General features: G+C 62.5%; 53 protein-coding genes, 1 tRNA gene and 1 other RNA gene (1 of these 55 running past the window's edge). 26 read left to right on the top strand and 29 right to left on the bottom strand.

Going from position 1 to position 57671, the window contains the following annotated elements; translation table 11 throughout:
- Positions 1-502: the 3' portion of a flavin reductase family protein gene (locus PPN31114_RS08315; RefSeq protein WP_150678917.1), read on the top strand. It extends 119 nt beyond the left edge of the window; 502 of the gene's 621 nt are visible here — the last part of the coding sequence; its start codon lies off the left edge, out of view; its stop codon occupies positions 500-502.
- Between the two features lie 441 nt (positions 503-943).
- Entirely contained in the window at positions 944-2509 is a 1566-nt protein-coding gene (locus PPN31114_RS08310; protein ID WP_150678916.1) for a complex I subunit 4 family protein, read from the top strand.
- Between the two features lie 71 nt (positions 2510-2580).
- On the opposite strand, the gene PPN31114_RS08305 is transcribed toward PPN31114_RS08310, so the two are convergent.
- A complete protein-coding gene (locus PPN31114_RS08305) occupies positions 2581-3300 on the bottom strand; it encodes a hypothetical protein (protein WP_150678915.1) in 720 nt (239 codons plus the stop codon).
- Positions 3301-3727: 427 nt separating this feature from the next.
- Between PPN31114_RS08305 and PPN31114_RS08300 the strand changes: the two genes are divergently transcribed.
- The 4 genes from PPN31114_RS08300 to PPN31114_RS08285 all read left to right on the top strand — a co-directional run bounded on the left by PPN31114_RS08300 (position 3728) and on the right by PPN31114_RS08285 (position 8312).
- Positions 3728-4255 carry a Csu type fimbrial protein gene (locus PPN31114_RS08300; RefSeq protein WP_150678914.1) on the top strand — a complete coding sequence of 176 codons (528 nt, stop codon included), beginning with the start codon at positions 3728-3730 and terminating at the stop codon, positions 4253-4255.
- A 76-nt stretch (positions 4256-4331) separates the two neighbouring features.
- The gene (locus PPN31114_RS08295; RefSeq protein ID WP_246182433.1) at positions 4332-5018 is read left to right on the top strand and encodes a fimbrial biogenesis chaperone; all 687 of its coding nucleotides are present in this window, start codon (positions 4332-4334) and stop codon (positions 5016-5018) included.
- The gene (locus PPN31114_RS08290; protein ID WP_150678912.1) at positions 5005-7353 is read left to right on the top strand and encodes a fimbria/pilus outer membrane usher protein; all 2349 of its coding nucleotides are present in this window, start codon (positions 5005-5007) and stop codon (positions 7351-7353) included. The genes PPN31114_RS08295 and PPN31114_RS08290 overlap by 14 nt, the downstream gene beginning before the upstream one ends.
- Positions 7350-8312 carry a Csu type fimbrial protein gene (locus tag PPN31114_RS08285; protein WP_150678911.1) on the top strand — a complete coding sequence of 321 codons (963 nt, stop codon included), beginning with the start codon at positions 7350-7352 and terminating at the stop codon, positions 8310-8312. The genes PPN31114_RS08290 and PPN31114_RS08285 overlap by 4 nt, the downstream gene beginning before the upstream one ends.
- 88 nt (positions 8313-8400) lie before the next feature.
- Here PPN31114_RS08285 and PPN31114_RS08280 read toward each other — a convergent pair.
- The 9 genes from PPN31114_RS08280 to ybgC form a co-directional block, all read right to left on the bottom strand.
- Positions 8401-8476: transfer RNA gene (locus PPN31114_RS08280), tRNA-Lys, on the bottom strand.
- 105 nt (positions 8477-8581) lie between these two features.
- Positions 8582-9697 (bottom strand): YeeE/YedE family protein, encoded by a 1116-nt coding sequence (locus tag PPN31114_RS08275; protein WP_150678910.1) that lies wholly within the window; start codon positions 9695-9697, stop codon positions 8582-8584.
- Positions 9698-10076: 379 nt separating this feature from the next.
- Positions 10077-10820: a tol-pal system protein YbgF gene (gene ybgF, locus PPN31114_RS08270; RefSeq protein ID WP_174987791.1), complete on the bottom strand. Its 744-nt coding sequence runs from the start codon at positions 10818-10820 to the stop codon at positions 10077-10079.
- 10 nt (positions 10821-10830) lie between these two features.
- Complete coding sequence (locus tag PPN31114_RS08265; protein WP_150678909.1) at positions 10831-11331, bottom strand: OmpA family protein; 501 nt, start codon at positions 11329-11331, stop codon at positions 10831-10833.
- A 30-nt stretch (positions 11332-11361) separates the two neighbouring features.
- Positions 11362-12654 carry a Tol-Pal system beta propeller repeat protein TolB gene (gene tolB, locus PPN31114_RS08260; RefSeq protein ID WP_150678908.1) on the bottom strand — a complete coding sequence of 431 codons (1293 nt, stop codon included), beginning with the start codon at positions 12652-12654 and terminating at the stop codon, positions 11362-11364.
- Between the two features lie 102 nt (positions 12655-12756).
- Positions 12757-13800, bottom strand: a complete 1044-nt coding sequence (gene tolA, locus PPN31114_RS08255; protein ID WP_150678907.1) for a cell envelope integrity protein TolA — start codon at positions 13798-13800, stop codon at positions 12757-12759.
- Positions 13797-14231: a protein TolR gene (gene tolR, locus PPN31114_RS08250; RefSeq protein ID WP_046291400.1), complete on the bottom strand. Its 435-nt coding sequence runs from the start codon at positions 14229-14231 to the stop codon at positions 13797-13799. Before tolR ends, tolA begins: the two co-directional genes overlap by 4 nt.
- Before the next feature lie 21 nt (positions 14232-14252).
- On the bottom strand, positions 14253-14927 hold the full coding sequence (tolQ, locus tag PPN31114_RS08245; protein WP_150678906.1) for a protein TolQ: 675 nt from the start codon (positions 14925-14927) through the stop codon (positions 14253-14255).
- Between the two features lie 39 nt (positions 14928-14966).
- Complete coding sequence (ybgC, locus tag PPN31114_RS08240; protein WP_150678905.1) at positions 14967-15458, bottom strand: tol-pal system-associated acyl-CoA thioesterase; 492 nt, start codon at positions 15456-15458, stop codon at positions 14967-14969.
- 300 nt (positions 15459-15758) lie between these two features.
- Here ybgC and PPN31114_RS08235 point away from each other — a divergent pair, with 300 nt between their 5' ends.
- Together PPN31114_RS08235 and PPN31114_RS08230 are read left to right on the top strand one after the other, a co-directional pair.
- Positions 15759-16685, top strand: a complete 927-nt coding sequence (locus PPN31114_RS08235; protein ID WP_246182432.1) for an NAD(P)-dependent oxidoreductase — start codon at positions 15759-15761, stop codon at positions 16683-16685.
- A 214-nt stretch (positions 16686-16899) separates the two neighbouring features.
- On the top strand, positions 16900-17658 hold the full coding sequence (locus PPN31114_RS08230; protein WP_150678903.1) for an IclR family transcriptional regulator: 759 nt from the start codon (positions 16900-16902) through the stop codon (positions 17656-17658).
- On the opposite strand, the gene PPN31114_RS08225 is transcribed toward PPN31114_RS08230, so the two are convergent.
- The 5 genes from PPN31114_RS08225 to PPN31114_RS08205 form a co-directional block, all read right to left on the bottom strand.
- Positions 17659-18273 carry an SRPBCC family protein gene (locus PPN31114_RS08225; RefSeq protein ID WP_150678902.1) on the bottom strand — a complete coding sequence of 205 codons (615 nt, stop codon included), beginning with the start codon at positions 18271-18273 and terminating at the stop codon, positions 17659-17661.
- Between the two features lie 10 nt (positions 18274-18283).
- Positions 18284-18814, bottom strand: a complete 531-nt coding sequence (locus tag PPN31114_RS08220) for a glycine cleavage system transcriptional repressor (protein ID WP_150678901.1) — start codon at positions 18812-18814, stop codon at positions 18284-18286.
- A 165-nt stretch (positions 18815-18979) separates the two neighbouring features.
- Entirely contained in the window at positions 18980-19630 is a 651-nt protein-coding gene (locus PPN31114_RS08215) for a phosphoribosyltransferase (RefSeq protein ID WP_150678900.1), read from the bottom strand.
- 68 nt (positions 19631-19698) lie between these two features.
- Positions 19699-20451: a sulfite exporter TauE/SafE family protein gene (locus PPN31114_RS08210; RefSeq protein WP_150678899.1), complete on the bottom strand. Its 753-nt coding sequence runs from the start codon at positions 20449-20451 to the stop codon at positions 19699-19701.
- Between the two features lie 183 nt (positions 20452-20634).
- Positions 20635-21354, bottom strand: coding sequence for a phosphatase PAP2 family protein (locus tag PPN31114_RS08205; RefSeq protein WP_174987788.1), 720 nt, complete (start codon positions 21352-21354; stop codon positions 20635-20637).
- 384 nt (positions 21355-21738) lie between these two features.
- On the opposite strand from PPN31114_RS08205, the gene PPN31114_RS08200 reads away from it, so the two are divergent.
- The 9 genes from PPN31114_RS08200 (at position 21739) to PPN31114_RS08170 (ending at position 29801) form a co-directional block, all read left to right on the top strand.
- Positions 21739-23376, top strand: a complete 1638-nt coding sequence (locus PPN31114_RS08200; protein WP_150678897.1) for a restriction endonuclease — start codon at positions 21739-21741, stop codon at positions 23374-23376.
- A 131-nt stretch (positions 23377-23507) separates the two neighbouring features.
- Positions 23508-24005, top strand: coding sequence for a YjjA family protein (locus PPN31114_RS08195; protein ID WP_370865843.1), 498 nt, complete (start codon positions 23508-23510; stop codon positions 24003-24005).
- Positions 24006-24120: 115 nt separating this feature from the next.
- Complete coding sequence (locus tag PPN31114_RS08190; RefSeq protein WP_150678896.1) at positions 24121-24765, top strand: FMN-binding negative transcriptional regulator; 645 nt, start codon at positions 24121-24123, stop codon at positions 24763-24765.
- 119 nt (positions 24766-24884) lie between these two features.
- Positions 24885-25043 carry a hypothetical protein gene (locus PPN31114_RS26165; protein WP_174987785.1) on the top strand — a complete coding sequence of 53 codons (159 nt, stop codon included), beginning with the start codon at positions 24885-24887 and terminating at the stop codon, positions 25041-25043.
- A 222-nt stretch (positions 25044-25265) separates the two neighbouring features.
- Complete coding sequence (locus PPN31114_RS08185; RefSeq protein WP_246182431.1) at positions 25266-26102, top strand: DNA/RNA non-specific endonuclease; 837 nt, start codon at positions 25266-25268, stop codon at positions 26100-26102.
- A gap of 30 nt (positions 26103-26132) precedes the next feature.
- Complete coding sequence (locus PPN31114_RS08180; protein ID WP_150678895.1) at positions 26133-26414, top strand: hypothetical protein; 282 nt, start codon at positions 26133-26135, stop codon at positions 26412-26414.
- Positions 26415-27573: 1159 nt separating this feature from the next.
- Positions 27574-27741, top strand: coding sequence for a hypothetical protein (locus PPN31114_RS26160; RefSeq protein ID WP_157125820.1), 168 nt, complete (start codon positions 27574-27576; stop codon positions 27739-27741).
- Positions 27741-28154, top strand: coding sequence for a hypothetical protein (locus PPN31114_RS08175; RefSeq protein WP_150678894.1), 414 nt, complete (start codon positions 27741-27743; stop codon positions 28152-28154). Before PPN31114_RS26160 ends, PPN31114_RS08175 begins: the two co-directional genes overlap by 1 nt.
- A gap of 195 nt (positions 28155-28349) precedes the next feature.
- Entirely contained in the window at positions 28350-29801 is a 1452-nt protein-coding gene (locus tag PPN31114_RS08170) for a M20 family metallopeptidase (protein WP_150678893.1), read from the top strand.
- 96 nt (positions 29802-29897) lie between these two features.
- On the opposite strand, the gene PPN31114_RS08165 is transcribed toward PPN31114_RS08170, so the two are convergent.
- The 6 genes from PPN31114_RS08165 to PPN31114_RS08140 form a co-directional block, all read right to left on the bottom strand.
- Positions 29898-31169 carry a hydantoinase/carbamoylase family amidase gene (locus tag PPN31114_RS08165; RefSeq protein WP_150678892.1) on the bottom strand — a complete coding sequence of 424 codons (1272 nt, stop codon included), beginning with the start codon at positions 31167-31169 and terminating at the stop codon, positions 29898-29900.
- A gap of 113 nt (positions 31170-31282) precedes the next feature.
- The gene (locus PPN31114_RS08160; protein ID WP_281350952.1) at positions 31283-32272 is read right to left on the bottom strand and encodes a dihydroorotate dehydrogenase; all 990 of its coding nucleotides are present in this window, start codon (positions 32270-32272) and stop codon (positions 31283-31285) included.
- Positions 32265-33146 (bottom strand): dihydroorotate dehydrogenase electron transfer subunit, encoded by an 882-nt coding sequence (locus tag PPN31114_RS08155; RefSeq protein WP_150678891.1) that lies wholly within the window; start codon positions 33144-33146, stop codon positions 32265-32267. Before PPN31114_RS08155 ends, PPN31114_RS08160 begins: the two co-directional genes overlap by 8 nt.
- A complete protein-coding gene (locus tag PPN31114_RS08150) occupies positions 33143-34402 on the bottom strand; it encodes an MFS transporter (RefSeq protein ID WP_150678890.1) in 1260 nt (419 codons plus the stop codon). The genes PPN31114_RS08155 and PPN31114_RS08150 overlap by 4 nt, the downstream gene beginning before the upstream one ends.
- Positions 34403-34532: 130 nt before the next feature.
- Positions 34533-34856 carry a hypothetical protein gene (locus PPN31114_RS08145; protein WP_150678889.1) on the bottom strand — a complete coding sequence of 108 codons (324 nt, stop codon included), beginning with the start codon at positions 34854-34856 and terminating at the stop codon, positions 34533-34535.
- A gap of 172 nt (positions 34857-35028) precedes the next feature.
- Positions 35029-36084, bottom strand: coding sequence for a porin (locus tag PPN31114_RS08140; RefSeq protein ID WP_150678888.1), 1056 nt, complete (start codon positions 36082-36084; stop codon positions 35029-35031).
- Between the two features lie 316 nt (positions 36085-36400).
- On the opposite strand from PPN31114_RS08140, the gene PPN31114_RS08135 reads away from it, so the two are divergent.
- The 6 genes from PPN31114_RS08135 to PPN31114_RS08110 all read left to right on the top strand — a co-directional run bounded on the left by PPN31114_RS08135 (position 36401) and on the right by PPN31114_RS08110 (position 44414).
- Positions 36401-37315: a helix-turn-helix domain-containing protein gene (locus PPN31114_RS08135; RefSeq protein ID WP_150678887.1), complete on the top strand. Its 915-nt coding sequence runs from the start codon at positions 36401-36403 to the stop codon at positions 37313-37315.
- A 172-nt stretch (positions 37316-37487) separates the two neighbouring features.
- A complete protein-coding gene (locus PPN31114_RS08130; protein ID WP_150678886.1) occupies positions 37488-39506 on the top strand; it encodes a hypothetical protein in 2019 nt (672 codons plus the stop codon).
- Between the two features lie 366 nt (positions 39507-39872).
- Positions 39873-40595, top strand: coding sequence for a gluconate 2-dehydrogenase subunit 3 family protein (locus PPN31114_RS08125; protein WP_150678885.1), 723 nt, complete (start codon positions 39873-39875; stop codon positions 40593-40595).
- A 3-nt stretch (positions 40596-40598) separates the two neighbouring features.
- Positions 40599-42374: a GMC family oxidoreductase gene (locus PPN31114_RS08120; protein WP_150678884.1), complete on the top strand. Its 1776-nt coding sequence runs from the start codon at positions 40599-40601 to the stop codon at positions 42372-42374.
- Positions 42375-42547: 173 nt separating this feature from the next.
- Entirely contained in the window at positions 42548-43786 is a 1239-nt protein-coding gene (locus tag PPN31114_RS08115; protein WP_246182476.1) for a c-type cytochrome, read from the top strand.
- Between the two features lie 160 nt (positions 43787-43946).
- Positions 43947-44414, top strand: coding sequence for a hypothetical protein (locus PPN31114_RS08110; protein WP_150678883.1), 468 nt, complete (start codon positions 43947-43949; stop codon positions 44412-44414).
- A gap of 9 nt (positions 44415-44423) precedes the next feature.
- Here the strand turns inward: PPN31114_RS08110 and PPN31114_RS08105 are convergent, their stop codons facing one another.
- The 3 genes from PPN31114_RS08105 to PPN31114_RS08095 all read right to left on the bottom strand — a co-directional run bounded on the left by PPN31114_RS08105 (position 44424) and on the right by PPN31114_RS08095 (position 47760).
- Complete coding sequence (locus PPN31114_RS08105; RefSeq protein ID WP_150678882.1) at positions 44424-45296, bottom strand: alpha/beta fold hydrolase; 873 nt, start codon at positions 45294-45296, stop codon at positions 44424-44426.
- A gap of 185 nt (positions 45297-45481) precedes the next feature.
- Positions 45482-46759: an MFS transporter gene (locus PPN31114_RS08100; protein WP_150678881.1), complete on the bottom strand. Its 1278-nt coding sequence runs from the start codon at positions 46757-46759 to the stop codon at positions 45482-45484.
- Between the two features lie 98 nt (positions 46760-46857).
- The gene (locus PPN31114_RS08095; RefSeq protein ID WP_150678880.1) at positions 46858-47760 is read right to left on the bottom strand and encodes a LysR substrate-binding domain-containing protein; all 903 of its coding nucleotides are present in this window, start codon (positions 47758-47760) and stop codon (positions 46858-46860) included.
- 274 nt (positions 47761-48034) lie between these two features.
- Between PPN31114_RS08095 and PPN31114_RS08090 the strand changes: the two genes are divergently transcribed.
- From PPN31114_RS08090 to PPN31114_RS08080, 3 genes are all read left to right on the top strand, one after another.
- Entirely contained in the window at positions 48035-48634 is a 600-nt protein-coding gene (locus PPN31114_RS08090; RefSeq protein ID WP_150678879.1) for a LysE family translocator, read from the top strand.
- A 115-nt stretch (positions 48635-48749) separates the two neighbouring features.
- Positions 48750-49829 (top strand): linear amide C-N hydrolase, encoded by a 1080-nt coding sequence (locus PPN31114_RS08085; protein WP_150678878.1) that lies wholly within the window; start codon positions 48750-48752, stop codon positions 49827-49829.
- 326 nt (positions 49830-50155) lie between these two features.
- Entirely contained in the window at positions 50156-50734 is a 579-nt protein-coding gene (locus PPN31114_RS08080; RefSeq protein WP_150678877.1) for a hypothetical protein, read from the top strand.
- 125 nt (positions 50735-50859) lie between these two features.
- Here the strand turns inward: PPN31114_RS08080 and PPN31114_RS08075 are convergent, their stop codons facing one another.
- From PPN31114_RS08075 to ubiG, 5 genes are all read right to left on the bottom strand, one after another.
- Complete coding sequence (locus tag PPN31114_RS08075; protein WP_150678876.1) at positions 50860-51513, bottom strand: HAD family hydrolase; 654 nt, start codon at positions 51511-51513, stop codon at positions 50860-50862.
- Between the two features lie 160 nt (positions 51514-51673).
- Positions 51674-52032: a transfer-messenger RNA gene (ssrA, locus tag PPN31114_RS08070) on the bottom strand.
- A 30-nt stretch (positions 52033-52062) separates the two neighbouring features.
- Positions 52063-56076 carry a DUF748 domain-containing protein gene (locus tag PPN31114_RS08065; protein ID WP_150678875.1) on the bottom strand — a complete coding sequence of 1338 codons (4014 nt, stop codon included), beginning with the start codon at positions 56074-56076 and terminating at the stop codon, positions 52063-52065.
- Positions 56077-56197: 121 nt separating this feature from the next.
- Positions 56198-56938, bottom strand: a complete 741-nt coding sequence (locus PPN31114_RS08060; protein ID WP_150678874.1) for an HAD-IA family hydrolase — start codon at positions 56936-56938, stop codon at positions 56198-56200.
- A 1-nt stretch (position 56939) separates the two neighbouring features.
- Positions 56940-57635 carry a bifunctional 2-polyprenyl-6-hydroxyphenol methylase/3-demethylubiquinol 3-O-methyltransferase UbiG gene (gene ubiG / locus PPN31114_RS08055; protein ID WP_150678873.1) on the bottom strand — a complete coding sequence of 232 codons (696 nt, stop codon included), beginning with the start codon at positions 57633-57635 and terminating at the stop codon, positions 56940-56942.
- Positions 57636-57671: the final 36 nt, after the last annotated feature.

Below are 57671 nucleotides of genomic sequence, written 5' to 3'. Positions count from 1 at the left end.
CAGCGTCAATCTCGCGCCCTATAGCTTTTTCGGCGCGTTTGCGACGTTCCCGCCAATCATCGGGTTCTGTAGCGAAGGCTTCAAAGATTCCATCGCCAATATCGAAGCGACGCGCGAATTCGTCTGGAATCTCACGAGCAAGTCGCTCGTCGAGAAGATGAACAAGACGTCGGCACCGGTGCCGCACGAGGTCGACGAGTTCGATCTGGCGGGCTTGACGAAAGCGCCGGGCGTGAACGTGTCGGTGCCGCACGTGGCCGAATCGCCTGCATCGCTCGAATGCAAGCTGCTGCAAGTGGTGCGCCTGCAAGACCTCGACGGCAAGCCGATGAACAACTGGCTGGCCCTCGGGCAGGTGGTCGGCGTGCATATTCGCCGCGAGTTTTTGCGCGAGGACGGCACTTTCGATACGTTCAAGGCGCATCCGGTCATGCGCGCCGGTTATCTCGGCGACTACGCGGAAATTGGCCCGATGTTCGATCTGCGCCGCCCTAAGCTGTAACGTCATCGCGCGGCTGGTCTGCCGCCGATCATCCGTGGGCGCTGCGGCGCCCGCGTCCCGCAGTGTCTGCATTTTCCGCAATGCGTTATTGACGAAATCGACGCGCTACGCGATTGACATCGTCATCCGTTCGCAAGTGTCCACCGGTGGACATTGCAGGGCGGGGCTTCGCGCATTTGTCCTTTCACCGACCGACCGGTCGGAAAATCCGCTCGCAATCATTTGTAAAATTTGCTGCGATGCAAAATGTTTTCTAGCCGCGTATGCTTGCGACCTTCATTGACGCCGCTGCGGCCGGCGTCCCCTCCTGCGGGCATTGAATTGCCTTGATTTGCGTGCTTCGCGTCGAGCGAAGCGTGCGGGGTAGGTTCGTGCCTGGCTGCGTCGATGGGGAGCTTCGGCTCTCTGTTTTTGTTGCAGCACATCAGGACTCTCCCCCCAATGTTTCCTATCCTGTCGCTTCTTATCTGGACCCCTATTCTGGCCGGCGCGCTCATCATGCTGCTCGGGCAGGATCGTCATCCCAACGCGGTTCGCTGGACTTCGCTCGCCGCAGCCGTCGTGTCGGCATTGCCGATCATTCCGCTGGTGCGCGGATTCCATACCCGTGTGGCCGACATGCAGTTCGTCGAGCGCTTTCGCTGGATTGCGTCGTTCGACGCGTCTTGGCATGTCGGCATCGATGGCCTCTCGCTTTGGCTTGTCGCACTGACCGGCGTGACGACCATCATCGTGGTGCTGGCCTCGTGGCGTGCGGTGAGTACGCGTATGAGCTCGTACTTCGGCAGCTTTCTCGTGCTCTCGGGCCTGATGCAAGGCGTGTTCACGGCGCAGGACGGCATGTTGTTCTTCGTGTTTTTCGAAGCGACGCTGTTGCCGCTGTACCTGCTGATCGGCGTGTACGGACGCGCCAATCGCACGCGCGCCGCCGTGAAGTTCTTCTTTTTCTCGCTGACCGGCTCGCTGATGATGCTGCTCTCGATGCTGTATCTCTACATGCAGACGCAGAGCTTCGACCTTGCCCGCTGGCATGAGCTGCATCTGCCGTTGGCCGTGCAAGTGTTGCTGTTTATCGGTTTTCTCGGCGCGTTCTCGGTCAAGGTGCCGATGTGGCCGGTGCATACGTGGCTGCCGGACGTGCACCTCGATGGCCCGACGGGTGCTGCCGTCATGCTCGGCATGTTGAAGATGGGCGGCTACGGGCTGCTGCGCTTCAATTTGCCGCTGCTGCCGGATGCCAGTCACTTCGTTGCGCCGGTGATGGTGGTGCTCTCGCTCATCGCGGTGATTTACGCGAGTCTGGTGGCGCTGGTGCAGACCGATTTGCGCAAGCTGCTGGCCTATTCGGCGGTGGCGCATATGGGCCTGGTGACGCTCGGCTTGTTTCTGTTCTCGGAAATGGGCACGGACGGCGCGGTGATGCAGATGATTTCGTACGGCATCGTCTCGGGCGCGATGCTGCTGTGTACGGGCATGCTGTACGACCGCACGGGCAGTTCGTCGATCGACGCCTATGGCGGTGTGGCCGCCACGATGCCGCGCTTTGCAGCGTTTGCGATGCTGTTCTCGATGGCGAATGTCGGGATGCCGGGCACCTCGGGCTTCGTGGGTGAGTTTTTGGTGTTGATGGGGGCCATCAAGGCCAACTTCTGGATCGGCGCGATTGCGTCGCTCACGTTGGTGCTGAGCGCGGCCTACACGCTGTGGATGTACAAGCGCGTGATTTTCGGGCGTGTCGGCAATTCGGCGGTGGCATCGCTCAAGGATGTGAGCCGTCGCGAGTTTGCGCTGCTGGGTGCGATGGCGGTGATGGTGCTCGCTATCGGTCTCGACCCGAAGCCGCTCACTGACGGCATCGACGCAACGGCCATTCAGGTGGTGCAGGGTATCGAGCAGCATCGCCTGGCACCCAACGACCCGGGCAGCAGCGAAGTGGCAGGGCGTCGTCACGGTGACGCCGCCGGGCATGCGGCCGTGACGGTGAAGGGCGTGCAGCCGGACGCTTAAGGCGTGGCGTGGTGATATCCGAATGAAAATGGGCGCTGACAAGCGCCCATTTTTTTGCCTTGCGGCGGTGCTTACAGCTTGTTGCAGAGCGCGCCCGAGAAGGTGGAGATCACCGAATTGCCGTCGAGTGCGACGTCCGATTTATCGATGACGGCCCCGTCGAAATTCAATTCGTAAATGGTGCCGAATCCTTTCTGGCAATCGGCCACGGCGATCACGTATTCGCTATACGAGAAGGTGTTCTTGCCGACGTTATCGAAGCGCGACAGCGCCGAGATCGACGGCTTGCCCTTGAAGTTGCGGCGCTGCACGGTGTCGGTCTTGAGCATGTAGCGATTGCCGGATTGCGCGGCTTTCGCGGCTTGTTCCCAGACATTGTCTTTGTCTTGGCGCGAGACCTTGCCGGTGTCTTCGTCCCAGCTCATGCAAGCCAGGCTGCCGAGGTTGTCGGCCACGGTGGGGCCAAACCGCACATAGGCGTCTTTGCCGCGAAACTGCGCTTCCATGCCGTTGTAGTAGACGTAGCCGAACCCCTTCTTGCACGACTCCAGCATCACGAACGCCTGACCGTATTCGTATGTGTTATTCGACTTGTTCTTCACCTGATACAAGAACGAGTAGCCAGTCCCCTTCTTGCCATCCACGTTCATCAGACTGCCGCTGCCTTTCTTCGCCTGCCAAAGATAGCCGGGCGATTCCGCCGCAGTGATCCAGTTGGCTTGATCGGCAGCCCCCGCCGAATGGATGACTGCCACGCCAATCAGAGCCCCCAGTACAACTTTTACCGACATGCATTTTCTCCGCAGCATTGATTCATCGGGGTGACTTCCCGCACCCGCTTCTCCGTGCGACACACGCGATAAGCGTCGAGCGTCGTTTGGAGCCAAAGCATTATTTCGGCAAGAAAGCTGGAAACTTTAGCCGCGCACATGCGCCGCAGAGCGTTGTGGCACGGGGCGGCAGTCACTTGGCGGCGCGCTTTCAAACGGGCGTCTTGAGCGCGAATTCCACGCAGAATCGAGCACAATAGCCACGCGAAGACCTCCATTCTCCGCAAATTCAATAGATGGAATGACGCCGTGACACAAGCTAAGTACTGCGATGTACACTATGTGTTACGTAGTGCGATGTACTTTGTGTGACAAATGGTGTGCGGCAACGGCAGCTGCATTGCCTTGTGCCCGCTAGTTCCTTCCGACGTTTTGCGAGAAACCGACGATGAATAAACCAGCTGCGCGCATTACCCTCCTCATGGCGAGCTTGTTATTGGTTCCGCCACTTCCCGCACAAGCCGCCGTCTACAGCAACGGCACGAGTACCGCTACGTTCACCGTCACGCTAGTCATCACAGCGGGCTGCTCGGTCACCGCGACACCGATGAGCTTCGGCTCGCTGTCCAGCCTGACGACGGTGCAGACCGCGACATCGACCGTGTCGGTGACCTGCACGAACACCACCCCCTATAACCTCGGCTTGAGTGCCGGTAGCGGCACGGGATCGACCGTGACCGCGCGCGTAATGTCGGGGACGGCAAGCGGTAACACGGCAACCATCAGCTACGGGCTCTATCAGGATTCGGGGCACGGTACCGTCTGGGGCACGACGCAAGGCACCAATACGCAGTCCGGCACGGGGAACGGCATTGCGCAGGCATTTACCGTTTATGGCCAGTTGCCTGTCTCGGCGGGGCCGATTCCGCAGCCAGATACGTATTCCTCGGTGATCACCGCGACCGTCTACTTCTAGCGGGGCGCGGCCGATGAGAAGATTCCGCCTGTGGGCGGAGCGGTTCGCCATACGCGTTGGTGGGGGCGTTGCGGCTTTGATCTGCTTGTCCGCCAGTGCGGCCACGTTGCAGATTTCTCCGGTCAATGTGGAGTTTTCGGCCAAGCAGAACGCCATCGGACTGACGTTGAGCAATCCGGGGGATACGGCCGTCTACGGTCAGGTCCGGATCTACGCTTGGACGCAGGAAGCGGGCGAAGACAAGCTCACCCCAACCGACGCGATCGCTGCCAGCCCGCCGATTCTGCGCATCGAGGCGAATGGCGCGCAGATCATTCGTCTGGTTCGCGTATCTAACGCACCGCCCGCTGCCGAACAAAACTACCGTTTGCTCGTCGATGAACTGCCCGAACCGGGGCAGCCGACGCAAAGCGGTATCTCCATCCGCATGCGGTATTCGATTCCCGTGTTCGTGGTGCCGGCAGTGGCGCTCCCGAAGCCGGAGTTGCGTTTCACGTTGAAACGCATGGGCGACGACTGGTATCTGGAAGCCCAGAATCTGGGCGGCAGTCGCGCGCAAATCGGTGCGACCAGTTTCGTCGACGCGGCAGGGAAGTCTCATCCGGTGACTAGCGGCTTACTTGGCTACGCGCTTGCGGGCCAACGCCGTGTCTTCAAGCTCCCCTGGCCGGTTGGCAAAGCACCGGCTTCGCCACTGACGATCGACGCCACGATCAATACGGTACCCACGCGCTCCGTCGTCAATATCGATGGCGGACCGTGAGCGCGCGCGTCCCGGTGCGAGCGCGCTCTGGTTGGCGAGCCTGTTTGCCGGCGCGCTGGCACCCGTCAACGATCTGTCGGCCGCCGAGGGCTTGGTGAGCGACTACTACCTCGACGTGTCGGTCAACGGGGCGGCTACCGGGGCCATTGCTCACTTCTTGATGCGCGACGGACGCTTTAGCGCGGCCGCCGACGATTTGCAGTCGCTGGGTATCGATGTCAGCCAACTCAAAATTACCGGCGACACGCAGGTGCCGCTCGACGCCATCGGCGGCGTTCAATACCGGTACGACGCTTCGCGGCAGAGTATCGACATCGCTGTGCCCGACACGCTACGGGTGCCGTTTCAGATCGGCCGCGTCGCCCCGCGTGCTGCGAACGCGATGACGTCGAATGGCTTCCTGCTGAATTACGACGCGCTGATCGAACGCGACCGGATGACACGTGCAACGAGTTGGACCGAGTTGCGGTTCTTTCATCAAGGCGGTGTCTTCAGCCAGACGGGGGTGTTCGATACCTGGTCGGACAGTCCGGCGTATCTGCGTTACGACACCTTCTGGCGTCACGACAATGCCGCCGAGATGACGACCTTGCAATTGGGCGACACGATCTCAGGCTCGCTCGCTTGGTCGCGCTCGATTCGTCTGGCCGGTGTGCAGTGGCGCAAGAACTTCGCGCTGCGGCCCGACCTGGTCACATTCCCCGTGCCGTCGCTCGGCGGGTCGGCTGCGGTGCCGTCGTCGGTCGACGTCTACCTCGATGGCATTCGACGCTTCGGCGGCAACGTGCCTGCGGGGCCCTTCGTGATTCGCGAGACGCCGGGCCTCATCGGGAATCTTCAGGCTGCGGTCGTCACGCGCGACGCGCTCGGGCGCGAGAGCGTCATCAATGTTCCGCTGTACATCGATACCCGGATGCTGGCGGCGGGCCTGTCGAGCTACTCGTTCGAAGCGGGGGTGCCGCGTACCGACTATGGCTTTCGCTCGTGGGGCTATGAGCATCGTGTTGCCGCGTCGGCAGCGTATCGCTACGGCGTTTCGGATCGACTGACGACGGAGTATCACGCGGAAGGTTCGTCGGGGCTCGTGAACGCCGGTGTCGGGGCGTTGGTGTCGTTATCGGGTTATGGGGTGGTGAGCGGGTCGTTGTCCGGGGCGACAGGGCAGCGCAATGGGGCGCAGATCGGTGTCGGGTATCAGTATCTGTCACGCAATTTCTCGTTCGACTCGTTGTTTCAGCGCACGGTGGGGGACTTCCGCGATTTGGCCACACTGGGTGGCTCTGCCGTGCCGAGCACGATGGATCGCGTCACGATCTCCACGCCGTTCTGGGGAAATCGCACGCTATCGCTGAGTTACATCGGGATGGCCGGGGCTGATTTTCCAACGTCGCGCGTGCTGTCCGCTAACGTCTCGTGGCCGGTGCGCTCGGTAGGCTCGCTCAATGTCGGCGCGTTTCAGGATATGGCCAATCATCGTAGCTACGGCGTATTCGCAATGCTTAGCTTCACGTTGGGGCCGAATACCGTGGGGGCCTTGTCGTGGGCGCGTCAGCAGAACACGACGCAGGCGCTCGCCAGCGCCACGCGTACCGCCGACTACGGCGGTGGCTGGGGGTGGAACGTGCTTGGCGGTGTCAACGACAGCGTGACCATCGGGCAGGCACAGGCGCAATATCTAGGCCGTTATGGGCAAGCGACGGCATTGGCGCAGACGTATGACCGGCAGACGCGTGTCGGCCTCGGGCTGACCGGCGCGCTCGTGGCCATGGATGGCGGTGTTCATCCGGCGAGACGGATCTTCGACAGCTTCGCACTGGTCAAGACGGACGCCGATGCCGACGTGCCCGTTCTGCGCGAGCAATTGCCGGTCGGGCGCACCGACGGCACCGGCCATCTTGTGATTCCGGATCTCAATGGTTATCAGGTCAATCGACTCAGCGTCGATGCAACCGACTTGCCCGCCGACCTTTCGATCTCGCCTTCGTCGCGTACGGTGGTGCCGGAGTCGGGCGCAGGGGTGTTGGTCACGTTCCCTGTTCATCGGTATCGTGCAGCGCTCATCACGCTGGTGAACGCCGACGGGACGCCGTTGCAGGCAGGCGCGCGGGTGACGCATCGCGAGACGGGGGCGCAGACGATCGTCGGTTACGACGGGCAGACATTCGTCGACGGGTTGCAGCGTGAGAACACGCTCGTGGTGACGCAGGGCGGCGGCACATGTGACCTGACGTTTGCCTACGATCCGGTGACGCAAGGTGCCATGGCGCGCATCGGGCCCCTCGTGTGCACGCCGCAGGCGGTCGCGCCACCACCGTTGCCGAGGCGAGTCCGATGAAGCGCTGGGTCCTGCTCTCGATACTGGTTTTGACGGCGCTATTCGTCGCACCGACAGCGCAAGCGCAGACGTGCTCGCTGGGGCCACCCAGTGTGGCGTTCACACCCTTCAGCCCAATCACGGGGGCAGCGCTGACAGCGACGGGCACGGTCAAGGTGACGTGCACCTGGCCGCTCGTCAATCTGGTGCCGAATGTGAAGATCTGTCTGGGTTTCTCGGCATCGACGCCGCGCTCGTTATCCAACAGCGGCAACACCATTGCGTATGACTTGTACACCGACGCCGGGGCTTCTATACCGTGGGGGACTACACCGGCCAGTGTTTTGTCGACGACGTTCAGCAATTCGATACTTGGCTACACGGGGAGCACCGACATTAACGTCTACGCAAAAATTGCCGCCAATCAGACGACAGTGCCGACCGTTCAAAGCAGTGACACTGTCTACACGACGACGTATGCCGCGAACAACGTCACGTTGTCTTATCAGTTCTATCTGCTGGCTGCGCCCGCATGTGGCACAGGGGGATTTACAAGCGGGACGACAAGCCCGTTTACCGTCAACGTCACGGTGACGAATAACTGCACGATCAATGCGACGGGCCTCACGTTCGCGCCGTCCTCCACGCTTGCGAACACGCTGACCGCACAAGGCTCACTTGGCGTGCAGTGTACTAACAATGACGCGTATCAGATTCTGTTGAGCGGTGGCGTGAGCGGGCAGGTGGGGGCAAGAACGCTGAAGGGGCAGACGCTGGGTGCCACCATTCCGTATCAGCTCTATACGAACTCGTCGTATGCCACCGCTTGGGGAGATGGCACGGGCGGGACGTCGGTTTATCAAGGGACGGGGTCCGGGATCGTGGTTAGCATTCCCATTTATGGCCGCATCCTCCCGCAGCCGTCCACGCCTGCACCGGATACTTACAAGGACACGATTACGGCGACGATTCAGTTTTGATTGATTTGTCGAAAGCCGTATGGCGGCAACGCTAATGTCGCGCGGAAAAGAAAAAGGGCTGCACGATGTGCAGCCCTTCGAATTCGTTTGGTAGGCCGTGCGGGACTCGAACCTGCGACCAACGGATTAAAAGTCCGCTGCTCTACCAACTGAGCTAACGACCCAACGAAGAAAAAGATTATAGCGATGACCCCGCCATAGTGTCAATACTTCTGTGATGCGAATGTGTCAGTTCGTGCACGATTATTCGCATACGGTGCGGAATATCCTCAAACGCTGCGTTCAATACGCCACATTTGGTACTTGAACGCGCAGATGCCGCCGACAAGAATCGCGATGATCGCCACGAACGATCCGAGTGCAAGCGTCGAGACGCCCGACAACCCCTGGCCCACCGTGCAGCCCAGTGCCGTCACACCGCCAAAACCCATCAAGACGCCGCCGACCATGTGATTCGCCGTGTCTTCGGTGCCGTGGAAACCTTCCCAACGGAAGGTGCGCGATACCAGCGCGTAAGCGAACGACCCGACGATTACGCCCAGCACACTCGCAATGCCCAGCGTAATCACGTTGCTCGTGTCGCTCCACATCATCAGCCAGTACAGCGTGTACGCCAACGGCGAGACGAACGACAGGGCTTCCATCTTGCCGGAGTTGGTGGCAACGAAGCTCTCTTCCAACGTGTTCGGATTCTCGGCAACGTAACCGATCTTGCCCGAGACGTACCACAGCGCCACGATAATCGCGCCCACCACCAAGCCGCCCAGCAAGTTATCGAACGTCCAGAACTCGCGGCGGGCAAGGGCGGCGATGACAAATGCACCGCCGATCACGAGGCCCAGCACCAGTTGGGCACGATGCAGATCGCCGCCGAACAGGCCGCCGAGCAAAGTCGGCAGATCTTGCGAGGAGGCAAACGTCGTCTGCACGCTGTCGAGCGCTGCCACACGCCACACGGCAAACAACCCCTTGAGCGTCATGTAAGCGGACAGGCCGATCATCACGAACACCAGCAACGACTTGAGATTGCCGCCACCGATGCGTACCAGCGTCTTGCTGCCGCAACCGGAGGCGAGCACCATGCCGAAGCCGAACAGCCAGCCGCCGACGACGTACGACAGCCAAGTGAATCGCGGTGTGGTGTAAATCGCCTTGATCGGATCGATGATGCCCAGCGACGCCAGCACGCCGGTGCCGATGGTCGCGACACCGATGGCCAGCCACCACATGCGCATGCGGTTCCAGTCGCCGATGTTCACGATGTCGGAGAGCGCGCCCATCGTGCAGAAGTGGGTACGTTGCAGGACGGCGCCGAACACGAAGGCCAGGCCGAAGGTGAGCCACACGACGGTGTGGGAGAGGGCGGTGAGATCGACGTCTGTCATGAGGCGAGACCGGCCGTGCCAGGCCGTTCAAAGCATTGTCGCGAGCCGCGGGGCGCAGCCGGCATTTGTTGTTATCTGACGCGCACCACACGCCGTGTGTGGGCTTGTCGCGGGTGCGGTCGTCATGTCGCGCAGGCCGTTTGCCTGTGCGCATCCCCTGAGACGCCGCGCCTCTTGCGCTTGGAAAGTCCGTATTCTACTTGAGCTAGCGTGCTGTGCTGCGAAACGCACGAATGCACGCATGCACGCACGCGCCCACGCGAGGGACGTCGCTGAATGCGCGCTCCGGAAACGACAACGCCGCCCAAAGGCGGCGTCATACGTTTTGACGAGAGACCTGACACGGGAAGCAGGTTCGCGCAACTTCCCGCGGGGCGTCTTACTTCAGCTTGGCCGCACGCTTCTTGGCCTCCGCTGCCGATTCGCTGTCCGGGTACTTGGCCACCAAATCTTGCAACGTCTTTTTAGCTGCTGCCGTCTGCCCGGATTCGGCCTGATTACTGGCAATTGCCAGCATCGATTCGGCCGCCTTCGGACTCGTCGGATACTTCGCCACGACCCCTTGCAGCGTCGCGGTCGAGCCCTTCAGATCCTTATTGGCGTACTGCGCATTGCCAAGCCAGAACTGTGCTTCGGGCTGATACGGGCTGTCGGGATACTTGGCAGAGAAGGTCCGGAATGCCGTTTGCGCACCCTTGTAGTCACCATTGCGGAATTTCGTCAGCGCGGCGTCAAAGACATCTTTCTCGCCCGGTTGGACGGTGCCTGTCACGCCGCCGACGGTCATCTGCTGTGGTTCGAATTTCTTCAAACGGCCATCGAGGTCGTTGTAGAAGTCCTTCTGACTTTGTTGCAGGTTCGCAAGCTGGTTTTTCAGATCTTCGTTCTGGCCGCGCTGGTCGGCCAGATCACGCTGCAACTGCTGGATCTGGTTGTTCAAATCCAGCACGTTGCGCGTGAGCCCCTCGATCCGCTGCTTGTCCGAATCCAGACGGCTGCGGATATCGAGGATCGCTTTGCGCGCCTCGTCGTCGTCGAACAGTCCGGCATGCGCGAGCGGGCTCAGCAGCGTAGTGCCAAGCGTCGCCGCACAGATCAGGTTTTTAAGCAAACGAGACGTCATGGCGATTCAATCAATAAGCCAGATCGGCGCGACGGTCTTGCGCCCAACCAGCTTCGTCAGTACCGGTAGCCTTTTCCTTGCCCAGCGAAACAGCTTCCATCTGGCTGGTGTTGGCGCCCAGTGCCGACATGGCCTTCACGACCGATTCAGCACGCTTCTGACCCAGGGCCAGGTTGTACTCGCTCGTGCCGCGCGGGTCGGTGTTGCCCTGAACCAGCACGTGACGTTGCGAGTACTTGTTCAGGAAGTTGGCGTGTGCCTGGAGCAGCGGGGTGTACTGTGCGTCGACGTTGTATTGGTCGAAGCCGAAGTACACGCTGCGCTTGGCGAGCGGGCCGTTCGGGTTGTTCAGCTCGTCAGCCGATGCGTCGACGGGGGCGACAGCACGAGCGTCCGTGGTGGTTTGACCCTTGTTGGCGTTAGCCTGGTCGTCAAGCTTCACGCCCGACGAGCAAGCGGCCAAAGCGGCCAGCGAAGAGATGGCGAGGATATTACGAAGCAGGGAACTCATATGAGCCTCCGTTGGATGTTGCTGTTGATGTTATTGCATAAAAGGGCCCCAGGAGGGTTCGCGAACTTCCCCTCCCCGAACCTGAAGAATCTGCCGGGTTTGCCCGTCCACCGAGACTGCCGCGAGAACCTTTCGGCCCCCCGACTGCGTTGCATAAAGAATGTACTTGCCGTTCGCGGCAAAGCTCGGTGACTCGTCGTGGCTGGTGTCGGTCAGAGCCGTAACATCGCCAGTACTCATATCCTGCACGCTCAGCTTGAATCCGCCACCCTGACGCGCGATAAACGCGAGGTATTTGCCGTCGGGACTGATTCGCGGGCTGACGTTGTAACTCCCCTTGAAGGTCACGCGCTGCGCAGCGCCTTCACCTTCGCCGCCGGCCGGCATCTTGTAGATTTGCGGACCACCCCCACGATCGCTCGTGAAGTAGATCCATTTGCCATCCGGCGAATACTGCGGTTCGGTGTCGATCGCGCCGCTGCGCGACAGACGTTTGAGGCCACCGCCATTGGCGTTGACCTGATAGATCTGCGTGTTGCCATCGCGCGAGAGGGCAACGGCGAGCTTGCTGCCGTCCGGCGACCACGACGGTGCCGAGTTGTTGCCCTTCTCATTGGCGAGCACGGCACGGCGGCCGGTCGGCAAATCGTGGATGTACACCACCGGCTTACGCTTCTCGAACGAGACGTAGGCCACCTTGGTGCCGTCCGGCGACCAGGCCGGCGAGATGATCGGCTCGCGGCTGTTCAGTGCGACGCGCGCGTCTTGACCGTCCGAGTCCGAAATCTGGAGCTGGTAGGTCGAGCCGGTATGCAGCACGTACGACAGGCGCGTGGCGAATACCCCGCGATCGCCCAGCAGCTTTTGATAAATATAGTCGGCGATCTTGTGCGCGGTCAGGCGCAGATTCGCAGCCGATGACGTGAGTGCCAAGCCGCCGAGCGGCTGGCCGTTCACGGCGTCGTACAGGCGGAAGCTGACCTGGAAGTTGCCACCGCCTGCCGGGGTGATGGTGCCGGAGACGAATGCGTTCGCACCCTTGGCGCGCCACGTACCGAGATCGACCGAATCGTCCACGCCAACGGTGGCGCCGCCCGTATCGATCTGATTGAAGCGACCGCTGTTGCTCAAGTCGGCCTTGACGACGGACACGATGTCCGTAGGCGCAGTGCCCTTGAAGTTCGACACGGCGATCGGGTAGCGGTTGGTACCGACACCATTGATCTCGACAGTGAGCGGGGTCTGCGCATGGGCGATCGTGCAAGCCGCGGTAAGCCAGGTGGCTACCAGCGCACGCCATGCATATTGACTGGAAATTCGCATGCGTTCGATTAGTCAGTTACGCGGTGCAAGGGCCATTTCTACCACATCCTGATGAAAATGGACTCGCATCACTCGGTTTTCGTTCCCGTTTGACAACATTCGTCAGCCCTTGGGGCGGAGCGCAATGTTGAACGTCGGGGGCGGGGCTTTGCCGTCGACGTCGCGCGGCAAGGGGTCTGATTTCTTGATGCCAGCCAAGGCGGCGGCGTCCCACTCCGGATTGCCGCTCGACTTCGTCACCTGCATCGACAGAATGCTGCCGTCCGGTGCCACGCGCACGGCGACGACGACTTGCGGATTACCTGTCGTATCGCCGCCATAAGCAATATTCGGTTTGACTCGGGCTTTCACGCGTTCGGCATAACCGGCTGAAGCCGTGCCGCCGCCGCCTGCACCCGTGCCGCCTGCCTGCGTGCCCAGCCCGTTGCCGTTGGCGCCCGGCGTACCGGTTGCCATGCCACGCAGCGATGCCAGACGTTGCTCGCGCGCCGCATCTGCGGCCTTTTGCGCGGCGGCTTGTTGTGCGGCCTTGGCCTTGGCGGCCTTATCTTCCGCCGCCTTCTTCTCGGCGTCGGCCTTCTTCTGTGCTTCGGCGAGTTGCTGCTGCTTCAATTGTTCGGCCTTCTTCGCGTCCTCTTCCTTCTGGCGCTTCTGGTCGTCGGCTTTCTTTTGATCGGCAAGCTTTTGCTGGCGCGCGGCCTCATCGGCGGCGGCCTTCTTGCGTGCGATATCGGCGGCCGCCTGCTGGTCGGCCAACTGCTTTTGCTTAAGGGCTTCCTGACGTGCCTTTTCCTGCTGCGCTTCGAGCAGACGCGCCTGTTCGGCCGCCTCCTGCTCCTGCTTGCGCTTTTTCTGCTGGAGGGCGATGTCGGCGTCTTCCTGCGGCGGCGTGGGCGTGGCGATCGCGGGCGGTGCCGGTGTCGGTGGCGGCGTTACCACCGGCGGCGTCGGCGTGGCGACTTCGGTCGGTGTCCACAATTCCGCTTCGGAACCTGCGGGCGAGCTGTTCTGCCAGCGCATGCCATAGAAGAGCAGCGCGAACAGCAGCGCGTGCATGAACAGCGCGAGGAGGAATGCCCGCCCCGTGCCGCGCTCATCTTTGCGCGGACCAATGGGGCGGTCGGGTCGGGCTACGGTGCGGCTCATTTCTGCTTGACGAGCAGGCCCACGCGCTTGACACCCTGGGCCTTCAGATCGGACATCACGTTCATGACGATTTCATAGCGCACCGACTTGTCGGCGGCGATGACAACCGGCTGATCCGGGTTGGCAGCCTGACGGCCTTGCAAGAACCCGGTCAGATCGCCAGCGCTCATGCGCTGTTCGATCGTGTTTTCACCATCCTTATAGCGAACCAGCATGCGGTTGTCGGCTTCGATATTGACGACGACCGGCGGCGTTTGTTGCTGCGGGCTGGCGTTGGCCACGCTGGGCAAATTGACGATCGACGGCGCCACCAGGGGCGCTGCCACCATAAAAATGACGAGCAGCACCAGCATCACGTCGATGTACGGTACGACGTTGATGTCTGCCATGGCGCGACGGCCGCGGCGAGCGTTGCGCATAGAACCTGCCATGTCTCGGCGCTCCCGGAGTGCTTAGTGAATCTGCCGTTGCAGGATGTTGGAGAACTCTTCGATGAAGCTTTCGAAGCGGATCGACAGCCGGTCGATGTCGGTGGCGAAGCGGTTGTAGGCAACCACGGCAGGGATAGCGGCGAACAGGCCGATGGCCGTTGCCACCAGCGCTTCCGCGATACCCGGCGCCACATTGGCGAGCGTAGCTTGTTGTACGTTCGACAGGCCGCGGAAAGCGTTCATGATACCCCACACCGTACCGAACAGACCAATGTACGGGCTGACCGAACCGACCGACGCGAGGAACGGCAAATTGTTCTCGAGCGAGTCCATTTCACGTTGAAAGGAAGCGCGCATCGCACGGCGGGCGCCGTCGAGAATGGCGTGCGGATCGTTCAGGCCTTTTTCGCTCGCCTTCATGTATTCGCGCATGCCCGACTCGAAGATGCGCTCGAGCGCACCGGTCTGATGACGGTTGTTGAGTGCGCTTTGATACAACGCCTGCAAATCGCCGCCCGACCAGAAGTCGCGCTCGAAGCGCTCGGTCTGGGCGCGGGCCCGGCGAATGGCGAAGATCTTGCGGAAGATGTGCGTCCACGACAACAGCGAGAGCAGCAACAGCAGGGCCATCACGGCCTGTGCGAGCACGCTGGCATGCATGACCAGCGAAATGATGGAAAGGTCTTGATCGGGCATGGTGTGGTTATTGACTGACCGGAATTCTTGTCCCTGGGATCAGGCGGCCGCCGCGCCGCTCCCGGCGTGGGCAACTGCACTGACGGACTTGTTGGCGGCAATGGCCGATTGCATGGCGAGCCGCACGTTCGCCGGAATTCTGCCTGGGCGCAACGTGTCGGCCGACACACAGCCGATTTTGATGCTGCCGCGCGCCAACAGTTCGCTGCTGCCGTCGGGCGCATCGCGCCAGGCTTCTTGAAGAAAGTCGACACTCGCGCCGCCGAGATGCTCGATGCGGCTTCGCACGATCACGAGATCGTCCAGCCGGGCGGGGCTCAGGTAGTCGAGCGCAGTCGAGCGCACGATGAAAATCATGCCGGTGTCGCGGGCCAGTTGGAGTTGTTCGATGCCGAGCGAACGGAGCCACTCGGTGCGGGCCCGTTCAAAGAATTTAAGGTAGTTGGCGTAGAAGACGACGCCGCCGGCGTCGGTGTCCTCGTAGTAAACGCGGATTGACCAACTGGTATCAAAATCAGCCATGCCGCGCATTGTATCGGAACGCGGCAACAACGCCAGTCACGGAAACAGAATTTTTCAACTCCATGCAACAACCGTGTCTCAGCCCGCGATTTTTGCCGTCGCCGGCGCGCACCAAAGTGGGGCGAATTCGGCGCGGTGCCCCGTGTACCGGGCGACACGCGTGGGAGTGTCTCTGGCGTGGGCGGCGGGAGCGTCCCTATAATGACGGCTCGCAAGCCCCCTGATATTCGAGAGAATCCGGCCCCCGCACGCATGCATCGTACGAGCGCCGTTTTTCAGTCTGTAAAACTACCTGCGAGGCCCTTCGAAGTGACTTCCCCCGAAACGCAAGCTCCCGCCCCCAAAGCCGTCCAAACGGTTCGTATCGCCTTTCTCGGTCTGGGCGTCATGGGGTATCCCATGGCCGGTCATCTGCAACGCGCCGGTCACACGGTCACCGTCTACAACCGCACGGCGGCCAAAGCACAACAGTGGGCGAAGGAATATGGCGGCAGTCATGCGGCCACCCCGGCCGAAGCCGTGCGCGACGCCGATATCGTGGCCGCCTGCGTGGGCAACGACGACGACTTGCGCAGCGTGGTCCTCGGTGAGCACGGCGCATTTGCCGGTATGAAAGCGGGCGCTGTGTTCGTCGACCACACGACGGCGTCCGCCGATGTGGCCCGCGAACTCTACGCCGCCGCGCGCGACAAGGGCCTGAACTTCGTCGACGCGCCGGTCTCCGGTGGTGAAGCGGGGGCCAAGAATGGGGCGCTCACGATCATGTGCGGTGGCGATGCCGCGGCGTTCGATCAGGTCGCTGAGACGCTTCGCGCCTATGGCCGTGCCGTCACCCGTATTGGGGAGGCGGGCGCGGGCCAACTCGCCAAGATGGTCAATCAGATTTGCATCGCCGGGCTCGTGCAGGGGTTGTCCGAGGCGATCAACTTCGGGCAGCAGGCCGGTCTCGACATGAAGCTCGTGCTCGACGTCATTAATAAGGGGGCCGCTGCGAGCTGGCAGATGGATAACCGCGGTCAGACAATGATCGAGGGCAAGTTCGACTACGGTTTCGCTGTGGATTGGATGCGCAAGGACCTCGGGCTTTGCCTGGCGGAGGCGCAGCGACAGGGCGTGTCGCTGCCGGTGACCGCGCTGGTCGATCAGTTTTATGGCGATGTGCAGGCCCTGGGCGGACGCCGCTGGGACACGTCTAGCCTGATCCACCGTCTGCGCGTGCTCTCGGGCAAGGACTGAGCGCCGGGGCCGTCTTCGGGGCAGTCTCCGGGTTCATCTCCGGGTTTGTCTCCAATCGTCAGCCGATACCGGTTGGCACTAGAATGCGGAAAACGGGACGTCGTGGTGCGACGGCACGGCGACGGCCAGCGCGGTGGTTTAGCGCTTAGCCAGTGTCGTGCGGGAGGAGACCGCCGCGATTCATAACGACACTGACAAAGATCCTAAAACCGGCATGAGTAATCAGTCGAACGCCGCGGCCGTCCGCGCATTCCGCATTCTCGAAATTCTCTGCGCCGCAGGCGCGCCCATGACATTGGCAGAGATCGTTGCCGCCATCGGTCTGCCGAAACAGACCGTTCATCGCATTCTCAAACAGTTGGAAGCCGCTTGGCTCGTCACGCGCGAGGCGGGCAGCCGCCATTACGAGCCGTCGTCGCGCGTGCGCGCGCTGGCGGTCAATGCGCTGATGCACGCTGGCCCGGCGGCGGCGCGCCACGCCATTCTCCAGCAACTGGTGGATAAGCTCGGCGAGACCTGCAACCTGTCGATGCTCTCGGGCGACGATCTGGTGTATCTCGATCGTGTGGAGACCGAATGGTCGCGCCAGCTCAAGCTCTCGCCGGGCTCGCGGGTGCCGTTGCACTGCACGGCGAGCGGCAAGCTGTTGTTGGCATTCCTGCCCCGCGCCCGGCGCGAAAAGCTGATTGCGCATTTGCCGTTGCGCCCGCGCGCCGAGAACACGATTACCGATCTCGAAGATTTGCGCGCGGAACTGGCCGAGACGCGAAAGCGCCGTGTCGGCACGAACAACGAAGAGCACGTGCCGGGCATGATTGCCGTGGCTGTGCCGGTCATGCTCGATCGCAATCGGGCGTGCGCGGCCATCGCGGTGCAGGCCAGTGCCGAGCATTCGACGCTCGATAAACTCATGACCTACTTGCCGGAACTACAGGCCGCCGCCGAGACGATGGCCGCCACGTTCAACGAGTAATCAGGGCTTTGCCGCACCCGCGGCGGACGCCGTGCTCCCAGCCTCCGAGCTATCGGCAGGCGCCGCAGGCGTTGCCGTCTGCGCCGAAGTGGCCATTGCATCGAAGGCCTGCGTCAGTTGCAGCGCTCCTTGTGCCGATTCCGCTCGCACGCGTGGCCCGATGAAGATCGGGTCGAGCACGAGGAACAACAGGTTCGGTGTGCGATAGATGAAATCGCGCTCGAAGCGTGTTCCCGTGCCTTCTGGCGTGAGCTTGTATCGCACCTCGCCCGACGGCCGCCGGTTGACTTCGCCTTCGATGCGCCACGTGAGCGGCGGCTGCGCTTCGACAACCTTCCAGTGAATGATGCCGTGACGGCCTGCGAGACGGAATTCCTCTGCGACTTCGCCGCCGAGTCCGAGTGGACGCTCGGTCGCGCCTTCCACCGCAAGCGATGCCGGATGCCACTTGGGCCAAGTGGCTGGGGTGGTCACGTAGTCATAAACGACCTGCGGCGGCTGGCGCAGGGTGATCACGTTCACCACATGCGTCTCGCGCTCGAACGGCAGCGGGGCGAGCGAGAGGACGGCAATGATGGCGACGGTGGCGAGGACGAACAGGAAGGCTCGCTTCATCGGCGCGCGCTCAGGCACCGGCGGGCGAATCGAGTTCGACGTCGACCATGAGGTCGTTGGCTAGCCCTTCGAGCACTTGACGAAGGGCGTCGGTCGAGACGTTGGCCGGCACGCGCAGGCGAGCGGTGGCGCGAAACAGCGTGCCGCCGGACATCGAGCCTTCGACGCACTCGGTGTCGAGTTCGTCGATGCTGATGCCACGCGCGAAGAGCACGTGCGAGATTTCTTTGACGATGCCGGGGTGATCCTGGCCGACGAGATCGAGTTGCAGTAAACGCGCACCGGGATCGGCGGCGGCGCTTTGGGCGTGCGTGACCGACACGCGCAGCCCGTGGGTCTCGAGGGCTTGCAAGGCTTGTGTGAGGGTGGCGACGCGCTCGTCGGGCACTTGAAGATGCACGATGCCAGCGAACTGACCGGCCAGATTGGCGAGGCGGCTTTCGAGCCAGTTGGCACCGGCGGCAGTGGCACGATCGGCGATGGCGTTGACCAGCCCCGGGCGGTCCGGGCCGATCACGTTGAGAATCAGGGACGTCGTCATGTCAGGCTCCGTCGAATCTGAAAAGGCAGGAAGCATCGGCGGCGCTCGCTGTGGCGCAAGCGACCCCACGGCGACCGGTTGGCGTGCAAGGCTCAAGTGTAGTGCAATCGCACCGCTCGCCGCTATGCCCACGCGGCGCGCGAGGCAGCGACTGTGCCCCTGTGCTTATAGACCGTCTTCGGCCATGCGCAATAACGCGATGACGGTGGCGTCGTCGGTCTGCGCGAAATCGCTGTACGCGATGCTCACGGCATAGAACGGTTCCGGCAGCTCCAGACAAACGACGGCATCGGCCAGTGGCGCCAAACGCGCCACCGCATCGCGCGCGCCAACCGGTGCGCACGCGACGAGCGGGCCCGCCCCGAGCCGCCGCAAGGCGCGAAGCGCCGCAATCATGGTGGCGCCCGTCGCAATGCCATCGTCGACCACCACCACGGGTAATCCCGCCACCTGCGGCGCGCCGCGTCCCGGCGTATAGGCTTGACGCCGTTGCTGTAACAGCGCGCGCTGCCGGGCGGTCTCGCGTGCGAGGTAGGTGCCCGTCGCGCCTAACGACAACGCATGGTCCGCCAGAAAAATCCCGCCGAATTCATCGACGGCACCCACGGCCAATTCACTCTGATGCGGCGCGCCGAGCTTATGAGCGAGCAGCACGTCGAGCGTGCCGTTCAGATGTCTGGCGATGGGCATCGCGACGGGCACACCGCCACGCGGAATCGCCAGCACGAGCGGCGGCCCGCATTGCGCGAGCACCGTGTGCGAGGCGAGGGTTTCGGCGAGGGCATTGCCGGCAGCGGCGCGATCGAGGAACGGCATGACGGCGGCGGGGGCAAGCCCGGCAGAGAGAGGATGCTGCCATCCTAACGCCGCATGCTGATGCTTGTTTAGCGCGCGAGCAGTTCGGGGACGGTGCCGACGAGCAGCGTCACGCCCGAGCAGGCAAGCAGCGCGAGCACCATGCGACGAAACGCGTGGTCCGAGAGGAATTTATAAGCCCACGCACCGGCCAGCGTCGGCAGGATCATCGACGGCACGGCAATCGCAAACAGATGAAGCGTCTTCGCGGTGATCACGCCGTGCACGGTGTACATGATCATCGTGAGTGTGTGCATCACGATGAAGAAGAGCTGCATGACCGCGCGCTGGAGGTCTTTGTCCCAGCCGCGCAGCGTGCACCACAAGGTCGGCACTACACCGACGAGTCCGCCGATGCCACCCATCAATCCACCGATAAAGCCGACGACGCCGTCGGCAGCGCGTCCGCCGTGCGTGATGCGGGGCAGGTGTGCCGAGAGCAACAGAATCGTGCAGTACACGACGAGAATCGCCCCGATGCCCGCACGAAACCAAACCGGATCGAGATAGCGAAGAATCCAGACGCCGACCGGCACCCCGACGAGGCCACAAATCACAAACGGGGCAAGCCGGTCGAGCGGAACGCTACGGCGTACCGCGCGCAGGCCGAGAATCTGGCCGATGAGCGAGCAGAAGGCGACGAGCGGACCCGCGAGCGTGGGCGGCAGCGACCACGCCCAGAAGGACAGCGCGACCAAACCAAAGGCAAAGCCGGACAAGCCTTGCACAAAGCCGGCCACGCACGCGCCGATAATCAGCGGAAGAACGGGATCGAATGTCATGAATCGGGCGTACGCGATGCTGCCGCGCCGGTCTGGCCGGGCGGCAGATCAGTCGACGGGGCAGGGCGACGGATAAAGGCGGCATTATGCGGCGATCCGGCCGATTCGCGAAATCCGATGGGTGTGAGCAGGTGCGGAGGTCACAGCGCACCGCGACGCAACGCGATGCAGATAAGCGCAACGTTAGCGTTTGCCCAGCAGGCGTGGTGCCAGCCGTTCCCACACGGCAACGACGGCGGTGCCGACGCTAATGCCTAGCGCAGCACCGGCGAGCGCGTCGCTCGTCCAGTGATAGTCGGAGGCGATTTGTCCGAAGGCGGTGGCGGCGACTGCAATGGCACACGGCCAGCGCAGTGCCCGGTGGCGCAATGCCACCACCGTCGCGAACGTGAGCATCACCGTCAAATGCCCGGACGGAAACGACGCATACGCCGCGCCGTCCCCTGCGAACAGCCGAAACTCGAACACACCGTCATGCAGATACGACGGGTTGTTGTGCGTCCACGTATCGGGCCACGTGCGGCCGAAGACGTGCTTCAGTCCTGCCTTCGCAAAGACGGCCACCCCCAAGGCGCCGCCGGAGAGCCAAAGCGTAATCAACCAGTCAGGCAACGTGCGGCGCCAGAGAAGCACCGCACCCAGCGCGAAGAACACCGGCCAGCCCACGACGAACAGCGGCGCGGGCAATTCCGCAACGTGCTGTATCCATGGCGTGCCTTGCGTGTGCAGATGCGCGAAGTCCGCAATCGGCCGGTCGAACCATGGGATTGCAGCAAGCGCCAACAGCAAGCAACCAATTGCGCTACCCCATCCGGCGCGCAGGCAGATGCGCGGGGCGGCAGAAGCCGCGGCAGTGGACGGCACGGACGGTGGGGTGGACGGGGTGGGGCTGAGTTCAGTCATGACGCAAGTTCGAGAAAGCCCGGTAGCGACGCCATCGTGCGATGGCGACATGGTATTCGGGAATGCGCGGGGTGGGGGCAAGGGAGGAGGCTGCGAGGGAGCAAGCCTGACGCAGCGGCGTGGCGATTTGATGACGATCAGTACGTGCGCGTTGCGCGCATGACATGCTCCGGTGGCAAGGAACGGAAAGATTTTTTGCGGGATTGACGTCCATCGTCCTACAATCGTCCCCTGCATGGCGGGGCCATGAAGTCGACCAATCAGTCGAACATTGAGTCGACCATGCAGCGCTGAGACGCTGCGGCGCCGGAAATTCAGATCCATCGCTTTTGTGCGAGTAGTTCGCCAGTCAAAACAAAATCAATAACGCATGCGGGGGCAGCAGTGATTCGGGGATTCAATAGCATCATCGACCGTCTGGCGCGCGAGTTCTGGCGCGCCGCGCACACGCGTGAGCAGCAGCATGCTCAGTCGCAAATGCGAGGTCTGCCGGAAGTGCGCGCCGCCGAGCAAGCGCAGCGCGCGTTTGAAGAGGCACCCGCTGCCGACGCGGTAGCGCGAGAGCGGCTGCATCTGGCCTGGCAACAAGCCGAAGCGAGCGCACAAGGCGCGCGGGCCAAGTTTGAGATTGCGCGTCTGGAGCGTCTGCTGGCCGATGGCCTCGCGCGCGACTTACGCATTCCGCCCGCCGACCTGCGTGCGCGCAACACGCCGCCAGTGCTCGACACCCGTCATCTGCCGAAGATTCTCGCCAAACCCGAATGGGAAACGTTTGCCCCGGAGAAGCCGGGCAGGCTGGCGCTGGCAATGCCGGGCGCGTCGGCGCGATACGAGCAAGCGGTGTCGAAGGCGCGAAGCGAGTTCGTGCATGCCGAGCGCGAGTACGAAGCGTCGAAGATCCGCCGCACCCAAGGCTCGATGATTCTGCAAATCGCGCAGCAAAAAGCCACCGAGGCCGCTCGCGCGGAGGCGTCACGCCATAACGCGGCCGTGGCCGATTTCGAAGGGGCGTTGTTGCGCGGTGAAGCGGCGGCTGTCACTGGCTATGCGCGCATTGTGCTGAGCCGTAGCCCCTACCCGGAAGCGTTCCAACAGACACTGGCTGCGCACTACGTCGAGAATCTCAAATTGCTCGCGATCGGTGTCGACGTGCCGACGCTCGACGCGGCAGTCCCCATCGCGCTCGAATACCGCTACGACACCATCGAAAAAGCGATTCAGGGCATGCCGGCCGGCGAGGCGATGCGCGCGCAGGTGTACGCCAATGCGCTGCGCCAGTTGCTGCTGCGCTCGCTTTATGAACTGTTCGCGGCCGACCCGTTGCGGCATGTGAATGCCATCGTGCTGAACCTCTATGCGAATGCAGGCGACGAGCGCCTGTGTCTGGCGAGCGTGCATGTGTCGCGTGCCGATTTCTCGGCGCTGGTGCTTGCTGAGGGCGATGCGGTGACGCATCTCGCGACGATCGGTGCGCGCGTGTCGGCGCGTCCCGAAGCGTTGCAGGCAGTCACGCCGGTGGCGGGCGTCGATATGACGCAGGTGATCACCGATGCGGATGTCGCCGTCGATCGCCGCTTCAATCTGATGACGCTCACCGACAAGGACTTCACGCAGGTGATGTTCCACCTGCTGCGCTCGCACGGCTTCGAAGGGCCGCCGCTCTTGCCCACGGAAGACGGCATGCTGACCTGCCGCGCATGGGATCCGCATCCGATCTTCGGGGGCGACGTGGTGGTGCATATCTATCGCAACACCCCGCATCTGGGCTTGGGCGCGGCGCGCACGATGCTCGCGGAAATGCAGCAGATCGGCGCGGCGCGCGGCATGTTGATTACCACGGGGGAATTCGAAGAGGGCGTGGTGGAGTTTGCGCGCGACCGGCGTATCGAATTGCTTGGCGGTCAGCATCTGGTCTTTCAACTGAAGGAGAATGCGGGCGTCGAGGCAAGCGTGACGGCGCCGGCGTCGCCCGAGGCCGCTGGCGGCATCGGGGCTGCGGGAGCCACGGCCGCGTCGGTGTAAGTGTTTCGGCGCTAGCGTGCCGGGTGATGCCCCTCTGGGATGGAAGATCGTCTGCGAAAGACCCGCCTGCTATAGTGGGCCGGTCTTTCCCAAGGCAAACCCATCACCGATCACCCATCACGGAGGTTCGTATGTCACAACGCACGAAACGCCTGTCAGGCCAGCGCATGGTGAGCACTTTGGGCACGGCACTCGCACTGGTGCTGTCAGTCGGCGCGCCCACGTTGGCGCACGCGCAACTCGACGCCTTGAAGAATGCCATCGGCGGCGGCTCCAGCGGCACCAATTCCGGTGGTCTGGCTGGCAGTTTGGGCGGCATGGGCTCGGCGAGTTCGCTGACCTCGGGCAGCATCGGCAACGCCACCGGTGTCTTGCAGTTCTGCATCAAGAACAACTACCTCAGCGGTGCAAATCTGAGTTCGGCCACGGACGTTAAAGACAAGCTGCTCGGCAAGCTCGGCACGCAGTCGGGTTCTGCGGCCGCCAGCCCGGGCTATCTCGATGGTGCCAAGGGACTGCTGTCGGCATCGGACGGCAAGACGGTCGATCTGAATGGCGGTGGGCTCAAAGAGCAACTCACGCGTCAGGTCTGCGACAAGGTGCTCGATCAGGCCAAGTCGTTTCTCTGACAACCACGGCTGAGTGGTACCAAAAAATTCATTGAAACTGGGTCTTTGCGGTGGGCCACGCCTCGGCGTACGCTAGGCGTTATTCCATCCCCACCGCCTGAGTCCGGAGTCTTCGATGTATTTGCCTACCGCGTTTGCCGACGATCGTCCCGAGGTTCTGCACGATTTCATCCGCGCCAATCCGCTTGGCCTGCTCGTGAGCGCCGGCGCGCTTGGGCTGGTGGCCGATCCGATTCCGTTTCTGATGTATCCCGACGAGGGCGAGTTCGGCACGTTGCGCGCCCACTTGGCGCGCGCGAATCCGCATGGCCCGGCGTTGAAGGATGTCGACGATTGCCTCGTGGCCTTCACCGGCGCGCAGGCTTACATCACGCCCTCGTGGTACGCGGCCAAGGCCGAGCACGGCAAAGTGGTGCCGACTTGGAATTACGCCGCAGTGCACGCGTGGGGCAAGCCGCGCTTGATCGACGACGCAGCGTGGGTGCGCCGCTTGGTGGGCGATTTGACTGCATCGCAAGAGCAGGGCCGGTTGGCGCCGTGGGCGGTAGAGGATGCCCCGGCAGACTTTATCGACGGCATGGTGCGCGCCATCGTCGGCGTGGAAATTCCGATTCGTCGCATCGAAGGGAAATTCAAAGCGACGCAAAATCGCGCCATGGCAGACCGCGTCGGCGTAGTCGAAGGGCTTCGCGCTCAAGGGCCGTTGAGCGAGCCGATGGCCACGCTGGTGGCGCAGCGCGGCGACGTGCCGCAAAGCTGATGGCGGCGGCGCTCACCCGAGCGCCCCACCGTAACGAAACGAAACAATTTCGCGGGTTTCAGACAGGTTTGCCGCTGGCGTCCCCGCATACAATGCGGCATCCCGACTCAGGTGCCGCGATGAAAACGTTGCTCGCCATGCTTGCGCTGTTGCTCTGCTTGTTCCTGCTGGAACAGGCCGACGTGCCGAGCGCGCAAGCCGACGAGTGCGGCAATCTCGCCCCCGATCAGACATTGCAGTGCGCCGCCTACGGGGCGGGAAACGTGGTCCCTGAATAGCCTTCATCCGCTACAATCGCACCCCCAAGTCTTACCGTAAGCAGTGCGATGAAGCAGTCTGAACGGACGGCCACCGCAGTGCGCGCAACTCGTTTGCGCGCGATGGCCCGGCAATTGGCAACACTCGCAGTCAGCCCTCGTTGTGCTGTCGCTTTCCAAATTTCCCCCCTGATTTCCCGCGCAACGCCTCGTTCGATTTCTCTTCTGAAGGCTATTCCGCTTGTGATCGGCGTTGGCATTGTCGCGGCCTACAGCAACGCATTCGCTGCGCCGAGCGCGTGTGGCGATCACTACTTCGCGGGCACCGCGCCCGATATCACCAACGCATCGATGACCCGCGCGGCGCGCGAGGTGTGCTTCAGCGCGTTCGGTGTCATGCACTCGGGCGTGACGCGCACGCCGCTCTGGTCGGCCGAACATCTCACGCGCGACCGGCTCGCCGACGCGCGCGAAATGACCCGCGTCAACAGTTTCCACGCCGAGTCGAATTTGCCCGCCAGCGAGCGGGCCGAGTTGCGCGATTACGTGCGCTCGGGGTACGACCGCGGCCATATGGCACCCTCGGCGGACATGCCCGATGCGCGCGCGCAATCGGAGAGCTTTTCGTTGTCGAACATGGTGCCGCAGAACAGCGAGAACAATCGCTATCTCTGGGCGGGCATCGAATCGAGCGTGCGCACGCTGGCACGCGACCGGGGTGAGTTGTTCGTCATCACTGGGCCGCTCTTCAAAGGGCAGTCGATCACGCAGATCGGCAACCGGGTGATGGTGCCCACGCAACTCTTCAAAGTGGTCTATGACCCGAAGCGTAAGCAAGCGGGTGCCTATCTTGTCGCCAACGAGGCAACAGGCGACTATTCGGTGGTCAGCGTGGCTGAACTAGAGAAGCTGGCTGGGATCGACTTCTTTCCCGGCATGCCGACCTCGGTGAAAGCCACGGCGATGCGCCTGCCCACGCCCAAGGCCGCTGGCGGCAGCAAGCGCAAGCGAGACCCCGAGGTGCCGACTTACCGTGAGGTGCAGACGGTGCTCGACTTTCTGCGCACGATCATTCGCTAACCGATGTTTCCCCCGACACAGGAGTCTTCGATGACCGCATCGTCCTCAGCCGGCACCACCTTTGCCCCGTTCGCCAACGACGCCGACGCCCTCTCGCTGGGTGAGCTGAACGTGGAAAATCATACGGATCACGTTGCCATCTTTGGAAGCCTGACGCTGCGCCGCGATGCCGAGGGGCTTCGGCAGGCACAGGCGCTGAAAGCCGTGTTGGACGCCGTGGTCGCCGCGCTGGGTTCCGGCGCGTTGCCGGAACACGCCGAACCGGCGGCAGACGTTGCCCCGCGGCAAGTGAAGAACCCGTTTGCGGAGTGACGGCTCCGGATTTACCCGGGGTTGGGGCTTTATTCAAACATTCGATGTTGCGGCGCACTAGATGAATTGGCTTGCCGATGCATCGGCCGCAACCTTCGCCTTCCTGCGAATTTCATCGTGCGACATGCCGCGTGTCGGGTCGAGCGCGCGCACCCCTGTCATTTCTTGTCGTTTCCCAATCCATGCGGGTTGCGCGACAACTTGTCGCACCTGCGACAAAGTGTCGCATTGACACTTCTTTTCAAAAATCAGGATTCACGTCACCCATTCGCTTTTTCGCGAGGTCTTAATTCGTCTCGAAAATCGCCGGGCAGGGTCGATTTTCTTGTGGCGACGCAACACCGATAAGGGGTTTACGGCTTTCTTGCGAAGCGCATACTAGCCCTGCGTCCCGTCGATTCCGATATCAGGGAGTCGGTGACGGGAAAGGCCACGAGCACTAAACAACGCGAGGTTACTTATGCACATCCGTTGGAAAAAAGTGTATTCGAGTGGATGGGGTTCTGTTCACCACATTCAACCCCGTTCGAATCGCAGCGCCACTGAGCGCGAGCAACTCTTTCAACGCCTTTTGGCGGTAGCGATCGCCTGTAGTGTGGGCGGATTCGTTCTTCTGTCGATCGGCGCGGCCTTCCTAGGGCGCTAAGTCCCCAATCTTCCTTTCGCGCGCGGCACCGCCTTCCGACGGCCTGCCGCGCATCGTTGCTTTCCCCATCTGATTTGAATGTCTGCGCTTGCGCGGGCGCACCGCTGCGTGCGCGCCGTCGGGCGCAATTCGCGCCATAAAAAGCGAACGTTCGTGCGCTTCGACACGTTTTGTTACAGATGTTTAAAGTGTCGAAGCGTTCGCCTATTCCGGCCATCGCCAAACATTAGCGAATCGGCAAAAAATCCATTGGAAATCATTGCAATGCGGCGTGAAGCGCGTTTTCACGCGTCGCGATAAACGTCGGCTGACCGAGTTTTGGCGCGGCATCCTGTAAGTCGACGCTATTGCAATTCCACAAGAATAGTGACATCTTGAGGCGAAGTCGGCGTGTAGGAATTCAAGGTAGTTCGTTCTGAGGATTTGTCCGAATTGCCTTGCGTCTCTAAACTTTCGATAAAGAAGAAAAGATAAGGCATTGCGGGCCGGTTTGTTTGATTTGTGAGGTGCGCCATGGAAATTCGCTGGGAAAAGTTGTATTCGGGCGGATTGGGTCGTTTTTACGACACTTCGGAATCGAGCCGCCGCCGGGCACGGCGAGCGCAGTTGGCATGGTTCGGTATCGCTATTTCGGTCGCTGTCGCGGTGGGCGCTGTCGCTATCGCGTGGCGCTGGATCTGATGCCTGCCGGCCGCTTCAACCACACACTGACTACGGGGATGCTGGCGCTGCTCGCTGTGACGGCGGGCGCGTCGGTGTACGCGCAGCAACCTCAGCCGCCTCAGGCACCACCGGCATCATCGGCACCGGCCGCAGCGTCGGCGTCTCCCGGTTTGGTCGCCGAGCCCGTTGATGCGTCTGGGCAGGCATGCGGCAGTGTCCGCGCGCTGCCAGCCGACGTCACCCATTACCGCTACGAAGTGAAAAACCGCTGCCAGCGGCCCATCACCTACAGTTGGCGCTGCAATAGCGCGGATACCGAGCACTCGCTCGATGTCGCCGGACAGGCGACAGAAGTGGCGACGTGCGTGAAAGCCACCGGTGCTGCCGGGGAAATCATCTTCCGCTTCGGGCCGCCGGGTACTGGCAACTAATGTTCGGTCGGCTACCGCCTGGCAGCTTGCCGCTGTCGGTATCGCACCACCTGTGAATCCCTTGGTCGACCGGTCGCCACATCCGCCGGGAATGGCTATCATGACGCCATGCCGCTCGCTTGCGGGCGACGCTGACAAGCTTCTGCATCTGCTCCGAGATACTCGATCCGCCAAGGACCCCCGCCGAGGACCCCCATGAACGAAACCGTCACCTCGCCGTCGCTCGACACGGCCGCCCTGCGCGAATTCGTCGAACGCAAATGGAACGATGAAATTCTTCACGCGCTGACCGACTACATCGCAGTACCCGCCAAAAGCCCGGGCTTCGATGCCGACTGGGCGCGCAACGGTTACATCGACCGCGTGGTGCGCGACGCCGCGCAATGGGCCGAGCGCCAGCCGGTCAAGGGGCTCAAGCTCGAAGTCATCCGCCTCGAAGGCCGCACGCCCGTGATCTTCTTCGAAGCCCCGGCCACGCGCTCGGGCAGCGACGAGACGATCGTGCTGTACGGCCATTTGGATAAACAACCTGAATTCGACGGCTGGCGCAAAGACCTCGGCCCGTGGACGCCGAAGTTCGAAGACGGCAAGCTCTACGGTCGCGGCGGTGCCGACGATGGCTACGCGATCTATGCCAGCGTGACGGCCCTCGCGGCGCTCGACGCGCAAGGTGTGGAGCGTCCGCGTTGCGTGGGGCTGGTCGAAACGTGCGAAGAGTCGGGCAGCTACGACTTGCTGCCTTATGTCGATGCGTTGCGCGAGCGCTTGGGCAAGGTGAGTCTCGTCGTCTGTCTCGATTCGGGCGCAGGCAACTACGATCAGTTGTGGCTGACCACGTCATTGCGCGGCATGATCTCGGGCAGTCTGGAAGTGCAGGTGCTCGACGAAGGCATTCACTCGGGCGGCTACGGCGGTATCGCGCCGTCGAGCTTCCGCATCATGCGCCAACTGTTCGAACGGCTGGAAGATGCAGGCAGCGGCAATGTGTTGCCCAAGGGCTTTCACAGCCCGATTCCGCTGCAACGCTTGAAAGAGGCGGAAGCCACGGCTGCGATTCTTGGCGACGACGTTTGGAAGAAGATGCCGTGGGCCTGCGGTCAGGACGGCCTGTCGGTGCTGCCGACCACCACCGATCCGAAGGAAGCGCTGTTGAATTCGACGTGGCGTCCGTCGCTGTCGGTCACCGGCGCCGCAGGTCTGCCCGCGTTGGCCGATGCGGGCAACGTGCTGCGTCCGCGCACAGCCTTCAAACTCTCGCTGCGACTACCGCCGCTCATCGATGCCGCGCAAGCCGTCGACGAACTCAAATCGCTGCTCGAACTCGATCCGCCCTACAACGCGAAAGTGACGTTCAAGGCCGATGCGTCGGCATCCGGCTGGGATGCCCCGGAAGTGGCCCCTTGGCTGTCGACGGCGCTCAATACGGCGTCGCAACGCCACTACGGCGAGGACGTCGCGTTCATCGGGCAGGGCGGCACGATTCCGCTGATGAACACGCTGCAAGCGGGGTTCCCGAGCGCGCAGTTCATGGTGTGCGGTGTGCTCGGTCCGAAGTCGAACGCCCACGGTCCGAATGAATTCCTGCACGTGCCATACGCCAAGAAGCTGACCGCCGCCGTGGCCGAGGTGATCGCGCTGGCACCGTAAGCTTCTGCTGATCGAATGACCGAAAGGGCCGCATCGAAAAGATGGCGGCCCTTTCGTTTTGTGGGGCGGCGCAAGGGCGCGTCGCGCGCGACGTCGTCACAGACGATGCGTCACCGATTCGAGCACTTGCACGCCGCGCATGAAGTCATCGATGTCCATGGCTTCGTGCGGATTGTGCGAGCCGTTGGCGTTGCGCACGAACACCATCCCGCTGGGAATGCCTGCATTGGCGAAGATCGCGGCGTCGTGACCGGCACCGCTCGGTACGCGCTCTTGCGGCAAATCGAGTGCGCGGCAGGCGTCGACGAGCAACGACGACACATGCGTATCCATGATGGCGGGCGCCGAAGCGAGCCGCCGGTCGAAGACGAACTGCACACCGCGGTCACGCTCGATGGCGCGGCACTCGGTGCGCATTAGCTCGTAGAACACGTCGAGCGTATCGGCGCTTTGGCTGCGCACTTCCAGACTGAAATCGACACGCCCCGGAATGCGCGAGATCGCGTGTTCGGCAGGGTCGGTGCCGACGATGCCCGTGGTCACGACGAGATCGATGCCGCGTTCGAGCAATGCGCGCCAGTGTTCGTCGAGCCGCGTGATGAGATCGGCCACCGCAAACATCGCGTCGTGCCGCAGCCAGCGCGGCACCGCACCGGAATGGCCCGCTTCGCCCACACACGACACGCGGTTATGGCGCACGTTGCCGCGAATGCCCGGCACGATGGCCACTGGCATCTCGCGGGCGATCATCACCGGCCCCTGCTCGATGTGTAATTCCAGCCAGGCTTTGGCGCGCGACACATCGAAGAGCATCGCGCCGTCGCGAATGGCATCGATATCGGCACCTGCCTCGGCCATGCATTCGGCCAGCGTGCGGCCGTGCGTGCGATGTTTCATCGCCAGATCCGCGTCGCTAAGTTTGCCGAACAGGGCACTTGAGCCCATATACGCTTTGCCGAACCAGGCGCTTTCTTCACCGCGCAGCGCGAGCACGCGCACCGGCGTCGATGTTGGACGGCCGCTGCGCTGCTGTTCGACAAGACACAGCAGGCCCGCAACGATGCCCGCCATGCCGTCGTAGTTGCCGCCTTGCGGCACGGAGTCGAGGTGCGAGCCGATCCACGTGGCGGGCGTATCGTTGCGCGGCCCTGACGCACCCGCTCCATCGGGCAGCGAGAAAATCAAATTGGCCGCACGGTCGCGCGTGACGGCGAGTCCCTGATGACCGGCCCATTCGGTCAGATACGACGCTGCCGCGTTCTCGCCTGCGCCATAGCTGTCGCGGGAGACACCGACACCGTCGTCGCCGAGGCGGCGCAGGTCGTTGAAAAGTTGATCGGCCAGCGAGGCCAGCGCGGTAAGACTCATGAGCGTGTTTTCTACAAAGACATAAACAAGGGGAGGGGAAGCAAGCCGCATTCACTGCCTGCGAACCACGCTCACCGTCGCGACGTGTCGCGAAAGCGAGCGCTGTGTCCCTATCACCCGGACTGCTGTGCGAAGCGCAACCAACGGTCGGTGAGTTGCGCGTCGAGCGCTACGGCCCCCGTGAGCGCTGCGAGCTTCTCGATTTCGTGCCGCGCGCAATAGGCGGCGAGCCCGTCGACGATGTGGCCCATCGCGGCGGGATCGCGGAACGAGGCCGTGCCCACCTGCACGGCGGTGGCCCCGGCCAGCATGAATTCAACGGCATCGTCTGCCGTCTCGATGCCGCCGCAGCCGATGATCGGAATGCGCACCGCGCGATGGCATTGATGCACGAGCCGAACGGCCAGCGGTTTGATCGCCGGGCCTGACAGGCCGCCCATCACGTTGCCGAGTTTGGGGCGGCGCGTGTGCACGTCGATGGCCATGCCGAGGACGGTGTTGCCCATGACGATGGCGTCGGCTCCGGCGTCTTCCGCCGCGCGCGCGATCAGCGCGATCTGCCCGGCGTTGGGCGTGAGCTTGACCCACAACGGATGCTTCGTGCGCCGCCGGATCGCGCTCACGGCCTTGTATGTCGTCTCAGGGAGCATCGCGAAGGCCATGCCGTCGGCTTCGAGATTCGGGCACGAGATGTTGGCCTCGATGGCGGCAACTTCGGGCAATGACAATCGCTCGCAGGCTTCGGCGAACGATTCGGCGGTGTCGGCGGAGACCGATACCACCACGGGCGTGTCGAACCGCGTGTAGGGCGGCAGCACGTCGCGCAGGTAGGCATCGAGCCCCTTGCTCGGAATGCCGATGGAGTTGAGCATGCCGCTGGGCGTTTCGGCCACACGCGGCGTCGGGTTACCGGCGCGCGTGGCGGGCGACACGCTCTTGATGACCAGCGCGCCGAGCCGATTGAGATCGAGCGCCTCGCGGTATTCGATGGCGAAGCAACCGGAAGCGGGCATGACCGGGTTGCGCAGCGTGAGCGCGCCGATGCGAACGCTCAGATCGGGCTCATGGGATGCTCGCAGCGCCTGCAAGTGAAGATCAGCCAAAGTCCACCTCCCCGATGACATCGCGAATCGGAAACACGGGGCCTTCGCGGCACACGCGCAAAAATTGTTTGTCGCCGTCGCAATCGAACAGGCGCACGCACGACAGGCAAACGCCCATGCCGCACGCCATACGCTGCTCCATCGCCACTTCCGCAACCATCTGCGGGTGTTCTGCGACGACCCGCTGCAAAAGCATCAGAAGCCGGTGCGAGCCACAGGTGTAGACAGCGTCGTGCGGCGCTGCGGCGAGCAGCGCACGTATGCGGGCTTCGACTGCCTCGACCGACGACGAGCCATCGCTGTCGAATACGCAGTGCACGTCAGCCAGTTCACGGGCGTTACCTGAGCGCAAGAATTCGTCGCGCATGAGATCGGCTTCGCTACGCGCCGACATCACCACGGTGAGCCGGATACCGGCTGCCGCAGCGCGTTGGACGAGCGGGGCCATCGTGGCCAGCCCGACGCCACGCGCCACGACCATCACGCGTTGCCATGCCGTATCGAGCGTGAACGTGTTGCCGAGCGGACCGACGATGTCGAGCGTCGCCCCTTCGGCCAGTGAGGCGAGGGCGCGCGTGCCGACGCCGGTGACGTTGTAGAGAAATTCGATAACGCCGGGTTCGGGGCCGGTGCCATACACGCTCATCGGACGCAGCAGAAACGGCGCTTCTTGGTCCGTCACCGGGCACTTGAGCTGATAGAACTGACCGGGGCGTGTCGTGTGCGCGAGCGGCGCATCGGCTTGCAGTTGCAGATAGCGATAGCGGGCATTCACCGCACGGTGCGTGAGCACGCGGCAGCCATGGGTGGCTACGGTGGCTACGGTAGCCACGCTGGCCACAGTGGAGGCGTGGCAGGGTGCGTCGAGAATCATTCGAGTTCGGTGCCCTTGAGTTCGGGAATCAGAAAGCGCGTGGCGAGCATGTCGAGCACATAAAGGCTCGCGAGCAGGGCGATGGCGATCTGGAAGGAGTAGCGCACGGCGAGTGCACCGACGACGAGCGGGCCGAGTCCGCCGATGGCGCGGCCGATGTTCCACAGCACGTTCTGCGCAGTGGCACGCGCGGCAGTTGGGTAGGCTTCGGACATCAGCGTGCCATAGCCGCCGACCATGCCGTTGACGAACATGCCCATGAGCGCACCGGCAAACAGCATCACAGTCGGGTCGGTCAACTGCGCGTAGACGAGCACCATCACCACGGCCCCCGCCTGATAGAGCAGGAACGTCGGGCGGCGTCCGATGCGGTCGGCCAACTGGCCGAAGGCCCACACGCCGAACATCATTCCGACGACCGTGGCGGCAGTCCACAGACCCGACTTCGTCAACGAGAAGCCGAGCTTCTGCGAGAGGAACGTCGGCAGCCAGATCATGATCCCGTAGTAGCCAAAGTTCTGAACCGAGCAGAGGATCACGATGCCCAGACTCACCCGCGTGGTGCGAGCGTCTTTCACGAGCAGACGGAAGGCGTTCGAGCGGTTGGCCGTCGACGCGTTGTCCGCGCGGCGCACGAAGACTTCCGGCTCGTGAAGCTTGTTGCGAAGCACCCACGCCACCAGCGCGGGCAGCACACCGACGAGAAACATGCCGCGCCAGCCGATGTGAATCAGCAGCATTGGCGTGAGCAGCGCCGCAGCGAGTACGCCCGTTTGCCAGCCGAGCGCCACATACGACGACACCCGTGCACGCTTGGCGGCAGGCCATGCCTCAGCGGCGAGGGCCATGCCAATGCCGAACTCGCCGCCCAGGCCGATGCCAGCGATGGTGCGATAGGCCAGCAAGTCCCAGAAGCCCTGTGCAAAGGCGCACAACCCCGTGAAAACGGCAAACAGCAGAATCGTCCACGTCAGCATGCGCACGCGGCCATAGCGATCGGAGAGCGCACCGAAAATGATGCCCCCCGCCACCGCCCCGATCAGTGTCCACGTGACGAGTGCCCCTGCCTGCCCCGGCGTGAGCGACAGACCAGCGGTGATCGCGGGCAGCATGAAGCCGAGAATCAACAGATCGAATCCGTCCATCGCGTAGCCGATGGCGGAGCCCGCGAGCGCTTTCCATGCGTAAGGCGTCACGGCGTCGGACGGTGCGGCAGCCGTGCGCTGTGCGCTCGGGGTGTTCAGGTTGACTTCCATGGTCGTGTCCTGTGGGGGCGGCGAGTGATCGAATGCGCCTGCAAGCGCAAGGCCGCGCCGCCGCCACTACCGCCAGTCATCGTCAAATTGTCTAAATATTTAGACGAATGCGAGAAAAAAATGCCTCGACTCACACATAGACATCGCTGGTGAACTGCGCAGCGAAGTCGTTGAGGGTGGCGAGAAAGTGGGCGTCGGACGCGTCGGCGGCCTCGCGCAGCATGGTGGCGGAGGCTTTGCTGCGGGTGAGAAACGCCTGCAACGTTTCGCTGCTCGTCGCAATGCCGGACTGCCTTTCTGCAAAAGCCTGTGCCGCCTGCGCGAGCAACAGCAGCGCAGCCGATTCACGCGTGGGGGTGCGCGACGCGTTCAGGCAGCGCTCGGCGAAGTCTTCGATGTCGGACAAACCAACCGTGTCGCGCTGCAACCAGGCACAAGCAAGCTTCAGATCCATCATGCGCTCCATTTGTCTAAATATTTAGACTAAACGAACCCAAGGGGTCCGGCAAGGTGAAAATTATTGGGTCAAACCCTGAGTCGAAGGACTGCGCGACGGCGGTTGTAGCGGGGGATACCGTCGCGCAGGGCGAGTGTGCGGGGGCACACCCGATAACGTCTGATAAGGCTTAGAACTTCATTCGCAGGCCGGCGCCGTACGTCTGGCCGGTCGACAAGTCGCTCATGTGATCGTACTTGTAGGCGGCGTAAATGTCGGTGCGCTTGGAGAGCGGGTAGTCGTAGCCGAGTGCCCACGTGGTGCGGCGCTGGTTGTCGCCCGAGCCGTTCGAGCCGGTGTAGGCGACCGACGCGAGCACGCTGCCGCGACCGAGCGGCACCGAGGCGCCGAACTGCCCCGTGTTGCTGTGGAAATTGCCACTGGCCGCCTGACTGGCGACGAGCATGTACTGCGCAAACAGCTTCACGACGGTGAAGTCGTACGAGAGGCCGATCTGTGCCGTGTTCTGGTTGGCAAGCCCCGTCACGCCAGGCAACTGCGTACCGAAGTCTCCCGCGGTGTTGCTGAAGTTCACGTATTGATAGTTCACCGCCACGCCGAACGGGCCGTTGCCATACGTGAGGGCGGCGCCCCACTTCTTGGCGCTGTGGTCCGTTGCGCTGTTACCCGTGGCGTAGATCAGCGTGCCGGCCAAGCCTGCATAACTCGGCGACGTGTACGCGATGGCGTTGTTCCATGCCGAGTCGCCCACCACGCCTTGCGTCCCCAGACCCTTGTAGGTGTGGAAGATCATCGGCGAGAACGTGTACGAGTTGTTGAACGGGTTGAACTGGATCGTCGCCAGATACAGCGGCGTGGTGATGCGTCCGAGCCGCAGCGTACCGGCGGTGGTGTTCGACAGGCCGACGTAGGCGTTGCGCGAGAAGAAGCTGTCGCCAGCAAAACGGCCGTAGGTGCCGTTGTTCGGCTGGAAATAGCTCTCGAGCACGAAGAGCGCGCTGTTGCCGCCGCCCAGATCTTCCGTACCGGCCATGCCCCAATACGACGTGGTCATGCCGCCGCCTTGCTGCACGACCGCGGCTTGCCCGCCCGGGTTCTTCACCGAGCCGACATAGGCGTCGGCCAAACCGTAGAAGCTCACGCTCGACTGCGCATGGGCCGTCGTTGCGAGCGTTGCCGCGCCCAATGCGGCGGCGCCAGCCACCTTGTGCCAGGTTTTCATCATTCCCTCGTTATGTGTACAAATTTCTGGACGGCGCGCAGGCTATCACTGCCCGCGTGCCCGGTCATCCCCAAAATTGCGCTGAACATCAATTTGTTCCGGCCATTCCCGTGGTGTGGGGCAGACCTGCACGGCATCGTGCCGATGTCTAAAAAAATAGACAATCGGAAAAATAATGTGGCGTGAGATGGCGAGAGACGATGAGTGCGGGAAGTCGGGCGGGGAGAGTGCGCGGGCGGAGGGCGTCGGTATAATCCCGGCACGATGTCGCGGGGCGCGAGCGCGCGTGCGGCAGCGACGAATTCCAACAGGGGGAGATTTGAACCGATCTGCGACGACATCCCGGGCGCCAAGAGGCGCGCGCTTCAATTTTCGAGCGATTGGCGAACGCCTGCGCGCCTACCGGCTGGCGGCCGAACTGCGCAGTGAGGACGTTGCCGAGCGGCTCGACATTTCGCGCGCGGCCATCTACAAGCTCGAACGCGGCGAGATCGTGAAGATCGACACACTGGAGCGGCTGGCGGCGTTGTTAGGGGTGTCGCTGGCAAACCTGCTGGGTGTGGAAGTGGAATATCACGACTCGGCGGTGAGCTACTTCGAGCGCATGCGTCAGTTGGAGGGCCGTTCCGAGCGCATCGTCGCGCATTTCGACCCGATTTCCTTTTTGCTGACGTCGAGCGATTACGACGTGTGGTTGCGTCATATGCTCGAAGAGAGCATTCCGCCGCGACTCGCCGACAAGCACTGGGCCACGACGATCGACCGGGTGCTGGGCATTCTGCAAGAGCGTAAAGCGAGTTTTTCGCGGCATCGTCTGGCAGTCACGAGCCTGATCGGGCTGCGTCAGATCGAGCAGTTTCTGCATCACGGGCTGGTTGGGCGGCTGGGCTTGCCACCGGGCGTGCAACTGGAGCGCAAGATGGCGGCGCGCCGCGAAGTGATGCGCATCATCGAGTTTCTCGAAGCGGATACGTCGGGCGTGCAGATCGGCATCGTGAGCGACAACATGCCCAACGAGTCGTTTCAGATCTTCGAAGCGGAGGGCGAGGCGTACGTCGCGGTATCGCCGTTCCGGCTCGGTGAGTTGCCGAACCTGCGCACCGGGATTGCCACGATCACCACGTCGCCCGACGGCGTGGGCATGTACCGCGCGATGATCGACCGGCTTTGGGCCGATTCCGCCAAAGGCAAAGAAGGGGCGGCGCTGCTGAGTCAGTTGCTCGCCCGGTTCTGATCGACGTAATCCGGCGGCGTATCTACGCGCCGCCGCGCTTGTCCTAAGGTGTTACCTCCCGGGCTTCCGCAATACAGAAGTCCGCGGCCTGAGACGATATTCCGCGCTTGCGAAGACATTTAGTCTCCCGTGCCATGACGGCCCTTCGGTCGGATGACAAGGAGACTTATTCATGAGTGAACGCTTATCGCGTGCCGGGCAGCCCAGCGCATCGACCCCCGTCTTGTTGCGGCATGTGCAACGCCCGTTCGACGATTGCGATTCGTTGGCCGGAGACTTCAGTGCCGTCGTTCAACTGCCGTCGAAGGCGCTGGGCAAGGCGTGGTCCCGGTACCCGGAGCGAACGTATCGCACGCCGCAAGGTAACGTTTGCGTTCCGTTTTGCGAGTGGGCAAAAGCGAGCAGCGCGCAATGCAAGGCTGCGGAGGACGTCAAAGCCGATGCGTTCGTATCGAACACGGTCCGCGACGCAGTCGGTGCATGGCGCGATAGCGTCATACGTTTCGAGAGCGGGGTACGGATGTTTGAAGCCGAACGCCGTAACACGCTGCTCGACGCGAGCAAAAACAAGCCTGCCAACACGACGCATTTGCGCGGGTTCGGCATGGGCGCGTATCGCGTTCAGTTAGATGCCATCGGTGCATTGCGCCAGGCGGCGAGCGCCGCCGATGCGCGGGGGACACAAGCCGGGGATGCCGAAAGCCGGGGCGAGGGCGAGCGAATTCGGCAACATTTGACCAAGCTTTGCGATGCGACACGCAAAACGACACATATCTCGTTAGGCAACCGGCTGGCCATGCTCGATCGCGAGCTCGCCGAGGTCAAGGTGCTCAACGAGTTGACGTCCGTTGCGCAACGAGAGCGCCTAAAAGGCGGGGCGTCGGTGCCGTTGCGATTGGCGCGCCGGGGCGATCAGTACGTGCTTAAGCCCGCAACGACGCACTCCGTATTGGATAGCAAGCAACGGCGAGCGCGGAGTGAGGCTGCCAGTCTCGCGTTGTTGCTCGGCCTGCCGGCATCTGCCACCGTCACATTGGACACGTTACGCGAGCGAGGCTTCGGTTGTCCGGGCAACAGTTTCCTTAGTGTCGATGCGTCGGCGTATGAAGGCGATGGTCATGGCAAGCAATGGGTGCTGGCACGCGCACGCGACCTCATGCGCCAGAAGGATGAGGCGGAATCGCTGTTGAAAGCCCTTGACGATAGGTACGACCGGCACGACGTGCCCGACCCGGTACGCCTGCTGCCCGATGACGAGCAGTTCGAAGACGAAGCGGTTGCAGCTTTTGGGGCGTGGCCGGAAAGGCGTCAATCGACACCAGAGTTGCTGGCGAATGACCTCCGTGTGCGACGTTGGAGTACCGACGGCAACGACCTGCCCGAGGCAGACCGATACGACATGACGTCGTTCGGCAAAAGTCAGACCCAAGTGCATAAGGTGGAATACGGCTTTGAGATGGAGCATCCAGACGGCGGTGAAAGCAGTTCCAGCATCGGTTCCGACGAGCGTTTGGCCGAGCCGCCATCGCCGCGACGCAAGACACCCCCGGCACCACCGTTACGCAAGTCATCCCTGCCGCCTGACGACCGCTTTGGCCATCTGGTCAAAGGGCAGCTTTCGACGGAGCAGCGCGAGACGCACGAATGGATTTCGGCTTGGTGTGAACCTCTTGCCGCTGTTTGGGACAACACGCCGACGCGGGACGAGATTGTGCAAACCCTCGAATCGTCATTTGATCCCGAATCGGCTCGGGCGAAAGAGATCGCCGCACGGGCTTGCCGCATTGCGACGAATCTGTTGCAGGCCAAGGCGGATCCGTTAAATACGACGACAGGGCAGCGGCGCGTTGGGTTCGAGCGCACGCTGGATGAAATCGAACCGTCGTACTCCCCAGGAAAATCTGTGATCTGCGCGATCGCGATTCGTCTGGAAGTGCTGCGAGACTGGGCCGAAACCATTGCCGCCGGTCCTTTGCAGAAGCGAATTAAGGACGTGGCATCGGCGATGGTTTGGAGCGATTTCAGTGAAGCCTTGTTCGAGGAGCTCAATCGGTGCCAGTCGGGCGATGATCTTCCGCAGTGCATGCTAGCGGCGGTGCAGCGTGTCGACCCAGTCGATGTTGCCTATAAAGCGCTGGTCGTCCCGGCATCAAAACGCGGCATGAACGGCGGCATTCGAGTAGCGCCGTAACGCGATTCGGCAGTCTCGATAAGTTCGGTTGAGATCTCACATCTCGCAAAACAACGCGCGCCCAACCCGGCGCGCGTTGTCATTTTTGCGACACCATTGTGTGTAAAAGCGCCGCATGTTTCGCGGCGCAAAACACGTTCCTCGCGCGTAATAGTAAATATTTTAATTATTTGCAAGCCTTTCTAATCAATATGTTGCGCGTTTTGCGCAATAGTCTCTTGCTTTGCCATGTACGTAGCTTGTGGGTAGAATGACCCGCGTCATAAGCGCTACGCGAGGTGAATAGCCTGTCAGGTTTTCTTCACGCATGGCGAGCCACCGCTTGACTGTCATGCGTGATTCGTCCCCACAAAAACGGAGAACTCCATGTCACAGGACAAGGAACCGCGCCGGCGCTTCTTGCGTCAGGTGCTGGCGATCGTGCCTGCCACGACACTCGCCACCGGTGCGACACTCACTCAGTCCGCCTGTAGCAGCGACAAGCCTGCTACGCCCGCTGCTTCGAACACCCCCTACGAGCCCAAGTACTTCACCGCCGACGAGTGGCGCTTCGTCAGTGCTGCCGTCGACCGTCTGATTCCTGCGGACGATCTCGGACCCGGCGCGTTGCAAGCCGACGTGCCGCAGTTCATCGACCGTCAGATGGAAACGCCGTTTGGCCACGGCAAGCTCTGGTATATGCAGGGCCCGTTCCATACGGATCAGCCGCCCGAGTTGGGCTATCAACTCAGTCTTGCCCCGCGCGACATCTATCGCCACGGCATCGCCGCGTGCGACGCGTACTGCAAGAAGCAGTACAACAAGGCATTTGCCGACCTCGATCACGCGACGCAAGAGACGGTGCTCGGCGATATGGAACACGCCAAGGTCGAGTTCGACAGCGTGCCTGCGCGCACTTTCTTCTCGTATCTGCTGGCCAACACCAAGGAAGGCTTCCTGTCCGACCCGATTCACGGGGGCAACAAGGACATGGTGGGCTGGAAGCTCGTGGGCTTTCCCGGCGCACGCGCCGACTTCATGGACTGGGCCGACCAACCCAACGTCAAGTACCCGTACGGGCCTGTGTCGATTTCCGGAAAGCGGGGTTAAGCCATGGCGATCAAGAAAGATAAGGTCGACGCCGTCATCGTGGGCTTCGGCTGGACCGGGGCGATTCTCGGCCAGGAACTCACCGATGCCGGGCTGAACGTGGTGGCGCTCGAGCGTGGCGCGATGCGCGACACCCCCACCGATGCGCAGTACCCGAAGGTCATCGACGAGCTCGAATACTCGGTGCGCGGCAAGCTGTTTCAGGAACTGGCCCGCGAAACCGTCACGATTCGCCATGCACCGGACGACCTCGCCGTGCCGTATCGGCAGAACGGCTCGTTCCTGCTGGGCAACGGCGTGGGCGGTGCAGGCTTTCACTGGAACGGCATGCACTACCGCATCCTTCCCGAAGAGCTCAAACTGCGCAGCCATTACGAAGAGCGCTACGGCAAGAAGTTCATCCCCGAGGGCATGACGATTCAGGACTTCGGCGTGAGCTACGAAGAACTGGAGCCGCATTTCGACTTTGCCGAAAAGGTGTTCGGCACCTCGGGCAAGGCAGGGAATTTGAACGGCAAGATCGTGCCCGGCGGTAACCCGCGCGAAGGTGCACGCTCCAGCGAGTTTCCGACGCCGCCGCTGCAAAACACCTACGGCGCGACGCTGTTCGAGAAGGCGGCCCGCGACGTCGGTTTCAATCCGTATCCGGCGCCGGCGGCGAATACCTCGCAGCCTTATACCAACCCGTACGGCGTGCGCCTCGGGCCGTGCAACTTCTGCGGCTTCTGCGAGAACTACGGCTGCTACATGTATTCGAAGGCCTCGCCGCAGACCACCATCCTGCCGGTGCTGCTCAAGAAGCCGAATTTCGAATTGCGTACGCACTCGTACGTCACCAAGGTCAATCTCGATAGCGACGGCAAGAAGGCCACGGGCGTGACGTACATCGACGCGCAAGGCCGCGAGGTCGAGCAACCGGCCGATATCGTGATCATGGCCGCGTATCAGATGCACAACGTGCGGCTGCTGCTGCTCTCGGGCATCGGCAAGCCCTACGATCCGAAGACGGGCGAGGGTGTGGTCGGCAAGAACTATGCGTACCAGATGAATGGCGCGGTCAACGTGCTGCTGCCCAAGGGCACGCAGTTGAACCCGTTCGTTGGCACGGGCGCGGGCGGGGTGTCGATGGACGACCTCAACGGCGACCAGTTCGATCACGGCCCGCTGGGCTTCCTCGGCGGTGCGAGCATTCGTCACATCCGCTACGGCGGGCGCCCGATCAAGATGACCCCGACCGTGCCGGGCACGCCGTCGTGGGGCAGCAAGTGGAAGGCCGGGATCGCGGACGCGTATCAGCGTTACATGACCATCGGCATTTCGGGCTCGGTCATGTCGTATCAAGATGCTTATCTCGATCTCGATCCGACGTATAAGGATGCGTACGGCATTCCGCTGCTGCGCATGACCTTCGACTGGCACGACAACGAATACAACATGCTCGGCTACATGGGCGACCGCATGGAGGAAGTGGGCCGGGCGATGAACCCTGAGAAGGTGTTCCGGGCGATTCGCAAGAAGGGCAGCCACTACGACACGCGCGTCTACCAGAGCACGCACACGACCGGCGGCGCCATCATGGGGACGAACCCGTCGAACAGCGTGGTGAACCGGTATCTGCAAAGCTGGGACGTGTCGAACGTGTTCGTCATGGGGGCCTCGGCTTTCCCGCAGAACATGGGCTATAACCCGACGGGCGTGGTGGCGGCGCTGGCGTACTGGTCTGCGAAGGCGATTCGCGAGCAGTACCTCAAGAACGCCGGCCCGCTGGTGCAGGCCTGAGGAGAGCGACCATGATCCGAAAATCCATGTTCAAGCGCTCTGCTCTGGTGCTCGCCGCAGGCTCGCTGACGCTCGGCGCACTCGTCGCCCTCGATGCGTGGGCGCAGGACGTTGCCGCGCCCGCGTCGGCACCGGCTTCCGCTAATGCTCCAGCCCCGGACGCACCCGCGGCGATGGCTGCGGCACCGGCGGCCAACGACCCGCAGGCGCAGCTCATCAAGCAAGGTGAGTATCTGGCGCGCGTGGGCGATTGCGCCGCGTGTCACACCGCGCCGAAGGGCAAGCCGTTTGCGGGCGGATTGCCGATCGCGTCGCCGATCGGCACGATCTACTCGACCAACATCACGCCGGACAAGGACACCGGTATCGGCAACTACAGTCTCGAAGACTTCGATCAAGCCGTGCGTCACGGCATTGCGAAGAACGGCTCGACGCTGTATCCGGCCATGCCGTACACGTCGTACGCGAAGGTGCGTCCGGCGGATGTGAAGGCGCTCTACGCGTACTTCATGTCGGGCGTGCAGCCGGTCGCGCAGGCGAACAAGGCAACGGACATTCCGTGGCCGATGTCGATGCGCTGGCCGTTGTCGATCTGGCGCAAGATGTTCGCACCGGCCGTCGTAGCTGACGCCGCATCGACCGATAACGACCCGATTTCGCGCGGTCGCTATCTCGTCGAAGGGCTGGGCCATTGCAGCGCATGTCACACCCCGCGAGGTGTCGCATTGCAGGAGAAGGCGCTGACCGACGACAGCACCGCGTTCCTCTCGGGCGGGGTGGTCGATAACTTCCTCGCGAAGAACCTGCGCGGCGACGTGACCGACGGTCTGGGCAACTGGAGCGAAGGCGATATCACGGCGTTCCTCAAAGGCGGGCGCAACGATCATTCCGCAGCGTTCGGCGGCATGACGGACGTGGTGCAGCACAGCGCGCAGTACATGAGCGACGACGACCTCTCGGCCATTGCGAAATACCTGAAGACGCTCAAACCCGTCGATCCGAACGCCAAGGCGCTCGCGTACGACGAGACGGCGGCCAAGGCATTGCGCGCCGGGTCCGATAAGAGCAATGGGGCGTTGACGTTCATCGATAACTGCGCGGCTTGCCACCGCAGTACGGGCAAGGGCTATTCGCAGACCTTCCCGACGCTGGCGCTCAGTTCGACGGTGAACTCGGCCGATCCGACATCGCTGATCCATATCGTGCTGCGCGGTGCCGAAATGCCGTCGACGAAATCGGCACCGACGCACTACGCCATGCCGGGCTTCGACGATCGTCTGACCGATCAGGACGTGGCCGATGTGCTGACGTTTGTGCGCACTAGCTGGGGCAATACGGCGCCTGCTGTGACGGCGGCGCAAGTGGCCAAGGTGCGCAAGGACGTGGGGGCCGCGCCGCAGCCCACGCGTTGATGCCGTGATGATGTGAAGGTGTGGTGGCGCTCGTGCTGGCGGGCGAGCGCCATGCGCCTGTGGTGAAATGTAGCCCTGCCGGGCGGTGTTGCTGGCAGGGCTTTTTTATCGCGCGATGGCTTAGGGCGCGAACCGATGTTGTGGAACGCAGGAGGTTGTTGTGCCGTTCATTCTTCTAGGGCTCGTGGTGTTGGCGGGCATCGTCTACGGGGCCGTGCGGCTGTATGGCGCGGTCGCGATGCGTTTCGGCACGCTGGCGGCAGTGGCCACGATTGCGGTCTGCGTGCTGATCGTCGTTTGGCTCGTTGTCGATGCCGTTCGTCGCTATCGCGCGGTGCATGGCGTGCGGCGTAACGGTGAGCGTGTCGTGAGTATCGAAGGGGCGTGGGGCGCGCTCAAGCTCGACGCCGATCGCAAGATGGGCACGATTCGCGTTGGCGAGAACACCTCGCGCTTTGTGTTCTCCGACGTGACGTCCGCGCACCCGGTGACGGAGAACGGGCGCTGGACGTTAGTGCTCGAACTTGCCCACAACGCGCAGCCGCAATGGGTTGTGCCCATGACGAACCGCGCGCTCGCGCAACGCTGGACGAAGATCTTTCGATTGGCGAATTCTCACCGTTTGTAATGCATGCCCTCATGCCGTCCGACCATTCGCAAACGCACGAATGTCGTCGGTGAGACGCGCGGCTTGATTGAAGTACATGCCATGCGTGCCGCCCTCGTAGACCTTGAGGACCGCCCCGGCAATCGCTTCCGCGGTCGGGCGACCGGTCACCTCTAGCGGCGCGCTCGCGTCGCAATCCCCATGTAATACCAGCGCCGGTATGTCGAGCGCAGCCATCTCGGACCGGAAGTCGGTCGAGGTCTGCACGCGATTGAGTGCGGCTGCGGCGTCGAGCGATGTGCGCAGCATCAGGTCCGACGTCCAGCGAACGACAGCCTGCGACGTGCCCGGTGCAAAGTAGGGTTCGGCGCGCCGCTCGATCCAGTCCGGAAACGAGGTGAGCATCTCGTCGAGTGAATCGTAGAAGAGTTGCGGATCGACACCGGTCGGGTTGTCGGCAGTCTTGACGAGATAGGGCGTCGCAGCCGGTGACACGAAAACGATGCGCGAGACGCGCTTCGTGCCGTGACGCGTGAGATAGCGCACGATTTCGCCCCCTCCGAACGAATGCCCGACGAGCGTGACGCCAGTCAGATCGAGCGCCTGCAAGACGGCGTGGAGATCGTCGGCCAGCGTGTCGTAGTCGTAGCCGCGTCCGGTGTCGGCCGAGCGGCCGTGGGCGCGCCGGTCGAAAGCTACGCAGCGAAAGCCGTCGTTGGCCAACGCTGTCATCTGGTAGGCCCAGATGTCGCTGGCGAGGGTCCATCCGGAGAGAAATACGACCGGCTTGCCATGGCCCCAGTCGCGGCAGAAGAGGGCGGTGCCGTCGCTGCCTGCGACGTAACCGGTGGACGTGATCGGGGCGGTGGGCGTGTTCGAAGTCAGCGACAGGCGGGTCAACATGGTCAGGCTCCACAAGGGCCGTGCCGGGGGATCCGGCAGAACGTGAAGCCATTCTCGCGAGCGCAGTGCGCACCGTCGATTACCTCGGAGGTAATGACGGCCTGCCGCCGGGACGGCCCCCGCACACGTAGGCGTTCGCGTGCTGTCGGGGGGAAGAGCCGTCCCGGCGCGCTACCCCGTGGAAGTCAGGCGCCCGCCGGTACGGGCTGACGCATCGGCGGCACGACGCTTGCGTCGTCGATCGGAAAGTGCAGCGCCGCAGCCACAGCACCGAGAATGGCCGTGGCGGCCCAGACGAGGTTGTACGAACCCGTGACATCCAGCACGTAACCCCCGAGCCACGCGCCGAGGAACGAGCCGACCTGATGGCTCATGAAGCACACACCGAAGAGCGTGCCCAAGTGACGCGCGCCGAACACCTTCGCGACCAGACCGCTCGTGAGCGGCACCGTGCCCAGCCACGTCAGCCCCATCACTGCCGCGAAGATCACGACGCTCGTATCGGACTTCGGCAACAAGAAGAACAAGGCGATGGCACCGCCCCGAATCAGATACAACCAGCCGAGCACGTGATGTTGTCGATAGCGTCCGCCAAGCCAGCCGCACGCCCAACTACCCAGCATGTTGAACAGGCCGATCAGGGCGAGCGCGGTGGCGCCAAGCCCGATCGGCATGTGGCACATCAGCAGATAGCCGGGCAGGTGGGTGGCGATGAACGCGAGTTGAAATCCGCAGGTGAAGAAACCGAGCGTGAGCAACTGAAAGCCGCGATGGCTGCGAGCCTGATGCAGCACTTCTCGCAGGGAGACATGTTCACCGTCGTTGTGCTGGCGGGTTGCTGGGGTGGCGGGCGTGGCCGCTGTCGCCTTGCGCCGGTTCAGCGTCATGAAGAGGCCGAGCGGCGCGGCGCAGCACAGGATCAGCGCGAGCACGAACAGCGACGTCGACACGCCGAAGCTCTGACGCAAGCCTTGGGCAACCGGCACTAACGCCACCTGCCCAAGCGAGCCACCGGCGCTCACGAGCCCCATCGCCATGGTGCGTTTCTCGGGGGCCACGGCACGGCTGACGGCGGGCAGCACCACACCGAAGGTTGTGCAACTGATGCCTAGCCCGACTAGCACGCCGAGTCCGATCACCAGCCACATGCCCGACGGCGCCAGGGCCGCCATGGCGAGTCCGCCCGCAAAGGCGAAGGCACCGAAGGCGACCACCGGTGCAGGCCCGTGACGGTCGGCCATCGCGCCCGCGAACGGCTGCGCAAATCCCCATACGAGGTTGTGGAGGGCAATGGCAAAGGCGACCAGCGTGACCGGAACGCCGCGATCGTACGAAAACGGATTGATGAAAAGCCCGAACGTCTGCCGGGTGCCCATGGCGGCACTCAACACGAGCGCGCCGGCCAGAATGATGAGCGTAACGCGGCCTTGCAGCGAGGGTGAGGGTGATGCGGTTTGTGTCATGGTGGTGAATCCTCCTCACCGTAGTTTCGCAACGCCATCGCCGTCTGGCAAAGGAGTAATGCGAAGCTGCGAGTGAATTTAATTCACCTGTGAGGCGTTTATGGCAATCGCGCGGCGTCGGCGGCTTCTGCGATGACCCAGTCGCGAAACGCGACGCATGCGGGGTGCGGTTCGATGTCGTCCGCACAAATCAGCCAGTAGGCGCCTTGGGAGGTCGTGGTGACATCGTGGGCAGGCACGAGGGCACCGCTCGCTAGGTATTCGTCGACCAGTGGGCGCCGCCCGATGACGACGCCGAGGCCCATGATGGCGGCGTCGAACGCCAACTGGATGCTATCGAAGCTCAGGCCGCCGCGCGCGTCGAAGTCGTCGATACCGGCACCTTCGATCCATCCTTGCCAGTCTTCACTCGCGCTACTCACGTGAATTCGGGTCACGACTTGCAAGTCGATGTTGCCGTGCGCATCCGCGTGTTCGGCTCGATAAGCCGGACTGCATACCGGAAGAAACTGCTCGCCGAACAACCGGTGCCAGGTGTCAGCGGCGACTGGTGCGCGGGACAAGCGAATGGCGAAATCGAAGCCGTCGGTGGGGAAGCCGACCTGCCGACGCGAGGTGTCGAGCGTGACGTCCACGTCCGGCATGCGTTGGGTGAAGCGATGCAGGCGCGGCAGTAGCCAGCGTGAGGCGAGCGTCGGTGCGCAGGTGAGTGCGATGGCGCGGGCGGTGTCGCGGGTCGGCAGGCGGCGCGTGCCTGTCATGAGTAACGAAAAGGCTTCGGTCACGTAGGCGAGATAGTCGACGCCTTCTGGTGTGAGCGAGAGCCCTTGCGGCGAGCGCGCGAAGAGGGCGATGCCGAGTGACTGCTCCAACCCGACGATGCCGTGGCTCACTGCGCTGGGCGTGAGATGCAGTTCAGCGGCGGCGCGCTTGAAGCTTTGATGGCGTCCGGCGGCTTCGAACAAGCGCAGGGCGGAGAGCGGGGGCAGGCGAGGCGGCATGGCTAGGCGTCTTTCATCAGCCCGCATGCGTGAGGGTATCGCGCGCTTGGGCGGGACGTTCGATGGGCTTCGGATGGCGTCGATTTTCGCATGATGCCGCGTGTCGTGTGTGATCAGGCTGTGTGTCTGGCGGCGAACTGTCATGGCTGGCGGCCAGTACAGGCCTGTCTGGTTTTGGCGAACTGTACCGGGCCTCGCGGCGGCGCACTGCCTATGCTGTCTGACCGAAATTCCGGGCGGCGCTTGGCTGTCCCGCATCAAACCGTATTCGATTATGACGACTGAACAATTGCTCGCCTTCTGCGCTTTCGCGGTCATCACGCTGGTGACCCCCGGCCCCAACAACATGATGGTGCTGGCTTCGGGCCTGAATTACGGCTTTCTGCGCACGCTGCCGCATCTGGCCGGTATTGCCTGTGGCTTTGCCTTCATGGTGTTTCTCACGGGCACGGGCTTGCATTCGGTCTTCGTTAAGTTTCCCGTCATTCACTCGGTGCTGAAGTATGTCGGCGCGGCCTATTTGTTGTGGTTGGCGTGGCATTTGGCGCGCTCTGGTCCGATGGACGACGAGCGTCGCGAGCGGGCTCGGCCGATGGGGTTTTTGGGCGCTGCGGCATTTCAGTGGGTCAATCCGAAAGCTTGGGTGATGGCGGTGGGCGCAATCAGCACCTATTTGCCGAACGGCGCTAATTTGCCTGACGTGGTGATGCTCGCGGTGATCTACGGCATCTTGGGGGCGCCATGTATCGGTTTGTGGGCTGGCTTCGGTGTCGCCATGCGGCGCGTGCTGACCGATGCCCGCTCAGTGCGAATCTTCAACGGTGTGGCCGCAGCGCTGCTTGTCGCGTCGCTGTATCCGATTTTGGTGGACTGACTTGACGGACTGATTCGGCGGACGGTGGTGGCTTGGGTTGGCGCTTGCGTCTCGATAAAACTGCGTCGTTATACTGACGGCTCCTGTGGTTTTCGCGCTCACATGAGGTGCTGTCATGTCTCGTAAGTTTGCCAAGACTCTACCGTGTCTCGTTGCCGCCGCGACGCTTGCACTGGCGCCGCTCTCGTCACTGGCTTGCACTCGCGTCGTTTATCTGGGGGCCAATGACGACGTCATTACGGCGCGCTCTATGGACTGGAAGGTCGACGTGGCGACCAATCTCTATGTGTTGCCGCGCGGCATTGCCAGAACGGGGGAGGCCGGGCCCAACTCGATTCGCTGGACGGCGAAATATGGGAGTGTGGTCGCCACCGGATACGATGTGTCGACGACCGACGGCGTCAACGAGAAGGGGCTGTCGGCGCAGCTGCTCTGGTTGGCGGAGTCGCAGTATCCGAGGTTCGACAAAGATTCGCGCCCGGGGCTGACGATTGCGGCGTGGGCGCAATATGTCCTCGACAATTTCGCGACGGTGGACGAGGCGGTGACGGCGCTCGAGAAGGAGCCCTTCACGATCGTGACGGACAACGTGCCGGGCGAGCAGCGGATCACGACGTTGCATTTGGCGATGTCGGATGCCACCGGCGACAGCGCCATCGTCGAATACATCAATGGGCAGCAGGTGATTCATCACGGCCGGCGGTATCAGGTCATGACGAACTCGCCGACGTTCGACGAGCAACTGGCGCTCAATCAATACTGGACGCAGATCGGCGGCACGACATTCCTGCCGGGGACGAATCGCTCGTCGGATCGGTTTGCGCGGGCGTCGTTCTACATCAATGCGATTCCAAAGAGCGAAGATCCGGTCGAGGCGCTGGCAAGCGTGTTCAGCGTGATTCGCAATGTGTCGGTGCCGTTCGGCATCACGACGCCGGGCGAACCGAATATCTCGTCGACGCGTTGGCGTACGGTGGTCGATCACAAGCGCATGCTTTATTTCTTCGAATCGGCACTAACACCGAACACGTTCTGGGTGGACCTGAAGAAGCTCGATTTCTCTGCGGGCGCGCAGGTGCGCAAGCTCGATCTTGGGCGCGACCAGCGCAATACGTTTAGCGGCGAGGTGTCTGCGGCGTTCAAACCGTCGGTGCCGTTTCCGTTTCTCGGGTTGGATGCGGGCAAGGCGCGCTGAGTGACGCGTGTGGGGCGTGTGAGCGACGTTTGAGAGATGGGCGGTTGGGGGAGGCGCTGGCGTGGTACGCAGCTGCAACGCTGTGGTTTTCTGCGATACGGTATTGAAACGCCGTCAGTCGGTGGCAGGGCAAATGTGCGTTAAGGCCGTTGCTACAAGCCTGACGGGGTGACTTTCAGCGTATCCAGATATCGAGGCGAGCGAAGGCTGTACTGGCCGGAATCGAAATAATGATGGGAACACTCCGTAAACTCCCCCTTCCCCTTTTCCGAATGTCGCTGCGCGACACCGAGTGCGGAGGCGGCGGGCCGAGAGGAAATGCACCAATGGCCTTAGCCAAACGTGTTGCACGCATCGAGGCGGTGCTGCCGACGTTATGCACCAAAGCCGATCTCGAGCGGGAGATTGGTTCGGTGCGTGTCGATATCCATGACCAAGTTGGTTCACTGCGCGGTGAAATGCATAGTGAGTTCAAGGCCGTGCGTACCGAGATGCACGGTGAGTTCAAGGCCGTGCGTACCGAGATGCATGGTGAGTTCAAGGCCATGCGTACCGAGATGCATGGGGAATTCAAGGCCGTTCGTGCTGAGATGCATGCTGGGTTGGAATCGGTTCGCGGTGAGATGCATGCTGGGTTGGAATCGGTTCGCGGTGAAATGCATGCTGGGCTGGAATCGGTTCGCGGTGAAATGCACACCGAGTTCAAGGCTGTTCACGCCGAGTTCAAAACTGTGCGTTCGGAAATGCACGCTGATTCCAAGGCGTTGCGCTCAGAGATGCACACTGGATTTCAGGCGATGAGTCAGATGATGATGTCGCAAACGCGCTGGATCATCGGCACACTGCTGACCGTGTGCCCGGCCCTAGTGGCAGTGACGCTGTTCATTGTTCAACAGCGCGGGTGACGGGCGAACGCAGAATTGGCAAACCTTGAATTCGACGAGGCTTCCAACGCAGCCCACGCGCTTTCAAAGCCAGAATGTGCGGCCACGTTCGGCGCAGATCGAGGCCCGAAAAAAGGGGCCGCGTTTCAGGCGGCTTCCGAGAGCGGAACGCCCAATGCTTTCAGTTGAGTTCGCAGGTTGTCGGGGCTCGTGAAATGAATGCCGAGCAACCCCTCGTGGTCGGCGGCATGCACGTTACGAAGGCTGTCATCAATGAATGCCGTTGTTGCTGGTCGAAGTTGATGGCGTTCGATTAGCAGGCGGAAGATTGCCGGATCAGGCTTCATCATCCGTTCGCGGCCGGATACCACGATGCCTTCAAACCAGCCCAGAAATGGGAAGCGCTCTTGTGCAATAGGGAAGGTTTCGGCGGACCAGTTCGTCAGTGCTAAAAGCCGGATATCGAGGCTGCGCAGTTGTTTCAAAATGTCGACCGTGCCTGCAATATCACCGGGGATCATTTCGGACCAGCGCTCGAAGTAGGCCCTGATATTGGCTTCATGCTTCGGGTGACGGGCAACCGCGTCGTCAATCGCATCCTTCCACGGACGGCCGCAGTCCTGTTGCTCGTTCCATTCGGTGTTGCAGACATCCGCTAGGAATTGCTCCATTGCCGCCACGTCTGAGCCGAATATCTTCCGATATAGGTTGCGTGGATCCCATCGAATCAACACATTGCCTAGGTCAAAGACGATCGCGTCCACTTCATGGGAAGCGTTGGAAGGAAGAGGTGGGTTCATGCGTTCTTCTGGGCGATTGGACGGTACCCCGCAGCGTACGTGTCCTTTGAAACTAGGACAAGGCGAGGGATTCGGCGTGACGGAGCATAAAAAAACGGACCCGAAGGTCCGTTTTTCAATCGATCCGAACATCAGCCGTTGCCGTCGATGCTCTATGTGTTGGTGGAGCCGGCGGGGATCGAACCCGCGTCCGCAAGTACTCTACGACCAGTTCTACATACTTAGTTCAGTCATTTGATTTAACTGTTTTGTCGCGGACGAACACGCTACGCAACAGCGATCCACTTAATTTTCGGCTCCAGCGCCATGGCACCACCGGAGATTATCTGACGTAAATGACCTCGCGAGGTATTGCTACCCTAGCCCGTCAGAGAGCTAGTGCGAGGCAGGCGCCCTTAGGCAGCCAGTGCGTACGAGTTATCGTTTGCAGTTACTAATTTTCCCATTGATTAACGAGGTGACGGGTCCTCGGTATGCCCTGAATCGCTTCGCTACCCACGTCGAAACCATGTCGGCCCCAGTGGTGAAACGGATTATGACACAAATGCCCTACTTGAGTGCGAAGTCGACCCGCGTCGTCGCCCCCTTGTCCTTGATGCCATCCGCCGTGAGCTTGGGGGCCACCACGAACATCCGGTCCGACTCGATCTTGCCGTCAAGCCACGTGCGTACTCGCTGCGCACGCCGTTCAGCCAGCGCCCTCAAATCGTCGTCGCCCACCTTGATGTTCGTCTCCATGAGCTTCTCCATTTCGTCGTCGGGCAACGACTTCGAAAAGCCGATCATGTTGCGCGGCTTCGCAAAGTCCGCCGCCTTGTAGGCCGCCGTCAAATACTTGCTGCGCTCCTCCGGACTTACCTTCACGGAGTCCACGTCGATACTCTCGCCGCGACCCACCATCGACTTGACCTTCTGCGCCTTGATCGCACGGTCGACCGCCACTTCACGCAGCCCGTCAGTATCCTTCGCCGGATCGACGCGGCCCACGATATCGAGCTTGAGCGACGGACGATCCTTCAACGCCTTGACCAACGTATCAAGCCGCTTCTCGTCTTCCGGCGTCAAACGGGCGCTACCTGGTGCAAATTCCACATAGCCCAACTCCTGATCCCCACCGCCAAACGCCGACGCCAGCAAGCTGAACGGCGCCGTCGCCGCCTTGACGATCAGATTCACGAACGCCCGGAAAATCACCCCGCCCAAGCTGAACTGCGGATCTTCGAGCGAACCGGATATCGGAATGTTCACGTCGATCTCGCCACGCGAGTTCTTCAGCAGCGAAACCGCCAATCGCACCGGCAAGTTCGTTGCCGTCGGGCTCTCCACGCGGTCGCCGAACGTCAACTGATCGATAAAGATGTGATTGTTGGCGGTCAGCTTGGCTTGATCGAGCGAGTAGTGCACATCCACCGTGAGCTTGCCCTTCTCGATCGGATACCCCGCGTACTTGGTGGAGTACGGTGTGAGATTGGTCAACTCGATACCGTCTGCCTTCGCGCTCAGATCGACAAACGCCATCGGGGCCAGCGGATTGATCTTGCCCGAGATGTCGATCGGCGCGTTGCGGTTGACCTTGCCCTGCAACGCCACGTCGGCAGGCTCTGTCGTTGCTGTGCCGAACGCGCCGATGCGCCCGCCGATATCGGTCAGATTGGCCGTGTAATTCGGTTTGACGAAGTTGTCGGTGAAGTTGATGTTGCCGCCTTGCAGCGTAATCCGTCCGATATGAACGTCTGCCGGCAACGCCTTGCCCGTGCCGTAGCCCGGCCCGCGCTCGGCCGTCGTCTGGCCCGGCTTCTGCTCCTTCTTCTCGACTTCGGTGGGCTGACCCGCCTCAACGGCCGAGGCCGCGGCATCGAGCGGCGGTTTGGCCGCCGCGGCACTCGCCGAGCTGCCATCGAGCGGCACGCCGGTGTTGGCGCGCGTGAGCGAGCGCGGTGCTGTTTCCTTGTTACCGACCACATCGGCCAGATTCAGCCGCCCGTTGGCATTGATGATCAAACGTGCGTAGAAGCGCGACAGCGCCACGCTGCCCAATTGCACGTTGGGCTTGCCGCTGCCCACCGCCATGTTGATCTGCTGCACGGACAGCGCGTTCCAGCGCATGAAGTCATCCGCCGTCACCTTGTCGAGCAAACGAACGTTGCCCAACGTGGCGTCGCCTCGGTACGTGGCTTGCGGCGTGTCGCCCTTCATCGCAAACGTGGCGCGGCCATTACTCGAGAGCAGGGCGCTTGCGATGCTCGCGTTCAACTCGTCACTGATGTACGAGTCGAATGCGGCTAAATCGAGTTGCTGCGTCTTGATCTGAAGATCGCCGGAGATGGGCTGCGGTGTAATGCTGCCGGTCGCGTTGAGCGAGCCCTTCTTGTTAAGCGTGCCGTTGACTTCAAGCTGCAACGGCTTGCCCATGTCTTGCGACGCCCCTTGCACCCGGACATTCAACGGTGCGAACTTCGCACTGATCGGGCGGCCTTTGACGGCGCGATCTTCGAGCGAAATGCTCGCGTTCTCGAGCGAAACCTTGCCGACCTGCCACTGCCAGCCATTGGCTTGCGCGGTTTTCGACGCTGCTGGCTTTGCCGACGTGCGACGGCCACGCTCGGTCCCCACGCGCGCGTTGATGCCGCGCCCAGACCCACTGGCCGCAGCGGCCGTCTTCGGCTGGCCGTTCCCCGTGAGCGCCATCAGGTTGATCTTGCCGTCCTTATCGCGCCGCGCCGCAACGTCCAGCCCGGTGACCGTCAACTCGTCGAGCACCGCTTGCTGCGCGCCGAGATCGAAGCGCGAGAGCTTGGCCTGCGCGTGGGCAAGTTTCAGCGGGGCATCGCCTTTGATGCCGGTCAACCACTCGATCTTGTCGAGCGTGGCCGTGGCGGGCGAAATTTGAACGTTCGGCTGCTTGTCCGGCGAGAACGCGGCACTGAACTTCGCTTGCAGGCCGACGGTGCCGCTCTTCAAGTCGCCCGCCAGTGCGCCTTGGGCCAATGGCAGCAAGGGTGCAAGTGCAATCGCATCAGCATCGAGATCGCCGCTGGCGTTATACGCGGGCAAGCTGAACTGACCCTGCGCCTTGAGCGTGCCCCCGCTTTGCACGCCGATGGACGCGTCATACGTGGCGGGCTCCTTGCCGAGCGTCGAGAACTGCTTCACACCGATTTGAATGTTCTCCAACGCGACACTCGCGGGTTTGGCACCCCGTGCGTCGGTAAAGCGCGCTTTGCTGTTGACGATCGAGACTTCGCCCACCTGCAAGTCGAGCGGTGTCGGCTGTGCAGCGGCAGCGGCCTTCGCCTGGGCGGCAGCCGCCGCCGACGCCGGTGTTGCGGCTTGCGCCGTCTGTTCGGCGGCAACCTTCGGTGCCGCTTTGGCAGCCTCGCTCGCCTGCGGAGAGGCCGCCGCTTCGCCGACTGCGCGGCCCACGGCCTTGATGGCGGTGCGCTGCGGCGACAACGCCTTCTCCACGTTCAGCGAGCCATCCTTTTGCAACGTCACTTGCTGATCGAGACCATCGATTCGCACGCTGTCGATGTGATAGACGTTGTCCAGCGGCTCGACTTTGCCGAGCTTCACGTCCACTTGCTTCACGGCGATGATCGGCGCGCCGTCGGGCTCGACGACAACCGCATCGGCCAGTGTGGCCGTGCCCGTCAGGCCGACGTGGTTGCTGCCGTCCTTGTCGCGGGTGAAGCGCAGTTTCAGGTCGGTGCTCACGGCGGCGCTTTTGATTTTCGCGGGCACCGTCATGGGCGAGTACCCGAGATACTTGGGCACGTCGAGGCGGTCGAGCTTGATATCGACCGTCGATTCGAGCGAATCGGCAAAAGGCTTGGTCTGCCCCGAGATATTGAGCGGCGAACCGTCGATCGAGGCCTGTAACAACGGCTGAACAAAGATGTCGGTGTCGGCAGGCAGGTTTGCGATGAACGGCACACCGACTTGCAGATTGTCGACCACGTGCTTTTCGTTCTGCACGGTGTCGTCGAACCGGATTGTGCCGTTCTTGATCTGCACATTGTTCAGCGCAAAGCGCGCCGGCTTGGACGGCTCCGGCGACGGCGGCCCGGACGTGGCCTTATCGATGATGTCCGAGAAATTGAAGCGCTGCGGGGCCGTGCGCACGATGTTGACGACCGGCGTATCGACGTACAGTTCGTCGACGATGGGGGCGAGGCGGAACACCGAGCCCCACGACGCATTCACGCGCAACAGGCCGACATCCACGAACGGCTGCCCCGGCGTCTTGTCGCCGATGTGCACCTGATGGAGGTCGAGGCGCAGCGTGTATGGATTGAAGCTGACGTCGCCAACGCTCACCGGCCGTTCGAGATACGTCGACAGCTTCTCGATGGCGTAATGCTTGAGCACCGCCGGCACAGTGAAGTAACCCACGACGCCGAACACGGCCAGCACGCCGACGGTCCACAGACCTGTCTTGCGCGCGCGTCGTCGAACGTTGGGATCGCGGCCGAGCGCTTGCGCGCGCGCGAGTCCCTGTTGCAGGCGATTATTGCCCGGGGGGGTGTCTGGAGTAGGTTTGCGATCGTTCGCTTGCTCGGCCATGCGGTCTCCCGTAAGCAGCCAGTGAAGCACACGCCACGCCACCGTTGTGCGCGGCGGAATAGATCCGGGCCGGGCGTGCTGCGGCAGCGCCCCCGGTCCGGCAGATGACGTTCCTGAGCGGTTAGGCCCGAGACATCACCAGCGGGGCGATCGCGCCCGCGCGTTCGACGACAGCATCGGCCTGCCATTCGGCAGGCGCAAGGGTGTCGCCGCAATAACCATAGGCCGCCGCAATCGTCGCCATGCCAGCCGCCTTACCTGCCTGAATGTCGCGCAGGTCGTCGCCGACGTACACGATGTGCGCCGGCGCAATGCCTATGCATTCCGCCGCATACAACAACGGTGCGGGGTGCGGCTTGCTATGCGGCGTGGTATCGCCTGAGACGACACAAGCGGCCGTCTCGCTCAGACCTATCAGCTTGACGAGCGGATTGGTGAGCCATGCCGCCTTGTTCGTCACGATGCCCCAAGGGATACCGTTTTCGGTCAATGCCGCGAGCAGTTCGGGCACACCGTCGAAGAGGCGGCTTTGCACGCACAGCGCGGCTTCGTAATTGGCGAGAAAGGCATCGCGCAAGGCGGGGAAGGCCGCGTCGTCCGGCGTGACGCCGAAGGCACTGCCAATCAATCCACGCGCGCCATGCGACGCTTGCAGACGCAGCGCTTCGTACGGTCCGGGCGGCAAGCCGCGGTCGGTGCGCACCTTGTTGACTGCCGCGACGAGGTCGGGTGCCGTGTCGGCGAGAGTGCCATCGAGGTCGAACAGCACGGCGCGCACATCGCCGCCCAGCAGGCGCGAGGCGCTATCGCCGATGTTGTCGGCGTTGGCGGCGAGAGTGGTGCGCGCAGGGGGCTCGAACATATCAGGCATCGCGCGTGCACGCGATCATGTAGTTGACGTCGGTATCGCGATTGATCGCGTAACGCTTGTTCAGCGGGTTGTACGTCAAGCCGCGCATATCGCGCACCGCCAGGCCGCTCGCCCGCGTATAAGAGGCGAGTTCCGACGGGCGAATGAACTTGGCGTAGTCATGCGTGCCGCGCGGCAGCATGCGCAGTACGTACTCCGCACCGACCACGGCCAGCAGCCATGCCTTCGGATTCCGGTTCAGGGTCGAGAAGAACACATGGCCCCCCGGTTTGACGAGCGTGGCGCAGGCCGCGACGATCGAGGCCGGCGAGGGCACGTGTTCGAGCATTTCCATGCAGGTCACGACATCGTACGTACCGGCTTCGCGTACGGCGAGCTCTTCAGCCGCAATCTCTTCGTACTCGATCGGCAGACCAGCTTCGAGGCTGTGCAGATCGGCCACGCCGAGGGCTTTCTTCGAGAGGTCGATGCCTTTGACACGTGCGCCCTGACGCGCCATCGATTCGGTCAGGATGCCGCCGCCGCAGCCGACGTCGAGTACGCGCTTGCCTTGCAATGGTACGTGCTGCTCGATCCAGTCGAGACGCAACGGGTTGATTTCGTGCAGCGGCTTGAATTCGCTGTGCGGGTCCCACCAGCGGTGGGCCAGTTCACTGAATTTGTTGAGTTCTTGGGGGTCGGCGTTCATCGATAAGTCACAGACGTTGACGGCTTGCGCAGGCAG

It is taken from the genome of Pandoraea pneumonica (assembly GCF_902459645.1).
Lineage (GTDB): Bacteria > Pseudomonadota > Gammaproteobacteria > Burkholderiales > Burkholderiaceae > Pandoraea > Pandoraea pneumonica.
The sequence above is the reverse complement of the archived record's forward strand: the minus strand, read 5'-3'. Positions and strand labels throughout refer to the sequence as shown.

Bases quoted from the DNA above. Each gene is read 5' to 3' on its own strand.
- PPN31114_RS08125 (WP_150678885.1), top strand. From the start codon at position 39,873: ATGTCACAGGACAAGGAACCGCGCCGGCGCTTCTTGCGTCAGGTGCTG.
- ybgC (WP_150678905.1), bottom strand. From the start codon at position 15,458: ATGCGCGGCATGGCTGATTTTGATACCAGTTGGTCAATCCGCGTTTAC.
- tolB (WP_150678908.1), bottom strand. From the start codon at position 12,654: ATGCGAATTTCCAGTCAATATGCATGGCGTGCGCTGGTAGCCACCTGG.
- PPN31114_RS08090 (WP_150678879.1), top strand. From the start codon at position 48,035: ATGACGACTGAACAATTGCTCGCCTTCTGCGCTTTCGCGGTCATCACG.
- PPN31114_RS08190 (WP_150678896.1), top strand. From the start codon at position 24,121: ATGTATTTGCCTACCGCGTTTGCCGACGATCGTCCCGAGGTTCTGCAC.
- PPN31114_RS08165 (WP_150678892.1), bottom strand. From the start codon at position 31,169: ATGAGTCTTACCGCGCTGGCCTCGCTGGCCGATCAACTTTTCAACGAC.
- PPN31114_RS08265 (WP_150678909.1), bottom strand. From the start codon at position 11,331: ATGAGTTCCCTGCTTCGTAATATCCTCGCCATCTCTTCGCTGGCCGCT.
- PPN31114_RS08130 (WP_150678886.1), top strand. From the start codon at position 37,488: ATGAGTGAACGCTTATCGCGTGCCGGGCAGCCCAGCGCATCGACCCCC.
- PPN31114_RS08115 (WP_246182476.1), top strand. From the start codon at position 42,548: ATGGCTGCGGCACCGGCGGCCAACGACCCGCAGGCGCAGCTCATCAAG.
- PPN31114_RS08100 (WP_150678881.1), bottom strand. From the start codon at position 46,759: ATGACACAAACCGCATCACCCTCACCCTCGCTGCAAGGCCGCGTTACG.
- PPN31114_RS08275 (WP_150678910.1), bottom strand. From the start codon at position 9,697: ATGACAGACGTCGATCTCACCGCCCTCTCCCACACCGTCGTGTGGCTC.
- PPN31114_RS08300 (WP_150678914.1), top strand. From the start codon at position 3,728: ATGAATAAACCAGCTGCGCGCATTACCCTCCTCATGGCGAGCTTGTTA.
- PPN31114_RS08180 (WP_150678895.1), top strand. From the start codon at position 26,133: ATGACCGCATCGTCCTCAGCCGGCACCACCTTTGCCCCGTTCGCCAAC.
- PPN31114_RS08155 (WP_150678891.1), bottom strand. From the start codon at position 33,146: ATGATTCTCGACGCACCCTGCCACGCCTCCACTGTGGCCAGCGTGGCT.
- PPN31114_RS08215 (WP_150678900.1), bottom strand. From the start codon at position 19,630: ATGCCGTTCCTCGATCGCGCCGCTGCCGGCAATGCCCTCGCCGAAACC.
- PPN31114_RS08225 (WP_150678902.1), bottom strand. From the start codon at position 18,273: ATGAAGCGAGCCTTCCTGTTCGTCCTCGCCACCGTCGCCATCATTGCC.
- PPN31114_RS08140 (WP_150678888.1), bottom strand. From the start codon at position 36,084: ATGATGAAAACCTGGCACAAGGTGGCTGGCGCCGCCGCATTGGGCGCG.
- PPN31114_RS08065 (WP_150678875.1), bottom strand. From the start codon at position 56,076: ATGGCCGAGCAAGCGAACGATCGCAAACCTACTCCAGACACCCCCCCG.
- PPN31114_RS08060 (WP_150678874.1), bottom strand. From the start codon at position 56,938: ATGTTCGAGCCCCCTGCGCGCACCACTCTCGCCGCCAACGCCGACAAC.
- PPN31114_RS08095 (WP_150678880.1), bottom strand. From the start codon at position 47,760: ATGCCGCCTCGCCTGCCCCCGCTCTCCGCCCTGCGCTTGTTCGAAGCC.
- PPN31114_RS08310 (WP_150678916.1), top strand. From the start codon at position 944: ATGTTTCCTATCCTGTCGCTTCTTATCTGGACCCCTATTCTGGCCGGC.
- PPN31114_RS08195 (WP_370865843.1), top strand. From the start codon at position 23,508: ATGTCACAACGCACGAAACGCCTGTCAGGCCAGCGCATGGTGAGCACT.
- PPN31114_RS08205 (WP_174987788.1), bottom strand. From the start codon at position 21,354: ATGACTGAACTCAGCCCCACCCCGTCCACCCCACCGTCCGTGCCGTCC.
- PPN31114_RS08230 (WP_150678903.1), top strand. From the start codon at position 16,900: ATGAGTAATCAGTCGAACGCCGCGGCCGTCCGCGCATTCCGCATTCTC.
- PPN31114_RS08085 (WP_150678878.1), top strand. From the start codon at position 48,750: ATGTCTCGTAAGTTTGCCAAGACTCTACCGTGTCTCGTTGCCGCCGCG.
- PPN31114_RS08080 (WP_150678877.1), top strand. From the start codon at position 50,156: ATGGCCTTAGCCAAACGTGTTGCACGCATCGAGGCGGTGCTGCCGACG.
- PPN31114_RS08285 (WP_150678911.1), top strand. From the start codon at position 7,350: ATGAAGCGCTGGGTCCTGCTCTCGATACTGGTTTTGACGGCGCTATTC.
- PPN31114_RS26165 (WP_174987785.1), top strand. From the start codon at position 24,885: ATGAAAACGTTGCTCGCCATGCTTGCGCTGTTGCTCTGCTTGTTCCTG.
- PPN31114_RS08290 (WP_150678912.1), top strand. From the start codon at position 5,005: ATGGCGGACCGTGAGCGCGCGCGTCCCGGTGCGAGCGCGCTCTGGTTG.
- PPN31114_RS26160 (WP_157125820.1), top strand. From the start codon at position 27,574: ATGGAAATTCGCTGGGAAAAGTTGTATTCGGGCGGATTGGGTCGTTTT.
- PPN31114_RS08105 (WP_150678882.1), bottom strand. From the start codon at position 45,296: ATGTTGACCCGCCTGTCGCTGACTTCGAACACGCCCACCGCCCCGATC.
- PPN31114_RS08170 (WP_150678893.1), top strand. From the start codon at position 28,350: ATGAACGAAACCGTCACCTCGCCGTCGCTCGACACGGCCGCCCTGCGC.
- tolR (WP_046291400.1), bottom strand. From the start codon at position 14,231: ATGGCAGGTTCTATGCGCAACGCTCGCCGCGGCCGTCGCGCCATGGCA.
- PPN31114_RS08145 (WP_150678889.1), bottom strand. From the start codon at position 34,856: ATGGATCTGAAGCTTGCTTGTGCCTGGTTGCAGCGCGACACGGTTGGT.
- PPN31114_RS08210 (WP_150678899.1), bottom strand. From the start codon at position 20,451: ATGACATTCGATCCCGTTCTTCCGCTGATTATCGGCGCGTGCGTGGCC.
- ubiG (WP_150678873.1), bottom strand. From the start codon at position 57,635: ATGAACGCCGACCCCCAAGAACTCAACAAATTCAGTGAACTGGCCCAC.
- tolQ (WP_150678906.1), bottom strand. From the start codon at position 14,927: ATGCCCGATCAAGACCTTTCCATCATTTCGCTGGTCATGCATGCCAGC.
- PPN31114_RS08075 (WP_150678876.1), bottom strand. From the start codon at position 51,513: ATGAACCCACCTCTTCCTTCCAACGCTTCCCATGAAGTGGACGCGATC.
- PPN31114_RS08150 (WP_150678890.1), bottom strand. From the start codon at position 34,402: ATGGAAGTCAACCTGAACACCCCGAGCGCACAGCGCACGGCTGCCGCA.
- PPN31114_RS08120 (WP_150678884.1), top strand. From the start codon at position 40,599: ATGGCGATCAAGAAAGATAAGGTCGACGCCGTCATCGTGGGCTTCGGC.
- tolA (WP_150678907.1), bottom strand. From the start codon at position 13,800: ATGAGCCGCACCGTAGCCCGACCCGACCGCCCCATTGGTCCGCGCAAA.
- PPN31114_RS08175 (WP_150678894.1), top strand. From the start codon at position 27,741: ATGCCTGCCGGCCGCTTCAACCACACACTGACTACGGGGATGCTGGCG.
- PPN31114_RS08220 (WP_150678901.1), bottom strand. From the start codon at position 18,814: ATGACGACGTCCCTGATTCTCAACGTGATCGGCCCGGACCGCCCGGGG.
- PPN31114_RS08305 (WP_150678915.1), bottom strand. From the start codon at position 3,300: ATGTCGGTAAAAGTTGTACTGGGGGCTCTGATTGGCGTGGCAGTCATC.
- ybgF (WP_174987791.1), bottom strand. From the start codon at position 10,820: ATGACGTCTCGTTTGCTTAAAAACCTGATCTGTGCGGCGACGCTTGGC.